Source organism: Leucothrix mucor DSM 2157 (genome assembly GCF_000419525.1).
Classification (GTDB): Bacteria; Pseudomonadota; Gammaproteobacteria; order Thiotrichales; family Thiotrichaceae; genus Leucothrix; species Leucothrix mucor.
The window spans coordinates 3366561-3422719 of the sequence record NZ_ATTE01000001.1; the positions used below are offsets into that span (position 1 = coordinate 3366561).

Annotated in this window: 59 protein-coding genes (2 of these 59 cut by a window edge); 21 read left to right on the forward strand and 38 right to left on the reverse strand. The window is 49.3% G+C overall.

From position 1 onward, the window contains the following. From LEUMU_RS0115340 to LEUMU_RS0115355, 4 genes are all read left to right on the forward strand, one after another. On the forward strand, window positions 1-559 hold the 3' portion of the coding sequence (locus tag LEUMU_RS0115340) for a LysR family transcriptional regulator (RefSeq protein ID WP_026744819.1). It extends 347 nt beyond the left edge of the window; 559 of the gene's 906 nt are visible here — the last part of the coding sequence; its start codon lies beyond the left edge, outside the window; the stop codon is at window positions 557-559. 118 nt (window positions 560-677) lie between these two features. Continuing rightward, window positions 678-1136 (forward strand): (2Fe-2S)-binding protein, encoded by a 459-nt coding sequence (locus tag LEUMU_RS0115345; RefSeq protein WP_022953177.1) that lies wholly within the window; start codon window positions 678-680, stop codon window positions 1134-1136. A 2-nt stretch (window positions 1137-1138) separates the two neighbouring features. Continuing rightward, on the forward strand, window positions 1139-3379 hold the full coding sequence (locus tag LEUMU_RS0115350) for a xanthine dehydrogenase family protein molybdopterin-binding subunit (RefSeq protein WP_022953178.1): 2241 nt from the start codon (window positions 1139-1141) through the stop codon (window positions 3377-3379). Window positions 3380-3390: 11 nt separating this feature from the next. Continuing rightward, a complete protein-coding gene (locus LEUMU_RS0115355; RefSeq protein ID WP_022953179.1) occupies window positions 3391-4101 on the forward strand; it encodes a hypothetical protein in 711 nt (236 codons plus the stop codon). 55 nt (window positions 4102-4156) lie between these two features. Here the strand turns inward: LEUMU_RS0115355 and LEUMU_RS0115360 are convergent, their stop codons facing one another. The 4 genes from LEUMU_RS0115360 to aldA all read right to left on the reverse strand — a co-directional run bounded on the left by LEUMU_RS0115360 (window position 4157) and on the right by aldA (window position 9829). Further along, window positions 4157-5782, reverse strand: coding sequence for a GMC family oxidoreductase (locus LEUMU_RS0115360; RefSeq protein WP_022953180.1), 1626 nt, complete (start codon window positions 5780-5782; stop codon window positions 4157-4159). After that, entirely contained in the window at window positions 5782-7017 is a 1236-nt protein-coding gene (locus LEUMU_RS0115365) for a mandelate racemase/muconate lactonizing enzyme family protein (protein WP_022953181.1), read from the reverse strand. Before LEUMU_RS0115365 ends, LEUMU_RS0115360 begins: the two co-directional genes overlap by 1 nt. Further along, entirely contained in the window at window positions 7017-8306 is a 1290-nt protein-coding gene (locus tag LEUMU_RS0115370) for an MFS transporter (protein ID WP_022953182.1), read from the reverse strand. The genes LEUMU_RS0115365 and LEUMU_RS0115370 overlap by 1 nt, the downstream gene beginning before the upstream one ends. Before the next feature lie 98 nt (window positions 8307-8404). Then, a complete protein-coding gene (gene aldA / locus LEUMU_RS0115375) occupies window positions 8405-9829 on the reverse strand; it encodes an aldehyde dehydrogenase (protein ID WP_022953183.1) in 1425 nt (474 codons plus the stop codon). A gap of 238 nt (window positions 9830-10067) precedes the next feature. On the opposite strand from aldA, the gene LEUMU_RS0115380 reads away from it, so the two are divergent. The 4 genes from LEUMU_RS0115380 to LEUMU_RS0115400 all read left to right on the forward strand — a co-directional run bounded on the left by LEUMU_RS0115380 (window position 10068) and on the right by LEUMU_RS0115400 (window position 13077). Beyond that, window positions 10068-10829 (forward strand): IclR family transcriptional regulator, encoded by a 762-nt coding sequence (locus LEUMU_RS0115380; RefSeq protein WP_022953184.1) that lies wholly within the window; start codon window positions 10068-10070, stop codon window positions 10827-10829. Window positions 10830-11212: 383 nt separating this feature from the next. After that, window positions 11213-11770 (forward strand): hypothetical protein, encoded by a 558-nt coding sequence (locus LEUMU_RS0115390; protein ID WP_022953186.1) that lies wholly within the window; start codon window positions 11213-11215, stop codon window positions 11768-11770. 100 nt (window positions 11771-11870) lie between these two features. Further along, window positions 11871-12404 carry a hypothetical protein gene (locus LEUMU_RS0115395; protein ID WP_022953187.1) on the forward strand — a complete coding sequence of 178 codons (534 nt, stop codon included), beginning with the start codon at window positions 11871-11873 and terminating at the stop codon, window positions 12402-12404. After that, window positions 12394-13077 carry a hypothetical protein gene (locus tag LEUMU_RS0115400; RefSeq protein WP_157474360.1) on the forward strand — a complete coding sequence of 228 codons (684 nt, stop codon included), beginning with the start codon at window positions 12394-12396 and terminating at the stop codon, window positions 13075-13077. The genes LEUMU_RS0115395 and LEUMU_RS0115400 overlap by 11 nt, the downstream gene beginning before the upstream one ends. 65 nt (window positions 13078-13142) lie before the next feature. On the opposite strand, the gene LEUMU_RS26340 is transcribed toward LEUMU_RS0115400, so the two are convergent. From LEUMU_RS26340 to LEUMU_RS0115430, 6 genes are all read right to left on the reverse strand, one after another. Next, on the reverse strand, window positions 13143-13439 hold the full coding sequence (locus LEUMU_RS26340; protein ID WP_022953188.1) for a cupin domain-containing protein: 297 nt from the start codon (window positions 13437-13439) through the stop codon (window positions 13143-13145). A gap of 68 nt (window positions 13440-13507) precedes the next feature. After that, on the reverse strand, window positions 13508-15151 hold the full coding sequence (locus LEUMU_RS0115410) for a choline dehydrogenase (RefSeq protein WP_022953189.1): 1644 nt from the start codon (window positions 15149-15151) through the stop codon (window positions 13508-13510). Next, window positions 15148-16341 carry a M24 family metallopeptidase gene (locus LEUMU_RS0115415; protein WP_022953190.1) on the reverse strand — a complete coding sequence of 398 codons (1194 nt, stop codon included), beginning with the start codon at window positions 16339-16341 and terminating at the stop codon, window positions 15148-15150. The genes LEUMU_RS0115410 and LEUMU_RS0115415 overlap by 4 nt, the downstream gene beginning before the upstream one ends. Before the next feature lie 135 nt (window positions 16342-16476). Beyond that, entirely contained in the window at window positions 16477-16860 is a 384-nt protein-coding gene (locus LEUMU_RS0115420; RefSeq protein WP_022953191.1) for a nuclear transport factor 2 family protein, read from the reverse strand. A 31-nt stretch (window positions 16861-16891) separates the two neighbouring features. Then, complete coding sequence (locus tag LEUMU_RS0115425; RefSeq protein ID WP_022953192.1) at window positions 16892-17320, reverse strand: type II toxin-antitoxin system VapC family toxin; 429 nt, start codon at window positions 17318-17320, stop codon at window positions 16892-16894. Beyond that, window positions 17317-17574, reverse strand: a complete 258-nt coding sequence (locus tag LEUMU_RS0115430) for a FitA-like ribbon-helix-helix domain-containing protein (protein WP_022953193.1) — start codon at window positions 17572-17574, stop codon at window positions 17317-17319. Before LEUMU_RS0115430 ends, LEUMU_RS0115425 begins: the two co-directional genes overlap by 4 nt. A gap of 253 nt (window positions 17575-17827) precedes the next feature. Here LEUMU_RS0115430 and LEUMU_RS0115435 point away from each other — a divergent pair, with 253 nt between their 5' ends. Continuing rightward, window positions 17828-18667: a LysR family transcriptional regulator gene (locus LEUMU_RS0115435; RefSeq protein ID WP_022953194.1), complete on the forward strand. Its 840-nt coding sequence runs from the start codon at window positions 17828-17830 to the stop codon at window positions 18665-18667. 142 nt (window positions 18668-18809) lie between these two features. On the opposite strand, the gene LEUMU_RS28150 is transcribed toward LEUMU_RS0115435, so the two are convergent. Together LEUMU_RS28150 and LEUMU_RS0115445 are read right to left on the reverse strand one after the other, a co-directional pair. Next, window positions 18810-19550 (reverse strand): retron system putative HNH endonuclease, encoded by a 741-nt coding sequence (locus tag LEUMU_RS28150; protein WP_022953195.1) that lies wholly within the window; start codon window positions 19548-19550, stop codon window positions 18810-18812. A 4-nt stretch (window positions 19551-19554) separates the two neighbouring features. Then, a complete protein-coding gene (locus tag LEUMU_RS0115445) occupies window positions 19555-20910 on the reverse strand; it encodes an AAA family ATPase (protein ID WP_022953196.1) in 1356 nt (451 codons plus the stop codon). Window positions 20911-21254: 344 nt separating this feature from the next. Between LEUMU_RS0115445 and LEUMU_RS0115455 the strand changes: the two genes are divergently transcribed. Both LEUMU_RS0115455 and LEUMU_RS0115460 read left to right on the forward strand, forming a co-directional pair. Continuing rightward, entirely contained in the window at window positions 21255-21803 is a 549-nt protein-coding gene (locus LEUMU_RS0115455) for a hypothetical protein (protein ID WP_022953198.1), read from the forward strand. Beyond that, window positions 21800-22477, forward strand: a complete 678-nt coding sequence (locus LEUMU_RS0115460) for a DUF2293 domain-containing protein (protein ID WP_022953199.1) — start codon at window positions 21800-21802, stop codon at window positions 22475-22477. The genes LEUMU_RS0115455 and LEUMU_RS0115460 overlap by 4 nt, the downstream gene beginning before the upstream one ends. On the opposite strand, the gene LEUMU_RS0115465 is transcribed toward LEUMU_RS0115460, so the two are convergent. From LEUMU_RS0115465 to LEUMU_RS0115485, 5 genes are all read right to left on the reverse strand, one after another. Beyond that, window positions 22474-22914 (reverse strand): YqaA family protein, encoded by a 441-nt coding sequence (locus LEUMU_RS0115465; protein ID WP_022953200.1) that lies wholly within the window; start codon window positions 22912-22914, stop codon window positions 22474-22476. The genes LEUMU_RS0115460 and LEUMU_RS0115465 overlap by 4 nt on opposite strands. 64 nt (window positions 22915-22978) lie before the next feature. Next, window positions 22979-24103 carry a CobW family GTP-binding protein gene (locus LEUMU_RS26350; RefSeq protein ID WP_022953201.1) on the reverse strand — a complete coding sequence of 375 codons (1125 nt, stop codon included), beginning with the start codon at window positions 24101-24103 and terminating at the stop codon, window positions 22979-22981. 5 nt (window positions 24104-24108) lie between these two features. Beyond that, window positions 24109-24678, reverse strand: a complete 570-nt coding sequence (locus LEUMU_RS0115475) for a hypothetical protein (RefSeq protein ID WP_022953202.1) — start codon at window positions 24676-24678, stop codon at window positions 24109-24111. Next, window positions 24675-25673 carry an AAA family ATPase gene (locus tag LEUMU_RS0115480; RefSeq protein WP_022953203.1) on the reverse strand — a complete coding sequence of 333 codons (999 nt, stop codon included), beginning with the start codon at window positions 25671-25673 and terminating at the stop codon, window positions 24675-24677. The genes LEUMU_RS0115475 and LEUMU_RS0115480 overlap by 4 nt, the downstream gene beginning before the upstream one ends. Before the next feature lie 106 nt (window positions 25674-25779). Continuing rightward, window positions 25780-26679, reverse strand: coding sequence for a LysR family transcriptional regulator (locus LEUMU_RS0115485; protein WP_022953204.1), 900 nt, complete (start codon window positions 26677-26679; stop codon window positions 25780-25782). 87 nt (window positions 26680-26766) lie between these two features. Here LEUMU_RS0115485 and LEUMU_RS0115490 point away from each other — a divergent pair, with 87 nt between their 5' ends. The 3 genes from LEUMU_RS0115490 to LEUMU_RS0115505 all read left to right on the forward strand — a co-directional run bounded on the left by LEUMU_RS0115490 (window position 26767) and on the right by LEUMU_RS0115505 (window position 29424). Beyond that, on the forward strand, window positions 26767-27258 hold the full coding sequence (locus LEUMU_RS0115490) for a PACE efflux transporter (protein ID WP_169446440.1): 492 nt from the start codon (window positions 26767-26769) through the stop codon (window positions 27256-27258). A 27-nt stretch (window positions 27259-27285) separates the two neighbouring features. Beyond that, on the forward strand, window positions 27286-28056 hold the full coding sequence (locus LEUMU_RS0115495; protein WP_022953206.1) for an MBL fold metallo-hydrolase: 771 nt from the start codon (window positions 27286-27288) through the stop codon (window positions 28054-28056). Window positions 28057-28398: 342 nt separating this feature from the next. Beyond that, window positions 28399-29424 (forward strand): zinc-binding alcohol dehydrogenase family protein, encoded by a 1026-nt coding sequence (locus LEUMU_RS0115505; RefSeq protein WP_022953208.1) that lies wholly within the window; start codon window positions 28399-28401, stop codon window positions 29422-29424. Window positions 29425-29748: 324 nt separating this feature from the next. On the opposite strand, the gene LEUMU_RS26355 is transcribed toward LEUMU_RS0115505, so the two are convergent. Together LEUMU_RS26355 and LEUMU_RS28810 are read right to left on the reverse strand one after the other, a co-directional pair. Next, window positions 29749-30324 carry a 2-hydroxychromene-2-carboxylate isomerase gene (locus LEUMU_RS26355; RefSeq protein ID WP_022953209.1) on the reverse strand — a complete coding sequence of 192 codons (576 nt, stop codon included), beginning with the start codon at window positions 30322-30324 and terminating at the stop codon, window positions 29749-29751. A 90-nt stretch (window positions 30325-30414) separates the two neighbouring features. After that, window positions 30415-30567, reverse strand: a complete 153-nt coding sequence (locus tag LEUMU_RS28810; protein ID WP_022953210.1) for a hypothetical protein — start codon at window positions 30565-30567, stop codon at window positions 30415-30417. Window positions 30568-30667: 100 nt separating this feature from the next. Here LEUMU_RS28810 and LEUMU_RS0115520 point away from each other — a divergent pair, with 100 nt between their 5' ends. Beyond that, complete coding sequence (locus LEUMU_RS0115520; protein WP_022953211.1) at window positions 30668-31555, forward strand: LysR substrate-binding domain-containing protein; 888 nt, start codon at window positions 30668-30670, stop codon at window positions 31553-31555. Here the strand turns inward: LEUMU_RS0115520 and LEUMU_RS26360 are convergent. From LEUMU_RS26360 to LEUMU_RS28590, 6 genes are all read right to left on the reverse strand, one after another. Beyond that, on the reverse strand, window positions 31521-31991 hold the full coding sequence (locus LEUMU_RS26360) for a MarR family winged helix-turn-helix transcriptional regulator (protein ID WP_169446443.1): 471 nt from the start codon (window positions 31989-31991) through the stop codon (window positions 31521-31523). The two genes, LEUMU_RS0115520 and LEUMU_RS26360, sit on opposite strands and share 35 nt — an antisense overlap. Window positions 31992-32240: 249 nt before the next feature. Further along, window positions 32241-32822: a TetR/AcrR family transcriptional regulator gene (locus tag LEUMU_RS0115530; RefSeq protein ID WP_022953213.1), complete on the reverse strand. Its 582-nt coding sequence runs from the start codon at window positions 32820-32822 to the stop codon at window positions 32241-32243. Between the two features lie 146 nt (window positions 32823-32968). Next, window positions 32969-34012 carry a threonine aldolase family protein gene (locus tag LEUMU_RS0115535; protein WP_022953214.1) on the reverse strand — a complete coding sequence of 348 codons (1044 nt, stop codon included), beginning with the start codon at window positions 34010-34012 and terminating at the stop codon, window positions 32969-32971. Window positions 34013-34025: 13 nt separating this feature from the next. After that, on the reverse strand, window positions 34026-34304 hold the full coding sequence (locus tag LEUMU_RS0115540; protein ID WP_022953215.1) for a peptidylprolyl isomerase: 279 nt from the start codon (window positions 34302-34304) through the stop codon (window positions 34026-34028). 143 nt (window positions 34305-34447) lie between these two features. Then, on the reverse strand, window positions 34448-35443 hold the full coding sequence (locus LEUMU_RS0115545) for a nucleoside recognition domain-containing protein (RefSeq protein ID WP_022953216.1): 996 nt from the start codon (window positions 35441-35443) through the stop codon (window positions 34448-34450). 10 nt (window positions 35444-35453) lie between these two features. Next, window positions 35454-35603: a DUF1127 domain-containing protein gene (locus tag LEUMU_RS28590; RefSeq protein ID WP_211223034.1), complete on the reverse strand. Its 150-nt coding sequence runs from the start codon at window positions 35601-35603 to the stop codon at window positions 35454-35456. 164 nt (window positions 35604-35767) lie between these two features. On the opposite strand from LEUMU_RS28590, the gene LEUMU_RS0115555 reads away from it, so the two are divergent. Then, window positions 35768-37189 (forward strand): aminotransferase-like domain-containing protein, encoded by a 1422-nt coding sequence (locus LEUMU_RS0115555; RefSeq protein ID WP_022953218.1) that lies wholly within the window; start codon window positions 35768-35770, stop codon window positions 37187-37189. Between the two features lie 93 nt (window positions 37190-37282). Here LEUMU_RS0115555 and LEUMU_RS0115560 read toward each other — a convergent pair whose 3' ends face one another. Both LEUMU_RS0115560 and LEUMU_RS28815 read right to left on the reverse strand, forming a co-directional pair. Next, window positions 37283-37708, reverse strand: a complete 426-nt coding sequence (locus tag LEUMU_RS0115560) for a hypothetical protein (RefSeq protein WP_022953219.1) — start codon at window positions 37706-37708, stop codon at window positions 37283-37285. Window positions 37709-37811: 103 nt separating this feature from the next. Further along, window positions 37812-38036, reverse strand: coding sequence for a hypothetical protein (locus LEUMU_RS28815; protein ID WP_157474362.1), 225 nt, complete (start codon window positions 38034-38036; stop codon window positions 37812-37814). A gap of 158 nt (window positions 38037-38194) precedes the next feature. Between LEUMU_RS28815 and LEUMU_RS0115570 the strand changes: the two genes are divergently transcribed. Both LEUMU_RS0115570 and LEUMU_RS0115575 read left to right on the forward strand, forming a co-directional pair. After that, on the forward strand, window positions 38195-40024 hold the full coding sequence (locus LEUMU_RS0115570) for an ABC transporter ATP-binding protein (protein WP_022953221.1): 1830 nt from the start codon (window positions 38195-38197) through the stop codon (window positions 40022-40024). 12 nt (window positions 40025-40036) lie between these two features. Next, window positions 40037-40564, forward strand: a complete 528-nt coding sequence (locus LEUMU_RS0115575; protein ID WP_022953222.1) for a hypothetical protein — start codon at window positions 40037-40039, stop codon at window positions 40562-40564. A gap of 47 nt (window positions 40565-40611) precedes the next feature. Here the strand turns inward: LEUMU_RS0115575 and LEUMU_RS0115580 are convergent, their stop codons facing one another. From LEUMU_RS0115580 to LEUMU_RS0115625, 10 genes are all read right to left on the reverse strand, one after another. Then, window positions 40612-41691, reverse strand: a complete 1080-nt coding sequence (locus tag LEUMU_RS0115580; protein WP_211223035.1) for a TRAP transporter substrate-binding protein — start codon at window positions 41689-41691, stop codon at window positions 40612-40614. A gap of 6 nt (window positions 41692-41697) precedes the next feature. After that, window positions 41698-43293: a TRAP transporter large permease gene (locus LEUMU_RS0115585; protein ID WP_022953224.1), complete on the reverse strand. Its 1596-nt coding sequence runs from the start codon at window positions 43291-43293 to the stop codon at window positions 41698-41700. Further along, on the reverse strand, window positions 43290-43790 hold the full coding sequence (locus LEUMU_RS26365) for a TRAP transporter small permease subunit (RefSeq protein WP_022953225.1): 501 nt from the start codon (window positions 43788-43790) through the stop codon (window positions 43290-43292). The genes LEUMU_RS0115585 and LEUMU_RS26365 overlap by 4 nt, the downstream gene beginning before the upstream one ends. Before the next feature lie 149 nt (window positions 43791-43939). Beyond that, window positions 43940-45958 carry an NHL repeat-containing protein gene (locus LEUMU_RS0115595; protein WP_022953226.1) on the reverse strand — a complete coding sequence of 673 codons (2019 nt, stop codon included), beginning with the start codon at window positions 45956-45958 and terminating at the stop codon, window positions 43940-43942. A gap of 116 nt (window positions 45959-46074) precedes the next feature. Then, complete coding sequence (locus LEUMU_RS0115600) at window positions 46075-46758, reverse strand: nucleotidyltransferase family protein (RefSeq protein WP_022953227.1); 684 nt, start codon at window positions 46756-46758, stop codon at window positions 46075-46077. 81 nt (window positions 46759-46839) lie between these two features. Next, window positions 46840-47457: a carbonic anhydrase gene (locus tag LEUMU_RS0115605; protein ID WP_022953228.1), complete on the reverse strand. Its 618-nt coding sequence runs from the start codon at window positions 47455-47457 to the stop codon at window positions 46840-46842. 85 nt (window positions 47458-47542) lie between these two features. Further along, on the reverse strand, window positions 47543-48793 hold the full coding sequence (locus tag LEUMU_RS0115610) for a type II toxin-antitoxin system HipA family toxin (protein ID WP_022953229.1): 1251 nt from the start codon (window positions 48791-48793) through the stop codon (window positions 47543-47545). Next, a complete protein-coding gene (locus LEUMU_RS0115615) occupies window positions 48790-49095 on the reverse strand; it encodes a hypothetical protein (protein WP_022953230.1) in 306 nt (101 codons plus the stop codon). The genes LEUMU_RS0115610 and LEUMU_RS0115615 overlap by 4 nt, the downstream gene beginning before the upstream one ends. A gap of 194 nt (window positions 49096-49289) precedes the next feature. Continuing rightward, entirely contained in the window at window positions 49290-50021 is a 732-nt protein-coding gene (locus LEUMU_RS0115620; RefSeq protein ID WP_022953231.1) for an NAD(P)-dependent oxidoreductase, read from the reverse strand. A 76-nt stretch (window positions 50022-50097) separates the two neighbouring features. Beyond that, window positions 50098-50790: a cation efflux transmembrane domain-containing protein gene (locus LEUMU_RS0115625; RefSeq protein WP_022953232.1), complete on the reverse strand. Its 693-nt coding sequence runs from the start codon at window positions 50788-50790 to the stop codon at window positions 50098-50100. A 73-nt stretch (window positions 50791-50863) separates the two neighbouring features. Here LEUMU_RS0115625 and LEUMU_RS0115630 point away from each other — a divergent pair, with 73 nt between their 5' ends. Together LEUMU_RS0115630 and LEUMU_RS0115635 are read left to right on the forward strand one after the other, a co-directional pair. Beyond that, complete coding sequence (locus tag LEUMU_RS0115630; RefSeq protein ID WP_022953233.1) at window positions 50864-51283, forward strand: MerR family transcriptional regulator; 420 nt, start codon at window positions 50864-50866, stop codon at window positions 51281-51283. 58 nt (window positions 51284-51341) lie between these two features. Beyond that, window positions 51342-52154, forward strand: coding sequence for a hypothetical protein (locus tag LEUMU_RS0115635; protein WP_022953234.1), 813 nt, complete (start codon window positions 51342-51344; stop codon window positions 52152-52154). A gap of 9 nt (window positions 52155-52163) precedes the next feature. Here the strand turns inward: LEUMU_RS0115635 and LEUMU_RS0115640 are convergent, their stop codons facing one another. Continuing rightward, window positions 52164-55238, reverse strand: coding sequence for an AAA family ATPase (locus LEUMU_RS0115640; protein ID WP_157474364.1), 3075 nt, complete (start codon window positions 55236-55238; stop codon window positions 52164-52166). 270 nt (window positions 55239-55508) lie between these two features. Between LEUMU_RS0115640 and LEUMU_RS0115645 the strand changes: the two genes are divergently transcribed. Then, window positions 55509-56159, forward strand: partial view of a SulP family inorganic anion transporter gene (locus LEUMU_RS0115645; protein ID WP_022953236.1) — the 5' portion only. Its footprint extends 183 nt past the window's final position; 651 of the gene's 834 nt are visible here — the first part of the coding sequence; it begins with the start codon at window positions 55509-55511; its stop codon lies off the right edge, out of view.

A 56159-nucleotide genomic window follows, 5' to 3' on the forward strand; every position in this document is an offset into this window, starting at 1 on the left:
CTTCCAAGCACAATACCCTGAGGTGCATTTAGACCTTATTTTAAGTGATGACAAGCTGGACTTTATTGATGACCAGATCGATTTAGGCATTCGGGTCGGCGCAACTATGGATGACTCGATGATTGCCCGACCGCTGCATGAGGAGCGACTTGCCCTATTCGCCAGCCCAAGCTATCTGGAGCAAGTCGGCATGCCGAAAACGATTGAAGCGCTGGAAAACTGCCGTTGGGTAACGCTGATTCAAACCAGCTTCGATGATGTGCTGCGCATGCGTGAAAACGATGTGCCGCTGGAGATTCGCCCAAAGGGTTTTTACCGCTGCAATGCACCACTAATGATGCAGCAAATGGTGGTAAATGGCTTGGGGATTGGAGCGCTGTTTCCGTCGATGGTGCAGCAGGAGGTAAATGCTGGGCAGCTGGTAAATGTGATGCCATCAATTGCGAGTGACACACTGGTACTGGCTTTGGTTTATCCATCGCGCCGGCAGATGCCCCAGCGCACGCGGGTGGTGATTGATTATTTGTTGTCGGCAGATATGTTTTCCGGCAAAGCATAATGCCTGCACCCCAATCTGTCCTTAGCTCCGTCACTGTCCCATTTAGTGCAATAATGCTACCTTGTCGGGCTAAGGCTTTAAATCAAAAAACCAAATAAGCAACAAATGGAATAAACACATGCAGCTAACAGTAAATGGAATCCCCTATGACGTGGATGTTGAAGATGATATGCCACTGCTATGGGTGCTCAGGGATGAAATCGGTTTAACCGGCACTAAATACGGCTGCGGCATTGCCCAGTGTGGCGCGTGTACCGTCCACATTAATGGCCTTGCGGTACGCTCCTGCCAAATGCCTGCGAGCTTAGTCAATGGCGAAGTCACCACCATCGAAGGCTTGGGCACGCCGGATGCCTTGCATGTCGTGCAGCAAGCGTGGATCGAACATCAGGTGGCGCAGTGCGGTTACTGCCAGTCTGGCCAAATTATGGCGGCAGCTGATTTACTCAAGCGCAATCCAGAGCCAACCGATGAAGTGATCGACTCGGTGATGTCGGCCAACTTGTGCCGCTGCGGTACCTACCCTCGCATTCGTGCGGCGGTTAAAAGCGCTGGCAAAGCGCTGAAGGGAAGCTGAGCATGGGTAAGTTAAGAACGATTACCCGCCGCACGTTTTTGATTAGCTCGCTGGCAATCGCTGGCGGAGTGGCGTTCGGCACCTATGCGGTCAAGCGTGACCCAAACAATCCATTAACTGATGACCTTAAGCCCGATGAGGCGACCTTTAATCCTTGGGTGAAAATTGGCCCCGAGGGCATTACCCTCATCGCGCCGCATACCGATCTCGGCCAAGGCGCGCGCCATATGCAAGCGCTGCTACTCGCCGAAGAGTTGGACGTAGATTTAGACCAATTTACTACCAGCCCCGGCGTACCGAGCGAAGCCTATTGGAACCATGCACTCGCAAATGATGCCGTGCCGTTTATGACTTCGGACCACAGCTTTGCGGCGGATACCACGCGCACCGTGGCGACCTCCCTGATTAAAGTATTGGGCTTACAAGTCACGGGTGGCTCCAGTTCAACGCCCGATAGCTATGTGAAGTTACGCGCTGCTGGCGCTTCGGCTCGCGAAACTTTAAAGCAAGCCGCCGCCAATAAAACCGGTATTCCGCTAAGCCAGTTAACCACCCGCTCAGCCGCCGTGCATTTGCCCGATGGCAGCTCAATTCCTTATACCGAGCTAGCCGCTTTAGCTGCGAAAATCCAACCGGTTAAAGTCGAGAAGTTACGCGACCCTAGCAAGTGGAAATTAATCGGCAAGCCCAGCCAACGCCTCGACATTATCCCCAAATCCACCGGCACACTGGAGTATGGCATTGACCTGAAAATGGACAATATGCGCTATGCCACGGTGAAGACTAATCCCCGCTTAGGCGGCGAGATGAAGTCGATGGATGACTCAGCAGCCAAAGCCATGCGCGGCGTTGAGAAAATCATCCCAATTACTGGCGGCGCTGCGGTGATTGCCGACAACTCTTGGCGCGCGATTAAAGCGGCGAACGCGATTAAATTTGAATGGGGCGAAGCACCTTACCCTGCGGAAATGGATGCGCACTGGAAAGAAGTCAGCGACTCATTCACGCCCGAGCGCTTAGATAAAGAATGGCGGCACGATGGCGATGTAGAAAACGGCCTGCATACCGGCAGCACGATTGAAGCCGAATACCGCGCGCCCTATGTTGCCCATCAGCCATTGGAGCCATTAAGCGCCACGATCTTAATGACGGATGAGCGCATTGATGTCTGGGTATCGCACCAGATCCCACGCATTGCCGTGACTCAGGTGGCGAAAATTACTGGCTACGCTGAAGATAAAATTCACCTGCATAACCAATATGGCGGCGGTAGCTTTGGCCACCGTTTAGAGTTTGAACATGTGAAGCAAGCGGCTGAAATTGCTAAAGCCATGCCGGGCGTTCCGATCAAGCTAACCTATAGCCGCGAGGAAGATTTTGCTCACGACTTTGCTCGCCAGATTACCATGAGCCGAGGCACTGGCAGCGTAGCCGGTGGCAAGGTTGAAACGGCCGATTTGAGCATTGCCAGCGTGTCAGCTTCAGCGTCGCAGTCAGGCCGTATGGGGATGCCATTACCGGGGCCCGATGCACAGATCCCAGCCGGTGCTTGGAATATGCCCTACGCGATTGAGAACTTACGCGTGCGTGCCTATCGCGTGCCAGAGCTGGCACCAACAAGCTCATGGCGTTCGGTTGGAGCCTCTTCCGCAGGCTTTTTTGCAGAGTCGTTTATTGATGAACTAATTCATGCAGCAGGTGCTGATCCACTGGCTGAGCGTCTGCGCTTGATTAATAACCCTGTCGCCAAAACTGTACTAGAAACCGCTGGCAGAATCTCCAACTGGGGCACCGATATGGGGCCAAACCAAGGCCGTGGTATTGCACTGGTTCAGTCGTTTGGTACTTACGTCGCAGAGGTCGTGGAAGTCACTAACACCGATCGCGGCATTCGCATTGATAAGGTGTATATCGTTGCCGATGTCGGCAAAGTGATCGACCCGATTGCCTTTGAAAACCAGGTTCAGGGCGGTGTGGTTTGGGGCTTAGGCCATGCCATGAATTGCGAAATCACCTTCGCCGATGGCATGGTGCAGCAGAGCAATTACCACCAGCATGAAGCGATGCGCATGCATCAGTGTCCGGAGATCATTGTGCATGCGTTGGAGAATGCTGAGGAAGTTCGGGGAATTGGTGAGCCACCCGTGCCACCGGCTGCGCCCGCGCTGGCCAATGCGATCTTCGCGGCAACCGGACAACGCATCCGCGAAATGCCATTTAACAAACACATTGATTTTGTATAGGAGTGGCGACGATGAAAAGTTTAAAGCCTGAAACTGGCAAGCCTGCATTATGGGCTGGAGTAATCGCCGCTGCGGTTTTGAGTGTGGCTGGCGTGACTAGCTTAGCGATTGCGGCAGGAGAGACTGCAGAGCAAGGCAACACCTCAGCTGGGGATGCTAACCACGTAGCAATCAATCCACCCGAAGATGGCAGCATCACGCCAGAAAAAGGACTGGAAGCTTGGGGACGCGTGTACCAAGTCACCTCGCACCCACGCTGCGCCAACTGCCATGTGGGTGAAGATAATGTCCCAATGTGGTCTGGCCCAAGCTATGGAAAAACACAGCCGCATGGCATGAACATCAATGCGGGTAATAGCCGCATGGGTGCTGAAGCCGTGTTGTGTATGACTTGCCATGTCACCAGCAAAGACACCAATACCGAGCCAAACCATGCACCGCGATATGGTATTCCCTGGTCATTAGCGCCAGTGAAGTTTCAGTGGTTTGGTAAAACATCCAAAGAGATTTGTGAGCAGTTAAAAGACCCGGAGCGCAATGGTGGTCGTGCGGGTTATATGGAAATCGCAGAACACTTGCAGCACGATGCCAGCAGAAATGGGCCAGTGTTTTGGGGATGGCATCCCGGTGGCAATCGCGAACCAGCACCCTTTACCATTCAAGATCATGTGAATGATATTTTGGCATGGGGCGTAGCGGGTATGCCTTGCCCTACTGAGTAATCGTAAACCGATAGCGGCTGATGGTTTAAAACCTATCAGTCGCTATTTTTAACACTCAAGCACGAACATCCTGCAAAATCATCTCAGCGCCCTTCTCCGCCACCATCATCACCGGCGCATTGATATTGCCCGAAGTAATATTCGGAAAAACAGACGCATCCACCACTCGCAAACCACTTACGCCATGCACGCGCAATCGGCTATCCACCACCGACGTTTGCTCATCCGTGCCCATCGCGCAGCTTCCGCACAGGTGGTAAATCGAGCCACCGTTATCGCGAAAATATTGCAGCATTTCTTCATCGCTACTCACGGCATCACCGGGAATCACTTCCTCCTCGGTTACCGATTGCAAAGCCGGTGCGCTCATAATATGACGCACCAAACGACTACCCTGAATCACCTCATCAATGTCTTTCTGTGTTGAGAGGTAATTCGGCATAATCAATGCCGCTTGTTCCGGCTTGGCCGAAGCTATTTTGATCGCGCCACGGCTGGTTGGCCGGCAAGTATTAAACGCCAGCAAAAAGCCAGAATACGGTTCGGGAGTCAGCTTTGCTTTTGGATCTTTTGGGATTTGATACGACATGGGGTTAAAGTAGAGCTGGATATTAGGCTCCACCTCATCCGCCGTTCCCTTAAAGAAACCACCAGCCTGATTCACACTTAACGACAATGGCCCGCCGCGCGTTAACAGGTATTGCAAGCCTGCTTTCGCTTGCCCCCAGAGCGAACGAAAATCATCATTCAGCGTTTTCATATTGGCGCGGTAGTAATAACTCACACACAAATGATCCTGCAGATTTTCACCCACCGCTGGCAAATGCTTACGCACCGGAATCTGGTGCGTTCTCAATAGTGCTTCATCACCAATACCCGAGAGCTGTAATAGCTTGGGAGAGTCCACTGCACCCGCTGCCACAATCACTTCATAACGTGCCAAATACGTTTCACTGCGTCCATCAATCTGCACCTGAATGCCGGTCGCACGGCCATTGTCATCCAGCGTGATTTTCTCCGCCATTACGCTATGCTTAAAGTGCAGATTCTCACGGCGCAATGCAGGCTTTAAGTAAGCCGTATTACTGGAAGCGCGCTGACCATTTTCGATATTCGTCTCGTAAATGCCTGCGCCTTCAAAAGCCTCGCCATTAAAATCCTGAGTAACCGGATAGCCCAACTGCTTGGCCCCTTCCAGATAATATTGGCAAATCGGGTGCGCCTTATCCAGCATCGGCGTAATACCAATCAAACCCTCACTGGAGTGATATTTAGTATTCCCTAGCGGGTGTTTTTCCAGCTTTTTAAAATACGGCAATACCGCCTCTGCCGACCAGCTTTGATCCCCTGCCGCCGTTGCCCAATCATCAAAGTCAGAGGCTTGGCCACGCACATAAATCATCGCATTAATCGAGCCGGAGCCACCCTGCACTTTTCCGCGTGGCGCATACAATTTACGCCCCGCCATGCCCTGCTCTTCCTCGCTGTAGTACATGTAATTGTACTTCGGGTTGTAGTAGGTTTTGGAGAAGCCCACCGGCAGCTTGATCCACGGTGAAGTGTCTTTACCGCCTGCTTCCAGTAGCAATACGCTGTACTGGCCCGACTGGCTGAGTCGGTGAGCGAGTATGCACCCCGCCGACCCGGCCCCAACGATAATAAAATCGTATTCCATGCTCATTAGCGCTCCGGACTGTCTTTCCAATGGATTGAGGATTGCACCGTGTAGTCATAAGGCTTTGCGGCCATGCTCAAGTGCAATGCTTTGCCGGTGTACGGTGAATTCGCCCGTACCACGTCCATATTCAGCTCAACACCCAAGCCTGGCTTATCCGATGGAATAATGTAGCCATCTTTCCACTCGATTTTCTCCTGCAACACTTCCGCATGGAAGCCATCCCAGGTACCAATGCTTTCCTGAATCAGGAAGTTTGGCGTCGCGGCGGCAAGCTGCATACTGGCCGCGGCACCCACTGGGCCGTTATACAAATGCGGTGCGATTTGCGCGTAGTACACCTCGGCAATGCTAGCAATTTTCTTAGCTTCCAAAATGCCGCCAACGCGTCCCAGATTCATCTGCAAAATAGAGGCACCGCCATGCTTTAACAAATCATGGAATTCATATTTCGTGGTCAAGCGCTCACCGCTGGCTACCGGAATGGTGGTGTGATCGGCCACGCGCGCCATGGCTTCACTTTGACCCGGTGGCACCGGCTCTTCAAACCACATCGGGTCGAACTCTTCCAAGCGACGCGCCAAGCGAATCGCGGAAGCAGGCACCATTTGGCCATGCGTACCAAACAACAAATCACAGCTATTACCCACAGCTTCGCGAATGCGGCGGCAGAAGGTGGCACTTTTATCCATGTCCTCCAGCGACAGCATGTGACCGGAGTACGCCGTGTAAGGGCCAGCCGGATCAAACTTCAGCGCAGTAAAGCCCTTTTCTTTGTTTTCCAATGCGCACTCAACGGCAAGCTCAACATTGTCGTAGTCATAATCGCCGTGCTTGTTTTTCGGGTAAAGGTAGGTGTATGAGCGCAGGCGATCATTCACTTTGCCGCCGATTAATTCATATACGGGCTTGCCCGCCGCCTTACCGATAATATCCCAGCAGGCCATTTCCAAACCGCTGACAATTCCCATCATGGTTAAGTCGGGGCGCTGGGTAAATCCGCTGGAAAAGGCTTCACGATAGAAGCGCTCAACGTGGTGCGGGTCATTGCCTTGCAGGCAGCGCTCAAACACATCGTCAATGGCATGCGTCATCACTTTCGGGTGGAAAGTTGCGGCGTAAATTTCGCCAATCCCTTCGATACCACAGGCGGTTCTTAGCTGGACAAATATCCAGTACATACCACCCACATGGGGCGGTGGTGTTGCAACAATAAACGTTTCACAAGATACAATTTTCATTAGACTGCCTGCTTTTTAGCGATCATAGATTTTAGTTTCAGAGCGGCGACTGCACCGATCAACCCCATAATGGCAATATAACCAAAATAGAGATGATATACAGTGAGGCCCTCATAACGTGCGGCAATAAAGCCATTAATTTGGGGTAGAAAGATGTCTGGCGTGTAAGCAATCAACGAGACCACACCAATGGCCAAACCAGTCACATGCAGTGGAATATCGCAGCCATCTAAAATCGCCCAATACAAACCACGGATGGCATAGGTCAACACACCAATCAGCAGTACCACCGCTAGCAGGAAGTAAATCGTCTGCAACTGCGGAATCACCATCAACAACACTAATCCCAGCGACGCGCCTAACAAGCAAATCGCCAATATATTTTCTTTACCGTAGCGGTCGCCTAAGAAGCCACCACCAATCCCGCCAATGGGTCGCATCCAAAGCTTAGCCACAGTGATAAAGCCTGCGGTGACGGCTGTAATTTCATTACCTTCCTGCATAAATGCGGAGAATGAATAGGTTGCCCAGAACAGCTGGTATCCGCAGAAGATCACCAATGCGACCATCCACAACTCAGGGATCTTGGCGAGGAACTTCAGGTTTGCCAGTAAATTGCCTTTGCTCGCCGTCTTCGTTTCCGCAGTGACCTCTTCTGGCGAGCTCCGCAAGAATAAGAACACCAATACACCAATCGCAATACAGGTATAGGAATACATGTAAATCACTTGCTGCAACGCAACCGTATTGCTTTGGCCTTTGGTTTCCAGTGCGTAGGCAAAAATACCGATCGCAATGGTCGCCAAGATGGCTTCAACCAAGCCACGGCCACCATCCAAAATCCCGAAGAACTTGCCCTGCTCACTTTTCTGAGCCAGCATTTTTACGCCTTTTAGCATGGACGCCCAAAAGGTTAAACCCGCCGCAATACCCCAAGCCATAAAGATATACACCAGCAATTCTTTTGATGGAATTGAGGCAAACCATAAACCCAATGCACCGGTACCAATCATCGACACCGTGACCAATAAGCGTGGCGATAAACGATCGGCCAACCAGCCACTTGGCACATAACATAAGAAATACATCACCCCCAGCATCGAGTAATAGTTACCTAAATCACTGCTGGTAATCTGAAACGCTTCAAGGATCGGCGTTTCAAAGTTTTGGCGCAAATAAAGCAATGGGTAAATTGCCCCAGCGGCCAATAGCAAAAGGAAAAACTGAAAATAACGTTTCAGATCAAACGTGCGTGCAGTCGGAACTGCCTGACCAATAGCGGTAGCCATGTTGTACTCCTCCAAGAGCGTGCTGCGTATATTGAACATTGACGATACGCGCGTCGGGGTTAAGGGCCTCACGATTAAGGCCCCACTTAACTTAACTGTTAGTAATTCAGAACCACCAAACGGGTCTGTGTGAATTCCAGCATGCCGTGCTTGCCGTCATCGCCGCCGAGGCCTGAGCGCTTCCAACCCGCGTGATAGCCTTGGTATGGATCAGCAGGGGTACGGTTGATATAAATCTCACCCGCTTCGATATTATTCGCGACCTTCATGGCCGTGCGATAGTTTTCGGTATAGATCACCGAAGCCAAACCAAACTGATGGTCATTCGCCAGCGCCAGCGCCTCATCCACATCGCTATATTTCAATACAGGCAGTACCGGGCCGAAGATTTCTTCCTGCACAATTTCCATATCCTGACGGCAATTGGTCAGCAATGTTGGCGGGTAGAAATGGCCTTTACCTTCGGGGATGTAACCACCCACTTCCAGCTTGGCACCGTCATCAATCGCACGCTCAACCATCTGGTGAATGTTTAAACGCGCGTTTTCATTAATCAGTGGCCCCATGTGTTTCGGGTTGTGGCTGCGGTCACCAAACTTGCACTGGATTAAATGGCCACGCAGCAAGGCAACAAAACGCTCATACACACTCTCGTGCACATACACCCGCTCGATCGCCGTGCACAGCTGTCCGCAGTTAGTGGTTTTTGAACCGGCAATTTCACGGGCGGCTTTTTCAAGATCGGCATCGGCCTCAACAATGGCAGGCGACTTACCACCCAGCTCCAATGAGGATTTGGCGATATTCACCTGTGAATATTCCAGTACTTTACGGCCAGCGCCCACGCTACCAGTCAGTGTGATCATACCGACTTTAGGATGCGTGCAAACGCGCTCAGCCGTTGCGTGATCCATAGTCAGGATATTCACCACGCCATCTGGCATTCCGGAATCCAATACCGCTTTAGCAATCTCAAAGGCAGAACATGGCGTGTTATTGCTCGGGCGCACTACCACCGTATTACCCGTGATTAGCGCCGGTGCGATTTTGCGCAGCAAGGTATAAACCGGATAGTTAAACGGAATCAAACATGCCACAACGCCAATCGGCTCGCGCTGTAATAACAGGTTTTCAGACGGCGTATCGCTCGGGATAATTTCACCCTCAATGCGTCGCGCCCATTCGGCATGGTAGCGGGTAATGTCAGCGGCATAGGTCGCTTCATTGGTCGCATCTTCCAGACTCTTGCCGGACTCTTCTGCCAGCGCCGCACCGATCAATTCTTTGCGCGCCATTAAGGCATCGGCCAACTTATGCATATACGCAGCCCGCTCAATGCTGGTCAGCTTGCGCCAGCCCTTTTGTGCATCGGCCGCGAGCTTGACCGCTTCGCTGGCCTCATCAGTGGTTGCCATGGTGATCTGCCCAACCAACGCTTCCGTTGCAGGGTTATAAACGGACAGTAGCGTGCCCTTTTCAGAGCTCACAAATTGGTTGTTAATAAAGTTTGTATAGGTACGCATTTCTGGCTCCCTCCTAGTTAAGAACTGCATCCTAAGAGATAGCAAAAACGACTGTCAATTAAATTCCATATATAGATTTATTTTTCCATATATGGAATTTAATTGACAACGTTATCCTAGATCATTATCTTCATTTTCCGGTGACTTAACGTATTATGAGCCGCCTGCGATTAGCGCCAGACAGTTAAAACGCCCAAGTAACGACACGCCACCTTCTAACCTGTAACTGAAATTGTGTATGCAAACGAGTATTAAATCCAAAGTTCCTGCCATTGATAGCACCGTGAAGATTCTCGATCTGCTGGCAACTTCCGCCTATCCGCTAACATTATCAGAGATTTGCGAACAAACTGAGCTGCCCCCAGCCACGGGCCATCGGGTGATTAACTCCCTGCTTGCGCATCAATTTATTGCGCTGGACCCAGGCCGAAAAAAGGCTTACTGCATTGGCTCGGGCATTTTTCAGGTGGCCTCAACCATCTATAAACGCCAGAGCATTATTCCGTATTTTTACCCAATCGCTGAGATTCTGAAAAACGAGATTCATAAAACAATCTTTCTGTGTGTGCCGGTGGGCAATAAAGTGGTCGTAGTCTCGACGGTAGAAAGCCCTAGCAGTAATGCCTTTAGTATTTATGCGGGGCAAACTATGTCACTGCATCAATCAGCCTCGGGCAAGGCGATTTTATCGATGAGCCCGGCGGACTTTCAGCAGCGCTACTTTAAAAGCGAGCTAAAAAACCATCCGGAAATGGAAGGCGATATGCAGCAGAACCTGGATAGCGTGGCGCGCGCCAAGCGCTTGGGTTATGCAGTCACCGATGGTGAGGTCGACCGTAGTGTGAGCTGCATTGCTGCGCCCATTTTGAATTTGCGTAATGAACCGGTGGCGGCGATCAGTGCGGCGATTAATGCCGAGCATTTGAGTAGCGAACGGGCGAGAGCTTACTCTAAAAATTTAGTGCAAGCGGCTCGCCAGTTGTCTTCGCGGATTATTTAATGATGGATATTTCAGCAGTCAGTTTTACCGCGAGCCCATCCTTTCATTTTAGTTATGTGCCGCTTCCAAAGGGAATTACCTGATGTGTAATTCACTCTTGTGCCTTTTCCTTCTTTTTGTATGCTAGCAACCAACCACACATTAGAAGACCCTAGCTCGGCCCCAGTCACAACCATAACTTTTCCTTTACTGCCGGATAAACTCGAAACAACGTTTTTGATGTTATTCTGCTTAACCATAATCCGAAGCAAGGAAGATTACCCCGAACAGTATATTCTGGAAAAACCGGATGAATTAATTAAAATCTCCCTTAAGTACTACCCAAAATAGCAGAGTGGTTCGTCCACTTCTGCATACAAGCTCAACTGTTATCAGGAGGAAAAGTGAGTAACGATTTAGAACCAAAGAAATTCAGCAAAGACAGAGGCTTAAGTATCGCTATTTCTTTAATTAACGAACTTGTGAACATTGACGAGCTATCACCAACTGACAGAAAGCTCATAACTGATTCGCTAGCGCTACTAGCGCGTATCAGGAAAGATAAACCAGATACGAGAACCAAAGAGCCTAATCCTCGTAAAGTTAGTAAAGCCAGTTTTAAAAACTGCCCAATCTGCGATTGCCAACTGAATACCAAGAACTATGACTCACACATTGCTAAAGTACACGGCAATAGAGATAAAACAATCCCGAAGAGCCTGAAGTCAGTTAAGCTCATTTCGAAGAGGGGAACTCGTTTGGTTGGTGACCATATTTGCTCTAATTGCAGAATTAAAACATCAAACCCTACAAGGTATGCACAGAGCAACATCGGGGAGGTCGTTTTATGTGGGCGCTGCAAGACGAGAGTTAGAAATCGATCCTTTGAATCTAAAAAAATCGACGCGCTTGATATAGCTACAACAGGAGGTGGATTTGAAACTAACAGAAGAAGGCACTGAGCATTGGGGCCGTTTATTGTTTTAGATGTATTCGTTTTAAAGCAGACATTCTATTGATGCTGTATTAGTATATATTCGTGATTCGCGAATAGAGAAGGCAATGCTAAAACCTCAAGATATCGTTATTTTACTAAAATTAGTGGTTCTGGACTCAGAGTCTTGGTCTTATGCAAGCTTAGCAAAACAGCTGGGTATGAGCATGTCCGAGGTTCACGCCGGTATTAAGCGAAGTGTTGTCGCGCAGTTGGCCGTAAAGCAAGGTCAATCAGTGACAGTCAATCACCGCAATCTATTGGAGTTTTTAGTTCATGGTGTACGCTATGTGTTTCCTCCGATACGAGGTGAATTAACACGAGGACTGACAACTGCCTATGCGGCTGAACCATTGGTTAGTTACTTTGCCGGTAGTGCGGAGCCACCTCCAATCTGGCCTGATAGTGAAGGCAACACACGCGGAATCGCTTTGACGCCGTTGTATAAGTCGGTACCATTTGCAGTAAAGCAAGATAACAAACTCTATGAATTACTCGCTTTGGTGGACGCTATCCGTGTCGGGCGAGCCAGAGAAAGACAGCTCGCAGTTCGTGAGCTAACTGCACGTCTGAGTGAAAATGAGGAGCGTTATGCATCCTAATATTCAAATACTGACATCAGCCGCTAATAGCCTTGGTGAGTTAACCAATGATCTAGTATTCCTGGGAGGCTGCGCGACAGGGCTTTTAATTACTGACCCCGCTGCCCCTGAAATTCGGGTCACACGTGACGTGGATGCTATCGCACAAATAACTACCCGAATGGAGTATTACCAACTAGCAGATCAGCTCCGTGCTTGTGGTTTTCACGAATCACAGGAAGACGGCGCACCGCTGTGTCGTTGGGAAAATGCAGAGGTTATTTTGGATGTGATGCCTACAAATGAGAATATTCTGGGCTTTAGTAATCCGTGGTATGAAGGTGCTATTCAAACGGCAGAGATGGTCAGCTTGCCAACAGGCGAAACAATCAAGCTCGTTTCGCCCGCTTATTTTCTGGCAACCAAATTGGCTGCATTTTATGGTCGGGGCCGGGGCGACTTTTTGATGAGCCATGATATTGAAGATATTGTTGCGGTACTAGATGGCAGACCAGAGATTGTGGCGAATATTCAGAAAGCGGATGACGTAGTCAGACACTACCTCTCAGAGCAGTTTACGGCCTTGCTAAAAAGTCGTGACTTTGTTGAGGCTATTACCGGGCATTTGCCTGCTGATTCTGCCAGTCAGAAAAGAGTCACACTGCTGATTGAGCGAATCAGGCAGTTAAAATAGGTAGAATTAACACATGGTCGGTCTTTTTGTTGGGCATCATCACCACAAAACCAAGCCGATCAGACTCAGTGATAACAATAACTATTGCGCAGCGGCGAGCTAATCGCCCACACCGCGCTAGCGCCCTGCTCAATCGTTAGAAAGTCCCCCGCTTGCAAATCCACTTGTGAGCCATCGGCAAAGCTCAAAACGGCACTGCCCTCATTCACATATAAGGATACTGTTCGATCATAATCATGACTGAACTCCGCATCCGCACACTCCCAAATATCCCAATCGACAACCTTGCGCTTGGTATCTTCAGTGGCCAGTCGGCGTTTAAAACATGCTGCATCAATCAGTCGTTCGGTAAGACGAGTCATAGCGTTCTCCGTTTAATTCATAGTACTTGGGCTGTATAAGCTTGGGCTGTTTGAACAGCCTATCTTGATCAGTTTGAGCGGTGATAATCAACAGACTCCGGCGGCAGTGGCGCATTACCCAAAATCATATCCGCCGCCTTCTCTGCAATCATAAACACACAGGCATTAATATTGGCACTGGGCACACTCGGAATCACCGAGGCATCCACAACCCGCAAACCATCAATCCCACGAAACTTTAATTCCAAATCAACCACTGCACGCTCATCGCCATCCGCCCCCATGCGCGCAGTACCACAGGGGTGATACGCCGAGGAGGCATCTTTACGGATAAACTCATCCAATTCCGCATCGGTACGAACCTGCTCACCCGGTAAATCCTCACGGCGATGAAACGGTTTAAAGGCCGCTTGCGCCAACAACTCACGCCCCAGCTTTAAGCCTTCACGCATTTCATAACGGTCGCGCTCAGTGGCTAGATAATTGGGATCAATCAGTAGCGCATCATCGGGATTCGCAGAGGCCAAACGCACGGTGCCACGGCTTTCAGGGCGCATGGTTCCGGCCCCTAAGCGATAGCCATTTTTAGCCGGATTCGGAATCCAGTTTTCACCAAAGAACACCGGAAAAAAGTGGAACTGAATATTAGGATGCGTAACCGTCTCATCACTTTTTAAAAACGCCCCAACATGACATTGATTCACCGCTGCCACACCACCTTTCCACGCAAACCACTGGATGCCAGCCCATACCATAAGGTGCGGCTTCAGGTATTTATTGAGCGATACCGGCTGATCCGTTTCCACCTGAATATGCGCTTCCAGATGATCCTGCAAATTCTCACCCAGCATCGGCGCAGAGTGAACCACGTCAATACCATGCTCACGCAAATGCGCTTCCGGCCCAATGCCCGACAGCATTAAAATCTGCGGCGTACCAAACACACCGGCGGCCATAATCACTTCTTTATCGGCCGACACAATGGCTTGGCGCTTACCCTTCACAAACTCCACACCAGTCGCGCGGCCATTTTCAACCACGACCCGCAACACTTTCGCGCCAGTCACCACATCCAGATTGTCACGCATCGCTTGCTCATGCAGATAAGCGCGTGACGAACTGCTGCGATAGCCTTTTTCCACCGTCATTTCAAAGCGGCTGACACCTTCCTGCCTAAAGCCATTTACATCTTCCGTCAGCTCATGACCCGCTTGCTGCCCTGCTTCTAGAAAGGCAGCATTGAGAGGATTAAGTTGTTGCTGAACTTTCACCCCAACCAAACCGGCATTATTGCGATAGGCATTCGCAGGGCCATCGCGTCGCTCAAACTTTTTAAAATACGGCAAGCAATCGGCATAAGACCAACCGGTGCAACCCTCCACCGCGGCCCAATCATCATAATCACGCGGATTGCCACGCAAATAGGTCATGCCATTAATCGACGAAGAGCCACCTAGCGCCTTACCACGCGGCTGATCGATTTCACGATTATTCAGGTGCTTTTGTGGGGTCGTCTTGAACCAGTAGTTATATTGACTGGTGGGCTTAAAGGCAGAGCGCAGGCCAGCTGGCATCTGCAAAATCCAGCTACGATCATTGCCACCATGCTCCAATAACAACACGGAATATTGACCGGACTCACTGAGGCGATGCGCCAACACACAGCCCGCCGTTCCCGCGCCCACAATAATGTAATCATAACGATGCTTCACAGATAGCTCTCCTCAAATGGACAATCGGACAATGGCACGGGGCCTTCGTTGGTAATCAATACTGGCTGCTCCAGCTTCACGCCTTCATCGCCACCCACTGCGCCAATATAGCTTTCCACGCAGACCGTCATGCCTTCCTCAAACTCACCGGAATACTGCCACGTCGCATGATCCTGAGGGTAATACACCAAGGGATACTCCACCCCAAAACCAATCCCATGAATGATCTCGGCATAGCGGTTTGGCACATAAATATCCGGCATTTTCCACGATTTCTCACCAAACTCATGGAAGCCAACGCCCGGCTTTAGCAAGGCCATATTGTGCTGCAGCTGCTCGTAGGCCTGACTGTATAAATGACGCTGCTCATCGGTCGGCTTTTTATCGCCCACCACAAAGGCGCGGGTCTGATCGTTAAACATGCCATCGGGGCCGATCAGGTCGGTATCAAAGACCAGCATTTCGCCGTTTTCAATAATCTTGTCGCTGGTCTCGGTAAACCATGGATTGGTGTGATGGCCGGATGACAGCAAGCGGGTTTCCGGCACTTCGCCGCCGTGCTCCATATTGTATTGCGTCAGCTTCGAGAGCAGGAAGTTTTCAGTCACGCCAGGCTCAGCATGCGAGCGCATAAAGGCCACCGCATCGGTACACACTTGCATGGAATTTTTAAGAATGGCGATCTCTTCCGGTGACTTAATCGAGCGGGCAACCTCCAGCGGTGCTTTGGCATCTTTTAAGGTAATCCCGTGACGTTGCAGCGCCAACGTTGGGAGTAAATCGGCCCGATCAATCCCCAGCGTTGCGCCCTTGCCGCAAGTGGAGCGCAGCAGATCAACAATCTCATCCGCCCATTGATTCGCGTGCTCTTCTGCCCGATTACCCGAGCCGAAAAAGTCCCAGCTTTTGGCCGGGCGCGTTTCATCAATGGTTTCAAGATCACCCGATAAGTGTTTAGCGCCGCCGTAATCAAACAACACAACCGGGCCACTCACCGGTACAAACACATAGCGCGCCAAGTTGTGCGAGGTCCAAACCTGCATATTGCGGCAGCCGGTGGTGTAGCGCACATTGAGTGGGCTGTAGAGCACCGCCGCATCCATTCCGAACTCAGCCAGTAACGCTCGGGTGCGATTTAAGCGGTAAGCTCTAACGCTTTTTTGATCGATAGTCGTGGGTAATTGCAGCATGTTTCGCCTCCGGAATTCATTGCAGATGTTGCCTGATCGTTCGGAGTTTCGGCGCTTACGGTCATTAAAGCAAACTAATCAATTTCAATTAGTGATCAATAATTATTTAATGATCGATTCTTGCTGATCGCACTATCAATACATCGGATTGCCGTTTTTGGTTTCGGCCGGAATCTCCTGAATCGAATCCCAATGCTCAACGATTTTACCGTTATCATCAAAGCGGAAGAAATCCATCGTGATGTACTCGTCACCATCTGGCCAAGCCTGATGAGTGTGCAGCGCAACCAAATCACCCTCTGCAATGGCACGCACAAACTCAATCGTCTTGCCTGGATAGTCCCGATCCATTTCGGTGAAGTAATCGATAAATGCTTGTTTGCCATCACCTACTGCTGGATTGTGCTGGATGTAGTCATCACCGACGTATAGTTCGACCGCTTTTTCCGGGTCGCCAAGGTAGGCGGTTTTGTAGAAGGCGATGGCGTTTTGTTTGTTGGTTTGTAGATTATGATTCATGTGATTTCCTTCCGGGTAACGTTGGGTCTGTTTATTGCTTTAGGTAATTCCACGGATTGAGCAATCGCAGATCAGGCAAAAAATCGAAGTCTTTAGTGTTTCTCGTCACCAGCAAACTATCCGCTGACCGAGCCACGGCTGCAATCATCATATCTTCAACACTCATTGGACGACCTACTTGGCGAGTATAGATAGCGATATTGGCATACTTGGATGCAGCATCGCAGTTGTATTCTAGGCACCGCTCCGGAAACAACTCAAACACAGCAGTCGCAGCTTGCTGAAGTTGCTGCTTTCGCTTGCCATCATCGAGTAAGCCAATTCCCCATTCGATTTCCGCTTTACTAATCGCGCAAAGGTACAAGTCCGTTTCAAGCTGTTCATCTATCCACGACAGCACAGAGACATCAGGTTGCGCTTTCATTAGTTCGGAAATGACATTGGTATCAAGCAAGATCATGAATGATCACCTGAAAAATCAGGTGCGGCACGTGGCATTGAACGCGGTGGCAAATCTAAATTAATCGGCCCACTGATTGCCATTACGGTTTCGTGAATACGGCTGCCGAGACCTTTTTTAACCGTTGAAGCGCTCAATGCTTGCTTCAAGATGCGACGGACTTCTTCTTCCATCGACCAGCCATGCTCCGCCGCTCTGATACGGAGCTGTGTTTTGACTGAGTCGTCTATATTTCGAATGGTGAGCATCGCCATGTTTAAGCACTCCGATAACTAAAGATAGATTTCATTGTACTCAATGAATGCATTGCATTCAATATAAAGCACTTCAAACAAAGCTTCCAATAAATTAGATTTACCACTACCGTTTTATCTACCAAGATTTCAACGAAATTTTCTTCATCAAAAGTCAGCCCGAAGTTTCTCGGAAACTTATAGGCAGCTTCATAATTGATGTCTAAAAGGCTATGCCTACTCAACTGCAAACAACGGCCAATCAAAACCGAATATGAAACCCGCAATCGACCTAAATCTAATCAAAACCTTCCTAACCGTGCTGGAAGAGCAAGGCCTGAAGCCAGCCGCCGAACGCTTAAATAAAACGCCCGCCGCGATCAGTGTTCAGATCAAAAAGCTAGAAAGCCTGCTAGGCAAGCGCGTATTGGAGCGCAATAACCAAGGCATCGTACTCACCTCAGCCGGTGAAACACTGCGTCGCAAAGGCTGTGTGCTAATGCAGCTCAACTACGAGCTATTGGGAGATTTCAGTGGTAGCGAGCTGAGCGGGCCATTAAATTTTGGCGCACCGACAGATTACGCACCGACGCTATTAAACAAACTGTTGCCGATCTTCCAGCAGGAGTTTCCCCATGTCGCGCCCAGTATTAGCCTTGAGCCCAGCCGCATATTGCGCCCACGTGTACAGTCCGGCTCATTGGATATGGCGATTCTAGCCTGCGAGCCAAACCACGAGGAAGGCCATGCATTGTGGACTGAGGAAGTGACTTGGTATGGCAATGCGATGGAGGCCGATGGCAAAATCCGCGCGGGCGTTTTGAGCACCAATTGCATCTTGCGGGATCGCGCTCTGGAAAAGCTGCGGGAGGCAAGCAGCGGCTTTAATCTGGTACTGGAAGCGGCGACCGTTGCCTCGCTCAGAGATGCTGTGGAAGCGGGATTTTGTCAGGCATTTCTCCCCGCTTCACTGGAAGGTCAGCTGAAGCGCTCGGAGGCATTTAGCGACTCACCACCGTTGCGATTAACATTTTCGCTGGTTGGCAATGATCGTTTTAAACAAAATGATATGAGCAGCATTGCGGATCAGTTCAGGCATTCGCTGGAAGTCTGAGCCTAGTCTCACCCCAGAGCAATTCAGTAAAGCCATCGTTCGCAAAAACTTAAACCAGTTAAAAAATCCCAAATAACGCTTCGGCTTGATACCGACTTGCTAGTCACCCCCGTGAGGCTAAGATGAAGTAGGACGGATTCATTCACGAAACCAAGCCCTGAACCGCAGAAGGAAAAGAAGCTAACTCCCCATCACCACCTACTAACAACTCTGCCGCAACCACTGAGCGTTGTTCGTCTAGCGTTTCGAGGTGGTCGATATCTGCAACCACCTCAGCCATGCGCTTACGGCGCTGATTTTTAAGATACGGGTGATTGAGATTTAACAGCTCAATCGTTCGTATGGCACGAGCAAGCGCTTCATCAGTCAACTCCGAGGCAGGAACAATCTCACCACTTTCTTCTAAATAGAGAAAATACCCCTGACAATCCGCTTCCAACGGTGAAATAAATAACTCGTCATACTCATTATCTTTTGCGTGTCCACCAAATAGCTCACGATGGCTTAGGTCATCCTCAGGCGACTCATCCACAAATACGTCTTGCTTGAGGCGCTTTAAATCCAAATCATCCAGCACCGAGATCACTAAGTTGTGATAATCAAACGTGCTCTCAGGAAATAGGCTCTTCGGTTTTATATGCTCGATATGACTGCCATGATCAGTTGAACCTGTCGCAGTCCGAGTAACCCGAAATGCCTTAATGTTACACTCCGTATACGCACACAAACCTTGCTGCTGTAGAAGCAATTGATTTCGCACCACACGTTTTCTACCAAAGCCATTCCAACACTCTGTTGCTTCTTCCTTAGTGGTTGGCCGCCCTTGGTTATTCTGCCTGTCCAAGGCATTACTGCCCAATTCCGTCTTTTCGATAAATCGCATGAGGCTACAATCCTTTACGACGAATCTTACGGTCGGCACGGTTTAGCTCTTCATGCCCCTTACCATAAAGCACTTCAAGCTCTCCCCGCAATATCACACCCTTCTCAGTCGTATGCTGCCCTAAATCAATCAGGTTCATATACTCCCTGAGCTTTAACACACGCTCCAATGGTGGGCGTGGCTCAACCTGCATTAACTCAAGCAAAGCATCCTGGCTGGCAATACCATAAGTCTCGCCAATGGGGTTTTGCGTCCAGCCCTTACCATCTTCCAAATGAATCAGGTGAACGGATTCCTTCCTTACCGTAGTCAGAACTTGCGGACTGTGACTGGTCACGATGAATTGGATATTCGGAAATGCTTCTAATAAGTTTTGTAACACCAGCTGTTGCCATTGAGGATGCAAGTGCATATCCACCTCATCGATCAGCACCAGACCGTGTGTCTTAGTGACCGCTTCACCTCCTAAGTGCGGATTAAGCCTGACACAACGATAAGCAATATCAGCCACCAAACCAATCATATTGCGTACACCATCGCTTAGCTTAGAAACCGCCACATTCCCTTGCTCAGGATGTGTCGCGACAACCTCTTTTTCGCTGGCGCTGTAACGCATGTTCGACCAACCAGATGGTGCCAGCATGATATTCACCGCCTGACTAATTGCCAGTAACCGAAGCTCACGCACACTCGGCTCTCTGATCATTGAATCATCCGAAAAGCCTGACTTTTCAATCTCGCGTAGCTTTCTTTCTAACTCAGCAATAGTCTCTTGCTGAAGCCATCTGGCAAACGCCGTATAACTTGACTCAGGATCCATGCAGTCGCGATACCCTTCAAGCCGGCTGGTACTGCTCAACGACGCTTCTTTTTGCGAGGAAACTTGCTTCTGCTTCCATAAACGTCCCGTGCCGTAGTAACCAAAGACAGGTAAATCTACCGTCACATTATCCTGCACATTATCCTGCAAACGTTTAGCAACATCTTTGAGTGTTTTAACTTGTGTGGTTCGACCTTTGAGTGTGTTTCTTGAACGTTGCCACTCACCCGGAAAATCTTCAATGTAAGAATCAAACGCGTGGCATGCTATCGTCACCGGAAACTGATGTTCCATATTAAACCCGCCATCCTCTGAGGGATCACGATGCTTGGCCAGATGGATTTCCTGATCACTAATACCACGATCAACGCCAGTGCCCATGGCTGAAAAAAACTGGCCATAGCCCACTGAAATGGCATCCAGTAACGAGGTTTTACCATAACCATTCAAACCCACTAAGACATTGATACTTTCATTAAATACACCATCGAATTGTTTAAGGCCCCGAAAATTTTGGATGGACAACTGTTTTAGTTTCATAGCGTTTGGTCAAGTTGGTTTTTAGCTAGTATGCCACAGATGCTAGTCTGAGCTTATAATGAATCCGTGCTAGTGGGTCTGTCTCCCTTAGTAATTCGCGAATAGCATCCTATGTACTATTTTGACATCAAAACACTTTAGTAGTCGGCGGAAGTTCCACTTGGTACTGAGGGGGGAGAGCTCTGATAGTTTGGATAGTAGCTCTGATAGTTTCGGGGAAAGCTCTGATAGTAAGAGTAGTGTTTACAATGAGATTCAATTAAGTATTGTTGAAGCCATTGCCAAAAAGGATGTCGAGCAAGCCTATATAACAGTTGGTTCCGAAATCACACGAGGTGAATAAGATGAAAGAGAAATTAGCACCCTTTAACCTTGACTCACTGGTTGAGGATTTGAAAGAAGCTGCACTGCAGACTGATGCCAGAGCACGGGTGAAGTCCATCCTGAAAGGTACGGTAGAAGATCCCCAATGGGTCAGCGAGACGATACCAACATTTGAGGAAGATGATGTCATTTTATTCGAGGATGACACGGTCTCGATCTGGCATTGCCGGTTTGTGGCAGGTCAATCAGTACCGCCCCACGATCATCAGATGGTTCCGACTATAGCTGTTTACCAAGGTGCTGAACGTAATGCCATGTGGGTGAGGAATGATGCCGGTGGCATTGATAAAAAAACCGAAATCGTTGTCAAGGCGGGTGATGTATTACAGGTCGGTCCGACCGCTATTCATTCCGTTGCTCGTGATGGCGACACAGACTCCTGCGCCATTCATGTGTACCTCGGCAAACTTACAACGGTGGATCGCTCGTTATTCGATGTTAAAACCGGCGAAGAAATGCGCTTTAACGACGACAACTATGATCGTTTAATTAGTGCGGACCTAACATGAGTACTGAAACGTTGGATGTCAGCCCCTCCCCTAAACTAAGACACGTTGTTAATGCCAAGGGCGAAACGATCAAAGTCCCCGATACTTGGGCGCTACTTGAACCCGGCGATGCGGCGCTGAGCCGACGGATTAAGAAAGACGGCCCAACTTGGACTATGAAAGAGAAAAAAGGCCGGCGACTTTTCTCGAAAGGCATTTGGGCCCCAGCTGATAGAATCGCCGCGCTACGCGCTGAACTGGAGCAAGAACGCCTCGATCCGTCTTATCAAAAGAAACTCGATGCGGGTCGAGCGCGGCGCGAAAAAGAACAAGTCGCCTATGCTGCTGATTTTGGAAGCTCTGTCCGTGATTATTTATCTTTCGCACCAGCTTACGCTGCGCTTGCGGTGGAGATGGCTAAACAAATTGCTGACCATGCCACGCCGGTTGGCAGTGGAACGGTTGCACGCACCAAACGGATTTCAATCGAGCAACGCGCAGAAGCGGCGACCATTGCTTGGATGCGGCACCAGACGACGGCCTATGACGATATGGTGATTCCACGCGTTAAAGGGCAGCGCCGCGAAGTCCGTAAGCAATTGGCGAAGCGCTCCAAGCAATTACTCAATGACTATCGCAATGGCGCTGAAAGGCCTCAGAACTGCCCGTTGGCTGCAGCCTTAAAGACTGACTAATTGACTTGCAAGACCATATAACTGATGACGATGTACCGCAGTAATTTCCCTGCGGTCACCAATAAAAGAAACCAGTGCAGACGAATCCGTAATACACCCGCGATTACGGTGAGTGGGTCACCAATGATTGGCACCCAAGCAAAGCATAAGGAGAGCATGCCGTATTTCTTAAAGCGCTGTTCTGCTCGCAGGAAATCAGCTTCCGACATCTTTAACCACTTTTTCACGACAACCATGCCACCCCAGTAACCGAGGGCATAGTTTGTTAGTGAGCCCAACACATTGCCGGCTGTAGCGACGATTACCAGCACAGTGGGTGACAAACCACTTAGCAGTAAGGCGCTTAAAACAAGTTCGGAGCTTAAGGGTAAAATCGTCGCCGCTAAAAATGCCGAGATGAAAAGGCCAAGCGTGCCGAGTTCTGTGAAGTATTCCATGATGCTTAGCAGCTCGGGAGGCTGCGGTTATTCGACACCGCTTTCTGGGGAGATATTAAACCGGTCATTGTTCAGCACTGGACTGACTAACGATTTGAGTAAACGCTTTTAGCAGGCTACTAATCACGGTTTCATCGAGATCCGCCGTAATAAAAACAAAGCGACTGCGATGGTCGTCATCTGGCCACTCAGCCAACTTAACCGGTGGGTAAAACAAGTGCTGAACGCCATGCAGTACCATCGGCTGATCGGGAGATTCCTGTAGATTCACAATCCCTTTCATGCGCAGCAGATTAGGGCCGCAGGAAAGATTCATCGCGGTCATGGCATCGGTAATATCTCGCCACACTAACGGCTGATCAAAGATAAGGGAAAAACTACGAATACGCCCATCGACACCGGGTGACGCCGTCGATTTGGGGTTACGAATTCCGGTATGCTGCGGCGCTGCTACGGGTGTAATCGCACGGAATTTATCGGCAGCCAGCCATTGCTTAGTCTCAGTGGGTTGCGACTGATGATAGGCACGTAGTTTGTAAACATTGGCAGGGTCTACGTCACCATGCAGCACGGGAACAATCTTTGCCGCTGGGTTTAACTGATTCAGGCGCGCTTTGAGTTGAGCCACCATGGCCTCATCGGCAAGATCAGTTTTGGTTAGCAACAAGCGATCAGCCGTCGCGACCTGTCGCACCGCTTCAAAATTTTCATCCAGTTGCTGATCGGCAAACACCGCATCCACCGTGGTCACGACGCCATCCAAGTACAACCGACGCGCAGCCCAGCTAGAGTTGAGTAATGTCTCCATGATGGAGGTTGGGTCAGCCACGCCGGTGGTTTCAATAATAATGCGCTCATAGTGAGGCACCACACCGCTGGCTCTTCCCATCCATAGGTTTTTCAGAGTAGGCAGGAGTGTTCCCTGAATCTCGCAGCAGACACAACCACCATTGAGCAATGCTATCGGCACATCAATCTTTTCAAGCAATTGGTGATCAATCCCGACACTGCCAAACTCGTTCATAATCACCGCAGTTAGTGGCGGAGTTTGCGAGCGGCCTTCCCAGAATGATGGCTGTAGTAGGTTGTTGAGTAGCGTGGTTTTGCCGCTGCCTAAAAAGCCGGTTAGGACTGTAACGGGGATTCGGGTTTCGGCGGGGTTGTCTGTTTGTGGAGTGGTATTGGGCATAGTAATTAGTAAGTCGATGGTGTTAGCAACCAGCCTAACTTCTCTTTCAGCTCATCAAAGTTTTCGTGGTCATAGTTGTAGGGCGCTCTCGGGAAACCTTTTTGATAAATGCTATTGAGCACGGCTTTAGCATCATCTGGCGCACCAAACTCGGAGCACTTCAGAAAATGTTCGATACAGGCCTTCTTCTCATCATCCAACGTGGACAGTAACAAAGATTCAACATTGCCCAGCTTCGTCTCAGGATTACAGCAGATAAAGGATTGAGCAATAGACCCCAAAACTAACTCATCAATTATAGTGTTCAGCGCTTTTTGTGTGTTTTCATATCCGCCATAAATTCGGTCATTGGCAGGATCATCGGCATCTAATACAAACAGTACCTTATCAATTTGATCCGCTTCAATTTGCTGGATAAGCTCCCGATAATCAGTGTTACCAGCCTTGAAAAAATTACTTTTTCTGCCGATTTTATAGGGTTCAACCATCCCATCAAAATCATATCCAAGGCTATTCGCTAGCTGCTTCATTAACTCAAAGTCTTCCGTGCCCTCATGCAGAATTGCTACTTTCACCAGCCACGTACCTCGCGATTGTCGTCAATGCTATCGGTTAGCATGTCAAAGTCACGAACGATTGCCTTAATCTGCTGAGACTTGTTTTTCACCAAGGTAATTAAACTCACCTCCCGCTCATCTAACTTTTTGGCGACACGGCAATAAGACTCGATGCATTCCTTCGAGTGTGTGGTTGCAAACACCTGAACATTGAGTTCCTTTGAGAGCGTTAGAATGATTTCCCAAAGCTGATCTAGAAGCGTGTAGTGGATGCCGTTGTCTAGTTCATCGATGAAGATATACGTATTTTCAGCTGCAAATAACTCCGTAATAACGGATAGGTAATGCCTCAGGCCATCGCCGAACTCATTCAAAGATCGGTATTCAAAACCACCATCCCGTGATGGCACTTTGCATTGAACGGCGTCACCAATCACTTTGACGTTTTCAATGGAATCATCGAAGCGCGTGACAAATGCATTCACGTCTGATTCACGGTCTTTTTCTTGTACACGTGCATAAGCAAAAATGATGTCTGCCTGACTATCCCGAACATTTGGGATGAAACTAGCGTCATCAATGGCCTTCATACTTTTGATGATTGAAGCGATATTTACTTCACCTTCTGTGAAAACTGTTTCTCTGTCATTGATCCGGCAAATATACAACTTTTCAAGCTTTGGTTTTTGATACTCGAAAGACACATCATTCAAATTCGTTTTACAGTTAATAAGCTCCGAATGTTGTTTAATATGAGCTACAAGATCATCATCGGTTAGCGCTTGCTCAACACTTTCTGCTCTATTCCGATTTTGATGAAGCAACCAAAAGCTAGCGAATAAATGAGGAACATCCTTTGCAAGTGAAGTGACATACATCGCCTCCATCAACGCCGTTTTACCAACATTATTCTTACCTGAAATCAGATTAACTCGCTTCAGCCCATCCACAGAGAAGTTTTCAAAGCACTTGTAACGGCCAATTCTTATATAGTTTGCAAAATGTTCTGGCATGATTGAGTGATCCTAAACGTAAGCCACTGAAATAAGTGTCGTACCGATATTTTAACAGAGCTCGACAAGGGGTGTAACTAAACTAACTGTGAGCGAGTATGTCGTATTACCGTCCCTCTATCGTAGCCATAACCAGATCTTGCAACTGCTCAAGCATCCAGTTTCCAGCGGCATCTAAGTGCTGAGTTTGCGACCAGACAACATCAACGCCTTGAAGAATATGCGCTTTTTCAAAGGAAAGTTCCAAGCACACAAGCTCACCTTTCGACAGTTTTTCAGCAATCACAACCTGACTCAGCAGTGACCACCCCAAGCCTTTTACCACAAGGTCAACCGTTACGTGAGGGCTTTCCAATAGCCAAACCCTAGCGCTCTGTTTTCTGCGCTCATAGACCGTCTCGCTTTGGCTACGGCTGTGGGTAATCAGCTGCCGATAGTGTCGTAAATGAGATTCTTTAACCGGTTGAAGTTTGGTAAGCGGATGCTCTGGGGCGCACACCGCTTGCAAAGTGGAATGCCCAATCCCTTGATAATTGATCCCAGCTGGCGCGATATCTTGAGCAATCATCAACCCGATATTCGCTCGACCTTCCCGTACCAACTCAGCAACATCCCCTGCTCCGGGGTCCAAGAGCTCCAAGGTTATATAAGGGTATTTCTGTTCAAATTCTTCGAGTATCGACTCTAGTGCGGTATTCCAAGTGCTTTGCTCAATCGCCAAGCACAGGTGTGTTTCTGACAAGCTCGTGAGCGAAGAGGCATGCGCAACAAATTCATAGTGGCTCTTGATAACGTTTTTCGCATCGTCAATGAGCGCCCTGCCCGCTGGCGTTAATGTAGGGCTCCGCTGGCTGCGGTCAAAGAGCTGCAAGTTGGTTTCAAGCTCTAAATTAATCACCGCATTACTGATTGTCGATTGCACTTTTCCAAGGTGTCTCGCGGCGGCAGAGAAAGACCCTTTTTCCGCCGCAGCAATAAACGCTTCAAGTTGGTCCAGGCTGATCATGCGAATAGTCTCTGAGATAAAGTATCGATAATGTCGATGATATCTAATTTTAATATATTCACAACATCGTTAATGCTCTGCGTTCGTTTGTTACTTTTTACTCTGGAAATCAAAATGAGCAATAAGATTGTTATTCGTAGCGGTTGGGATCGTCTTCGTTACGCCGTCATGTTTGAACTGGTACTGGTCGCAACCTTTGGCGTTGCACTGTCGTATCTTTTTGAGCGGGCTGCAACGGATACTGTCGCATTGGCTGCAGTTTTGAGTACTAAGGCACTGATCATCAACCTGATATACAACAACATTTACGACCGTGTCGATGCCCGTCACGGACGAATTCCTACGGAACGAACACTGCTTGGTCGCGCTATCCATGCTATCGGGTTTGAGACTATTCTGCTGCTCACCTCTCTGCCAATCATGATGTGGTGGTTGGGGATGTCATTGTGGGAAACCGTGCTACTGGATCTTGGAATGATGAGTTTCGTCGTAGTGTATACCTTCTTTTTTACACTCTTGTATGACAAATGTTTTCCGATACTACAGCCAAGCGCTTCAGTTCAAACGAATATTGGATGATCTTAAAAACAATAGGGAAGATTAATAATGCCGTTAAAAATTGCAGAAAACTGGTACGAACGCCGCAAGGTTGATGAGGACATCACGCTACTGTGGGAACCCCATGTGGTGCCACTCCTTCGCTGCAACATCTGGCATATTCGTGGCCGTGATCGTGACTTACTGGTCGATTCAGGGCTGGGGATATGTAGCTTACGCGAGGCAGTGACCGACTTGTTTGGGCACCAAACGATCGCACTAGCGACGCATTCGCACAACGACCACACCGGCTGCTTTCATGAATTCGAACATCGCGCGGCGCACCCCGCTGAGAAAGCCGAGTTCACTTCGGAAGCGCTAAGCTCCTTGCGTGTTGATAGTATTCCTGACGATGAATTGCGTTACCTTGATCGGGTCGGTTATGGCTTGACCAGTGAGTATTTGATCACTGCGCTGCCCAGCGAAAATTTCCCAGTCGATAGCTGGCAACAGACGGCTGCCCAGCCCACATGGCTAATCGACGAAGGCGATGTGATTGATCTTGGTAATCGTCAGTTCGAGGTATTGCACCTTCCGGGGCATTCTCCCGGCGGAGTAGGCCTATGGGAAGCCAGCACCGGCACCTTGTTTTCTGGTGATACGATCTACGATGGTCCTTTGTTAGATGAACTCCCCGAAAGTGATGTCGAGCGTTATATTAAAAGCATGGAACGGCTGATGAATTTGCCAGTGAAGGTGGTTCATGCTGGACATGATCCTAGCTTTGACCGCAAACGCTTGCGTGAATTGGCACTGCAATACATCAACTCACGGAGTTAATGTGGCGCAGAAGACTTTCCTCGATGACGACGACGCGCAGCTTGATCAACAAGATGATATTGAGCTGTGTTCCGCACAAGTGAGCCGTGCGTTACGCGGTGTGCAATCCGTTCGATAGCCATCTGACTCCTTTATTTTGGCTCACGTCGTTTATAGCCTCGACCATAATAATCAGACCATCTAAACATGCATTATATAGTTTTCATTGAAAATGTTTATCCGATTAGCCCGTTTATCTAACACTCATTGAAGCCTATGATTCACTCCATCAAGTCGCCAGGCTGACCTAAGCACTAGCGGAACACACCCCTCACGGGGAACACATTTTGTTGGAGAGTACACATGAAAGCCATTGGATATACACAGTCATTACCGGTTACAAACGTTGAATCATTAATTGATTTCGAAATGCCACAACCAACGGCAACAGGCCGCGATTTGCTGGTTAAAGTGAAAGCGATTGCCGTAAACCCAGCGGATTGGAAAGTACGTTTATACATGCCACCGGCTGAGGGCGAGACCAAAGTCATTGGTTGGGATGCGGTCGGTGAAGTGATTGCCACTGGCGATGAAGTGACTAACTTCAAAGCAGGCGATATCGTGTATTACGCTGGCGACATCACTCGCCCTGGTAGCAACGCAGAATTCCAGTTAGTGGATGAGCGCATTGTCGGTAACAAGCCAAAGAGCTTGAGCGATGCAGAAGCCGCAGCGCTTCCTTTGACTGCAATTACTGCCTATGAAATTTTGTTTGAACACCTACAAATTGCCAAGCAAAGCCCGGATACAAAGACAAAATCAGACGAAGTGATTCTGGTAACCGGTGCAGCTGGCGGCGTTGGCTCTATCTTGGTTCAACTGGCTAAAGCGATCACTGGCGCAACCGTTATCGGGACGGCTTCACGTGAAAGCTCAGCAGAATGGGTCAAGAACTTAGGCGCAGACTACATCGTTGATCACACCAAGCCACTGACTGCTCAAATTGAAGCACTCGGCATTGGCGCAGTGACTCACGTTGCTAGTTTGAACAGCACCGATAGCTACTTCGAAAGCTACACCGAAGTACTGGCACCATTCGGTAAGATTGCGATGATCGATGACCCTGAGAGCTTGGATATTACTAAGCTAAAAATGAAGAGCTTATCGCTGCATTGGGAATTCATGTTTGCACGCTCTATGTTTAACGCAGCCGATATGATCGAACAAAGCCGCTTGTTGAACCACGTTGCAGACTTGATTGATCAAGGTCACATCAAGACGACTCTGGGCCAGCACATGGGCACAATCAACGCTGAAAACCTGCGCGCTGCACATGCTTCACTGGAAGAAGGCCGCGCCATTGGCAAGATCGTATTAGAAGGCTTCTAAGCTGAACTAAAGATTTAAAGTTTCTCGTACTAAGGTACGACTTTGGGCTAATCACTTTGTGGTTGGCCCTTTTTTTGACCGTGTTTTATACAAAGTCCGTGCAAATTTGAAGTACAACTTCAAATTTGCACGGTTCTGCCTGTGGTTCAAATGGACGTGTTAATAATTTGAAAGCAAGCTTGCTACTTGAAACTGGGATGTGGAAGATTGATCTGGTTGCATCGGCTGCTGGCGAAGCGCCTTGCTAGAAAATGTCCAGACTGAATTAAAAAAGCCTACTCCGGTCGATCAGAGTAGGCTTGAATAAGTAGTTAGGCTTATCGCTTAGCGCAATGCATCAACCACAAAATCCAGTCGATCCTGCCCGAAGAACATTTGATCGCCCACATAGCAGGTCGGCACACCAATTCCGTTGCGCTCAATCAACTCATCCGTATTGGCTTCGACGATCTCGCGGCACTCATCCGCGCCCATCACTTCAGTCAACCCATACTTTGCAATTTGCGCCTCAATAAATTCAGGGTCAGCAAGGTTGGCTTCATCCGCCCACAGCGCGCTACTTAAGGCTGCTGCGGCTTCTAAGCCTAAGCCTTTTTGCTGCTCAGCGCTCAGTACGATGGCGTCTGCTTTGGATTCGTCACAAGGGAAAAAAGCGGGCTTCAGATTAATCGGCAGCGCGAGTCGTTTGCTCCAACGCGCCAACTCATCTAAGCGATATTGCTGCATCGCAGGCGTGCGCTGGCCGACCGGTAAGATACCGATTTCTGAAAACAGGCGCATAATATTGATGGGTTTGAGGTGTAAATTGAGGTCCAAGTCAGCCTGTAGTTTAAGCAGCTGAATTGAGGCGTAACGTGACCAGGGGGAGTTTAAACAAAAGTAGTAATCTACATTTTTCATGCTTCAGTCTCATTGCCGGATAGATAAGTTGCTTATCTGACCTGAAACGTTAGCGGGATGCAATCATTTACACCCCGCTAATGCGGAGACTCATGAATTTTTCTTGCCTGAGAACAGGCTCTTCATTGACTTAAGCACTTCCGTACCACGAATATCTCTGGCACGATTCTCGTAGTAGCGATAATCAATAGAACCACTACCAGTGCGGTTAATGCTAACGTCTGTACTATTTAACTTAGTCATTTTGTAACCTCTGTTTGGGTGTATGGGTGAATCATAGGCCCCTGAAAAAAATCATTCAAAGGACTTAATCTCTTTGCTCACATGAGATATCCTCATCTGTATGCAATCACGCCTACCACTCAATAATCTCAGTACCTTTGCCTCGGCTGCGGAATACTTAAGCTTTCAGGAGGCAGCGGAGTCGCTGTATGTGACACCGTCAGCCGTTAGCCACCAGATTCGTAACCTTGAAAAAGTACTGGGATACAAGCTGTTTGACCGGCTTGATAAGGGCGTTCGGCTAACGGCCAAAGGTGAGCTGCTATTTGCAGATATTAAAACGCCGATCAAGCAACTGCATGAAGCCAGCCGCAAAGCTTTACGGGGTTTGGAGGACAACACTTTATCCCTATCCGTCGCGCCGATCTTTGGCACAGGCTGGCTGTTGCCGCGCTTAAAAGACTTCTACTCAACGCATCCTGAGATTAATTTATCGGTGATTGTGACGACTGAGATGATGGATTTTCAAACCGATGCGCTGGATGCCTCAATCCGAATCGGCAATGGCAACTGGGCCGATCTCGACATACTGAGGTTGCTTGATCTGGAGATCGCACCGGTCTGCCACCCTAGCCTTATCGAGAGAAATGGCGGCTTACTGCGCCCTGAGCAATTGGTGGATTACACGCTGGTTCAAAATGCCTCGATGCCAGGCTTATGGACGGAGTGGTTTGAGTCGGCGGGTATTCAAGATTCATCCAACAATAGCGTGAAATTGCAGGTACAAAACTCGGCGCAAATGATTGAGGTGATCCAGTCAGGCGATAGCATTGGCCTGACGGATAAAAAGTTTATCCAGCAAGATATTGAATCCGGCCGCCTGAGCATTGCCAGCGACAATGTGTTGGTGGGGGGAAATGGCTATTATCTGGTCGCGCCACACTCAGCGAAGGGCTTGCCCTCGCTGCAACGCTTCAGGGATTGGCTTTGCCAGCAGATTGCGCTTTAGGCTCTGGCGACTCGGGAGAAAAAGTCTCGGTAACATGCTGCAAAAAGCGCGACACCGTATCCAACTCCTGCTCACTAAAGCCGACACTCACAGTCTCATTCACGCCTGCCAACAAGCCACAACCCTCCGCTAATACGCGACGGCCCTGCTCGCTAATTTCCATGCGCACGCCTCGCGAATCATTACTGCAGGCCGACTTGGTAATAAGGCCATTGGTTTCCATGCGTCTGGCAAGACCGGTAACCGCCGACTTATCCAGCATGAGTGAGTTGGCCATGTCTTTCATCAGGCAACCATTTTGCTCCTGCAATACATTCAGTGCGGAGAGTTGCACCACCGAAACGCCCAGCTTCGCCTGACTTTGGGCATCTAAGGCCTTCATCATGCAGTGGCGAGCGGTATTGAGTTGGTGCATCAATGGATTTTTGGGTTTCATAGTCTGAGCCATAATTTGCTTATGATTGACGGGCCAACCATCGCTTTGAAAAAATGAATCTTCGCACAAAAGCACGCGATCACGAGAGGTCATCTAATGATCTCCACTAAAAATCCTAATTTCTAATGGCCACTATTAGTGTCTGTCGCAGCAACGGGAGCTAACTATTTGATTGTACACAGCAGATGCCGCAGCCTATACCACGCTATCGGTCATTTCTGGTACGGGGATTCCATCAAAACGTTACGATCACCTCAACAGGCGCAGTGCCTGATCCGCGATTGTACGAAGTGACGCTTCATCAAACGCACCACGACCCAACACACGCATGGCAACAACCATAGCCGATAAACCTTTGGCAGTCGCTTGGGGGTTGAGGTGCTCAGGGAGTTGTTTACGTACTTGAGCCAGCTCAATACTGCGCTGAAAAAAGGCATCAAGCTCGCCCATTCCCTCGCGGATAACCTGATTCACTTCAGCGCCATGCACCTCAAGCTCAGAGGCGGTATTAATCAGGAAGCAGCCTTTTTTGCGAGGATCGCTAATGGCTTCACGAATGATATTATCGAAGAATGTGGTGATCGCACGCTTGGGGTCATCCATCACTTCTAACTGGGCTAGCATGGCGCGACGACTGTCCCGATCATACTTTTGCAGCGATCGAATAAAGAGTTGCTCTTTACCACCAAAGGCATTGTAGAGACTGCCGCGCGTGATGCCCATTTCTTCAATCAAATCAGCCATCGACGCCGAAGCATAGCCTTTTTCCCAAAACACCAGCATCGCTTTGGCAAGCGCGTCGTCTTCGTTAAAGGATTTTTCCCAAGGCATGATGGACTCGTTAGCAAGTGTGAACTGGTAATGAGATTAGCACACTCCGAAGCGATTGATGCAAAAGGCCTGCTGGCAGTGCAGGCATAGCGCCACGCCCGACATTCAGCGCGGCGCTATCAATACTTCTCGGCTACGGTTAGCGCTTATTTTGCTTCAATCGACAGCGCTTCAATAAAGGCATCTACCTGTGCTTCATCCGTTGCCCACGAGGTGACTAAACGAATCACGGATTGCTGATCATCCAGCTTTTCCCACACGTAAAATGCAAACTGTTGTTGTAAGTGTTCGATCAATATATTGGGCAGGATCGGGAAGATCTGATTACTTTCAGTATCGGCTGCCAGCGTATAGCCATTATCGCTGACCGCTTTAGCGAGCTTTTGCGCAAGACGGTTCGCGGTGGTCGCTAACTCAAAGATCAGGTCATTTTTAAATAGCTCCGAAAACTGCAGGCCAAGCAGACGCCCTTTAGCCAGCAATGCGCCACGCTGTTTGATATGAAAGTCAAAATCAATCGCCAACTGTGGATTGGGAATAACAATTGCTTCACCCAATAACGCACCGGTTTTAGTGCCACCCAGCCAGAAAATATCGGTTAGCTCGGCAATATCTTGCAGGCTTAAATCATTGCGCTCAGCGGTGAGCGCTGTGGCCAGTCGTGCACCATCCAACATCAACAGCAGATTATTCGCTTTGCAGACTTCGGACAGCGCTTGCAGCTCGGCTTTGGTATAAATCGTGCCGGTTTCAGTGGCATTGGAGATATACACCACTCGCGGGCGCGTCATGTGAGGAAAGTGCGAATTACTGGCTAATACCGACTTCAGCCCCACGACCGTGAGCTTGCCATCCACCGGTGGCGTGGTCAGAATCTTATGGCCCGTCGCCTCAATCGCACCGGTCTCGCGCAGCTCGATATGCCCACTACTCACCGCAATCACCGACTCATGCGCTCGCAGCGCACTGGCCAATATGATCAAGTTTGCGAGCGTGCCACTGGCGACAAAATACACCGCCGCATCACTGTAGTTTTCACCCAAGTGAGCACGAATCGCATCGCGCGCCTGAGCGGAGTATTCATCATTTCCATACGCGGTTTGCTGAGCCATATTGGTCTCGGCCATCGCCTTGAGAATGTTCGGGTGGCAGCCTTCGCTGTAGTCATCCAGAAAACTGTATTTACTCATGGTGGCTCCGCGCTTAAGTCCGGTAGATGGTTTGAATCAGATGGTAGCCAAACTTAGTTTTTACTGGGCCATGCACGGTAAGTACTGGCTTTTTGAAGACCACATCATCGAAGGCTTTAACCATTTTTCCGGGGGCGAATTCACCCAAGTCACCACCGCTTTTGGCGCTGCTGCAAGTGGAATGTTTTTTGGCTAGGGTAGCAAAGTCTGATCCGTTGGCAAGCTGCTGCTTGAGGGTGTCGGCTTGCTCTTTGGTTTTAACTAGAATATGTCTGGCACAGGCTAATGGCATGATTGTCTCGCGGTAAATTTACAATGAGCGATACGCTATCACATTTTGGGGTTACCAATCGTCCGTTCTTTAGCTAAGCGTTATCCGCAACAACAAGGTCTACAAAACATAACCTAATACGTAATGTTTTGTAGACCTCTAACTTAAGACTTCACAGCATCCGGCATGGCAACCGAGCGATAAAACCAACGCTGGCAGGTCATCTCATCCACAAATCTCAACCCACGGGCCAGCAATGCCACTAGCGCCACTGAAAACAATAAACGCCCCCAGAAAATACTGTGGAAATCCGCACCAATTAGCAAAATCAGCAAGGTATCTTCAATCAGCGAGTGCAACAGGCTCAGCAATACAATCGTCGTAAAAATATCACGCGCTTTAATATGGCCTTTCTTTGCTTCATTAATGAGTAAACCGCCACCAAATGACAAGCCCAAGGTAATCCCAATAATCGCAAAACTCGTCGCTTCTTTACCGATGCCCAGCAAGCGTAATAAGGGGCTAAGCATAATCGCCATCAGGCGCTCAATGCCCAGTACTCTCAACACTTTAAGTACAAATAGTAAGACCGCAATCACGACAATAATCACCGCAAAGCTTTGCAACTGGCTCAAGGCCCAACCCCACAATCCTGTCACAGGCTGTGCATCCATCTGTACTAGATTGATCGCAGGCCCTTGCAGCAAGTCACCCGTCTCATACAGCTGATGCAGCATCGAAGCGAATAGCAAACCACCACCCAAGCGAACCAATAGGATCACCCAGACATTCACACCCGCTTTTTTAGCAATCGCAACCTCAACCGGCAAGCCATGCATCATCAACATAAGGCTGCCGAGTACGGTGGCTTGCGCAATGCTCATGCCGCCTTCTAAACCAAGGTCGGCCATGACCACAAAGCCACCGTAAATATTCACCGCCATCGTGGTTGCCAGTACCAAGCCGGTGCTTTCTGAGAGGCCCAAGCTTTCCATTAATGGCCCAACCGCATGGCCAAGCCACTCAATGCCACCCAGCTCTTCAGCAATTTTGATCAGAATCACCGCAGGGATCATGATCTTAAACAGTGTTAAGCAGACGCGGTAAATATCCAGAATCAGCTCATGTAAAAACTGTTTGCTATAGGCTATGGCTTGCATGTGGTCTTCCTCACTCCCAAAAGTGCTTACGCCCTTCCCGCTGGGCATCTTGCGGTGAAATGGCTAAATCTCTTAATTGCTCAACGGGCAAATTCAGCAGTTGCTTGCGAGTCCGTTGGCGCTCTCTGGTGTGCTGAACAAAGTCGATTAAACGCTTCATAATCATTCTCCTGTTTCGGTGTAGGAAAAGCTTAGCGTCCGATAAGATTTGCAAACAGATTTAAAAAATGATTAATTGAACAGTACAGATTAAATCAATAATAACTGTCTCGTGCTTATTTGAATAGATCTGTACTGCTTTCATCTCTACTTTGGTAAAAAATCATGAAACTGTACCAGTCACTAGCCGACGAAATTCGCGAGCGCATTGAGCAAGGTTATTATCAGGTTGGTGAAAAGCTGCCCTCTATTCGGGTGCTTAGTAAGGAGCATGCGGTGAGTGTGTCGACTGCTCAACAAGCCTTGTTATTACTGGAAAAACAGCACTGGGTCGAGGTACGCGCCAAGTCAGGCTGCTATGTAAAAGCACAGGCCAAGCCTGCTGAAATGCCACAACCTTGCCGCCCTGCGCAGTACCCTCTGGAGGTTTCACAATGGCGGGAAGTCCGCGCCCTACGCACCTATAAAGACGATGGCAGTTTTCTGCACCTCAGCAGCGGTGTAGCGGATGTGCATGGGCCAACGCTCAAACCTTTATTACGCATTATGTCGGATATCAGCCGCTATCAAGGCCTGCGGGCGCTCATGCCGGATACCTTGCAAGGCGCTGAAGAATTACGCGAGCAGATTGCGCGGCAAACGGTGGATAGCGGCTCACGCTTACACCCCGATGACATCATAACGACCACGGGTTGTCAGGAAGCACTCTCCATTAGCTTGCAAGCGATTACTAACCCCGGTGATGTGATTGCAGTCGAATCGCCAGGCTTTTATGGCTTAATGCAAATTCTCAAAGCGCATGATTTAAAAGCACTGGAAATCCCCTCGCACCCTAGCGATGGCATGAGTTTAGATGCGCTGGAAATGGCGTTGGACCAATGGCCAATTAAAGCGATTATGGTGATTCCCACGGAGAATAATCCGCTCGGTAGTACCATGTTGGAAGAAAATAAACTGCGCTTGCTGAAAATGACTCAGCGCTATAACACACCCATTATCGAGGATGATATTTATGGTGATTTGCGTTACAAGCAACCTCGCCCTTGCACTCTGCATTCCTTAGATACGGAAGGTCGGGTGATCTTGTGCAGCTCATTCTCCAAGACCTTGTCGGCAGGATTGCGGGTCGGCTGGCTGGCTCCGGGACGCTATCGAGAACGTGTTGAACACATGAAATACATTGGCACCGCCTCCACCACAACCATCACCCAACTGGCCGTCGCTGAGTTTATCAATCAAGGCTATTACGACCGCCATATTCGCACCATGCGCCAGCAATACCGCTGCAATCGTGATTTAATCACGCATGCCATCAAGCAGTTTTTCCCTGAAGGCACGCGCATTAGTGCACCACAAGGCGCTTATTTATTGTGGATTGAATTACCCGGCGATGTGGACACTCTGGAGCTTAATCGGCGGCTGGAGAAACATAAAATTCAGATTGCACCGGGAGTGATATTTTCAGCATCCGGTAAGTACCGCAATTGCATGCGGATTAACTTTGCCCGCCCCATTCCGGATCAGGCAATGCAGCTGATTGGCTATGAAGCGAAGGAATTGCTTCGGGGACAGTTAGTCCCGTTGTAGGTTATTTTCAAAACACTAGCCAATAAAAAAGCCAGCCGGAATCCTTTCCATGCTGGCTTTTTCTAATGCGTTTCTATGGGGTTATTACATCATTTAGTAGTCGCTGAGTACCTTTAAGTAGCCTTCTTTGACTTTAGCCAGATCGACCAGCAAACGGCGTTTGGTCCAGCCATGCACTTTGTCATGGGCTTCGATAAATACTTTGCGCACATGCTCCGGCACGGTAATACCACTTAGGCTACGGGTAAAGGGTTGCTCATCGACATGCGGGTGTAGCAATTCGCGATTACCCAGCACATTGCCTTCGCCATCGACCACACGCCATGCATCGGCGTAATGATCCCAGCCAGTGTCTTCGTGCTCAAGGGTAACACTGACCGACCACAGGCTTTCGCCTTGTCCGGAAAATTCTGCTGCCACGATTTTCACATCACCGGCATTCGCCGCACCAACAACCGATAGGATTAGTAAACCACCCATATGGGCCTGCCACTTCGATTTAAGTTTAGTAAGCGTCATCTCAACTCCTTTTGACTGAGCTCATATAAAAAAGATCTCCAACCGCAATTATACGACAGGAGATCTTAATAATAGTCCCAAAGAAGATGACCGTCTTGTAAGATCAGATCAGCAACATTAACCAACCAATCAACGCGATCAGAAACACAATCAGCCACGCTTGCAAACCACTGACCTCACGCATTCCCGCTGTTTGAATCTTGGCAACTTCCATCGTCGGTATCCGTATTTCACCATTCCAACACTTCATTTGAACAAACGGACCCACGTGCTCAACCTCTGATGCTTTGTACGTCTGACCTCCCTTCGTGGAAACCTTAAACGCCATAATGATCCCCCCCCCCAATTATTCGCCAAGCATTTGAAAATAGCATAATACTTGCACACAAAACACTCTAATTTGATTACAAATAATTCAAATCGCTCATTCAATTCTCAATTTTATTTAAATAGCCAAGCCAGAATGAAAGTGCTAAAAACAATCCCATGCTGAATAAATTCTTTTCCAAATTTATCGACCCGATGGGTATCGATGACACCAGCCGTCCACCCTCCGATGTGTTCGGCTTTTTCAAGTATTACCTGAAGCCAATTCGCGGTGTGCTAATTACCACACTGCTGCTGTCGGGGATTGCTACCGTCTCAGAGTTGATGCTCTATGTGTATCTTGGCGACATTGTCGACTGGATGGGCAGCGGCAATCCGGCGACTTTCTTTCAGGAGCATAAAACAGCACTGATCTGGATGCTGGTGGTCGCGGTGATTATCCGACCGATCGCCTTACTACTCTCGCGCGGCATGATCAGCTTTGCACTGGTCGTGGGCTTGGGCAATCGCATTCGCTGGCACAATCACCGTTATGTATTGCGCCAAAGTCTCTCCTACTTCCAGAATGATTTCGCCGGCCGTGTCGCGCAAAAAGTCATGCAAACCGGTAACTCCGCCCGCGAAGCCGTGATCAATGTGATTGATGGCGTGTGGCTGCTGGTGGTTTATTTAATCGGTATCACTTGGCTGTTTGTGGATATGGATTGGCGACTGCTGATGCCCATGGTGCTCTGGATTGCGGGCTATGCGCTGGTGATTTTGTTCTTAGTGCCTTCAGTGCGTGGTCGCTCAGCAAGTCTATCCGAAGCCAATTCGCGCTTGCTGGGGCAAATTGTGGATGGCTACACTAATATCCAATCGGTCAAACTCTTCGCCAGCGATGATCAGGAAGATGCTTATGCCGGTGGCTTTTTAAAGCGCCACACTACAGCGTTTCGCAGCCTGATGGAATCCATCTTTAATATGACCGTGGCGCTGACGGTGCTCAACACCGCATTGGTTGTCGGTACTGCTGTGATTTCGATTGTGCTCTGGCAGCGCGGCGAAGTGAGTGTCGGGACGATCGCCATCGCCAATGCGCTGATTATGCGCGTCAATCAAATGTCCGGCTGGATACTGCGCACCATTACCTCGCTGTTTGAGCAAATGGGAACGGTACAAAACGGTATTGCCACTATTTCCAAACCTAACTCCGTCATGGATGTGGCCGGTGCCAAGCCGCTAATACTAACTCAAGGCAAAATCACATTCGAGAGCATGAGCTTCTACTACAGCGATGACAATCGAGTGATTGAAAACTTTGATCTGGCGCTAAAGCCCGGTGAAAAAGTCGGAGTGGTTGGGCGCTCCGGTGCCGGTAAATCGACATTGGTTAACCTGTTGCTACGCTTTTACGATGTGGATGCTGGTCGTATTCTGATCGATGATCAGGACATTTCCCAATGCACTCAGCAAAGCCTGCGCGCCAATATTGCCATGGTCACACAAGATACCTCACTGCTACATCGCTCAGTACGTGACAATATTCGCTACGGCAAACCTGATGCGACCGAGGATGAAATCAAGCAAGCGGCACGATTGGCTGAGGTCGATCAGTTCCTACCGCATCTGGTGGATTTGCAAGGTAATCGCGGTTATGACGCCTTGGTCGGTGAGCGTGGTGTGAAGCTCTCTGGCGGTCAACGTCAGCGGATTGCCATTGCGCGAGTCATTCTGAAAAACGCTCCGATTCTGGTGCTAGATGAAGCCACCTCGGCACTGGATTCTGAAGTAGAGCAAGCCATTCAAAGCCAGCTAGAACGGCTAATGACGGATAAAACGGTAATTGCTATTGCCCATCGCTTATCTACCATTGCCGCGATGGATCGTCTGGTGGTAATGGATGAAGGCCGTATTATCGAGCAAGGTACGCACCATGAATTGCTGGAACAGGAAGGTTTGTACTGGCAATTATGGCAGCGCCAATCCGGTGGTTTTTTACCAGACTAAGGAGTGTAAAAAATGAATCGTCGCAAAGGATTGTTAGTCTTCGTTATTGCACTTTCTGTGATCGGGATCGGTGCGCTTACCATAGCAATGCTGCAAAGCATGAAACCAACCGATGCAGCAAAATCAGACCATATCCTTCGGGTCGATATTACTGAAATACCGCTTGATAGTTATCGTGAATATCAATGGTACAACCACCTGATTATGGTCTTTCGTCTCGGAGACAGGTCGGCGGAGTATTTGATTGACAGCAATTCGATTGCTAATGGCCCTGACTATGTTAAAGGCGAGTTGCCTGCTGCCTTTGTGTATGTACCGGTCAGTACCTATAAAGGCTGTAAGTTGCTGTCTTCCAAAGAGGGTGATTCACTTTGGCCAACCTACCAAGGCTGGTATGACCCTTGCCATATGGGCTTCTGGGACTTCTCAGGTCGTAACATACCCGGCGTTATGACGTCTGGAGATGCAAAGCTTGATGATTTAACGAAACTGCCAAACGTTAAATGGATAAACCCGACAACTATCGAACTTCGTCCTTAATAAAAAGGCGACCATTGCGGTCGCCTTTTTCAATCAAGTCACCCAGATTAAGAGCGCTGGCGGAACACTTCCGCACCAAATACATTGGCGTATTCAGTCGCTGGCTCTAAAAATGCCTGATAGCTTTCATACACCTTCTTAAACAGTTCGTTGTCTTTCGCCAGATCATCGATCACTTCTTTTGATGCCTGCTTCAGTGCCGCAACCACGTCATCCGGGAACACTTTAAAATCAACGCCCTGCTCTTTTAACTGAGTGAAAGCTTGCACATTGAAGTAATCAAACTGTGCCAATGTCTCAACCGACGTCGCTAATGCCGCTTCTTCAACGATGTGCTGCAGATCTTCCGGCAAGCTGTTCCACGCTTCCAGATTCACTGAAATACACAGCGCCGCACCGGGCTCATGGAACGCCGGAACGTAGCAAATATTCGCCACTTTGTTTAATCCAAAGGCCTGATCCAGCAGCGGGCCAACCCACTCTGCCGCATCAATTGCGCCGGATTTAAAGGATGGGAAAATCTCTGGTGGTGGTAGCAAAATAGCATTCACACCCAGCTTACGCATGGCTTCGCCGCCAAGGCCTGCGATCCGCATATTCAAGCCGGATAAGTCTTTAACGGAGGTGATTTCCTTCTTAAACCAACCTGCAGACTGAGTGCCGGAGTTGCCGCTGTAGAACGATTTAATGCCGCGCTCAGCATTCACTTCATCCCACAATTTCTGACCGCCACCATGACGTAACCACGCCACTTGCTCGGTGGCATTCATGCCAAACGGAACGGTGCTGAAAAAGTGCAGCGCAGGGTTCTTACCTGCTGCGTAATATGGCGTGGTGTGGCCGATCTCAACGGTGCCTTTTTGAACCGCATCTTCCACGGCAAAGGGAGGCACTAACTCGCCGCTGCTGTAGATTTTGAAGCTTAAACGACCACCGGACATTTCTTCAACGCGGCGCGCAAAGCTAGTGACATTGGTGCCAACGCCGGGTGCTTTTGCTGGAAAACTCGTTGGTAACTTCCAAACGATCTTTTCAGCATCCGCCGCCGAAGCCGTACCGGTTGCCGTTGCAGCACCCGCAGCGGTTAGCGCTGCAGCACATTGTAAAAACTTTCTACGTTCCATCATCCTCTCCTAGTCAAAAACGACGTCTGGCAACCAAGTGGCCAGCATCGGGAAACATAATACCAGCAGCATAGCAATAAGCTGGATAATCACAAACGGAATCACTGATAAATAAATATCCACGGTGCGAATGTGCGCAGGCGCGACCGAGCGGTAATAAAATAGCGCAAAGCCAAACGGCGGCGTTAAGAAACTGGTCTGCAAATTCATTGCAACCAACACTGCAAACCACACCGGATGAAAGTCGGTCGCCAGCAGAACCGGCCCAACAATCGGGATCACGATAAAGATGATCTCAACAAATTCCAGCACAAAGCCTAGCAAGAAAATCACCAGCATAACGGCAATTAACGCACCCCAATGTTCGCCAGGAATCTTGCTCAGCACATCGGCAACCACCTCATCGCCACCAAAGCCACGGAATACCAATGACAACATGGAAGCCGCTACGATCACGCCAAACACCATCGCTGAGACACTGACCGTTTCCTGCACTGCGCCACCAATCACTTGCTGCTTTCGCAAGAAAACCAGCGCTACGACCAAGGCCAATACCAGAACCGCAGTGGCGACCATCGCAGCAATACTGCCCGCATCAATGATCAAGGTGCCACTACTAAAGTCGATATTCGACCAGCCAAGTGATTTCAAAATGGTCAGCAAAAAGGCTGCGGCAGCACCAAGCACCATCAACACCCGTAAGTATTTTGGGGACTGCTCGTGGCTACTTCCTGCGATGAGTAACGTCCCTGCCACACCCACGGCAGCGGCTTCAGTCGGCGTTGCTACCCCAAATAAAATCGAACCGAGCACGGCAATAATGAGCAGTAATGGCGGGACAAAAGTACTTAAAATATCCGCCCAGCCAACCGCTGCTTTGATTGTATCTTCGGGTGCTTGCAGGCTTTCAACCGGTACAGGTGAGGCTTTAGGAAACAGTTTGCTATGGATAAATACATAGCCTGCATACAGTAAAACCAGCATGAACCCCGGAATTAAAGCACCGGCAAATAGATCGCCTACTGAGACTGGATCAGGTGCAAAATTACCCGCATTACGTTGCGCTTCCAGATAAGCATTGGAGATCTGATCGCCTAGCAAAATCAATACAATGGAGGGCGGAATAATCTGCCCCAGCGTACCCGAGGCGCATATCAGACCGCTAGATAAACGCACAGAAATACCCGCACGCAACATCGCGGGCAAGCTAATCATTCCCAGCATGACAATGGTGGCACCGATAATGCCAGTGGAAGCGGCAATCAAAGCGCTCACAATCAATACCGAGTACGCCAGCCCTGAGCGCGTGCCGCCAAAGAAACCCGCCATGGTCATTAACATACGCTCGGCAATGCGTGAACGTTCCAGCAACGTGCCCATTAACACAAACAGCGGCACGGCAATTAGTAGCGAGTTATCCATCACCCCAAACACACGCTGCGGGAATGCGCCAAAATAGCTTAAATCAAAGTGCCCCATGAGCGAGGCGATATACGCTACCAGCACGGGCACACCGGCAATCGCCAGCATGACCGGCACACCACTCATAATCCCAGCCAGCAAAGAGCCGACCAGTATCAATAACCAAATCGCTTCGATACTCATTGCGCCGTCTCCGTGGTTAGAAACTCGCCTTTACGCGCCAGTATCGTCACGCCCTGAATCAGCATCAGCACACAGGAAACGGGTAAACAGGTTTTAACTAGAAACAAGCCCGGCAGGCCGCCGGTTTCTTTGGAGCCCTCCTGAATTTGCCAAGCGTATTGGATATCGGGCCAGACGTGATACAGCGTGAGGCTGAACACCGGAATTAGAAATAGCAACACGCCAGCCATATCAACACGCCGACGAGCCGCAGGGCTTTGGCTTTCACGGAGTACATCAACTCGCACATGCGCATCGCGCCCTAAGGCATAGGGAATGCCAAGCACGACGAGGGCCGCAAAACAGTAGGCAGCGAAATCTTGTAATTGCAAAAATCCAATGCCGTAGATGTAACGCAGCAAGACCACCGCGACTTCAGTAAATGCCAGTCCGGTTAATAGGAAAATGCACAAGGCACCGGTCAGGCGGTGCAGAGTCAGACCAAAAGAGAGTAACAAGCGGGTGTTCCTTTAACAGAAAATGACTCGCCGTATGCTACCACTCTGAATTCGGATTTGAAAAGCTTACTCAGGCAATGAAACGCCCAAAACAAAAAGCCGGTGGCTCCTGAAGAACCATCGGCTTGATTCGCACTTAAATGTGACTGTTACTGCGCAGAGATCGCAATCGATTCTGGTGCGGTGAAGGTCATCATTTTATCCGGTGCACGGTTCATTACGCCTTCCAGCGCGTAAATGTTATCGATGCGCTGGATTTGGTTATTACTTTTCTCAGCGACATACAGATTGGTTCCGTCAAACGCCAAATCAACCGGATTACCCAGTGCGGTATTGTCGCCGGCTAATTCCAAACGTAAATCGGTTAAGCCATCGGCGGTGCTGGCATTATCAATTACGTAAATACGACCGTCATCGGCGACGCTTGCGCTACCCACATCGGAGACGATCAGGCGGTTATTCACACTGTCGTGTACGATGCCGTGAATGTTGCTGGCCTCAATGCCTGACTGATCATTAGGGTCGATAATGCGCGCGGGTGCTGCATCAGGGTTTGCCATGTAATCATCGTAAACCTGAATCGTGCCATTGGTGGCAGCAACATATAGACGATCCGCTTCCGGGTCGTAATCCAAATCCCAAGGGCTGGTGCCCGCTGGCATAGTGGTTTCAAACACTGGCACGGCATTGCCATCACCACACAGGCTGAAAGCTTTGATTGCATTGGTCGCGCTTAAATCAGCGACCAAGACCAAACCGTAACTGCCAACCACTTCAACACCTTTTGGTGCAGATAGATTGGTGTTGGCACCGGTAATTTGACGATCACGCTGATCGGTATAACTACCCGCCGCATCACGCATGGCCAAACGGCTGACAAAGCTCAAGCCACCAACAGACGCTGCTCCGGCATCGTCGAAACTGATAATCGCATCACCGTTTTGATCAAGCGAGATGCTCTCAACATATTGTGTGCCTTGCACTGGGGTAAAGATTGTACCCATGCTGGTAAGGGCCGGATCAGTCATATACACGCTGGTTCCGGTATTCGCAGCATTTCTGGTGATGTGCAAACTACCCACCGTGGCATTGCTCAAGTCACTCACGTCATTGCCGATCATTTGGCCCACGGTTTCCGTCACAATCGACTCCGGGCCTGCTACTAAGTAATCGGCATCGGGTGCGATATTGCCGCTAGCGCCGGTCGCAATATCGTTAAACACCATAATGCGGCCGCTTTCATTGGCCTTCTCAGCGACGTATAAATCGCCGTCGTTTAACTGCAAATCAACCGGATTTCCCAGATGCGTTGCTGCGCCACGAATGGTACGGTCTGGCGTGACTGCACCGCTTAGCATGGACGCTGTTTCGAACACATAAATGCTACCGTCATCTGCTGAAGTTGGGTCAGCCACATCGGACACAATCAAGCGATCTGCCGCCGCATCGTAAACGATACCGTGCATATTGGTCGCAGCCAGTGCGTTATCCGGATTGAAGGTTGCCGTTGGGGTGTAATCACCATCGGCACTGCGCGATAAGAAGTCATTATAGTAAGCAACATCGCCATTGGTTAGCGCAACAAATAACTGATCGCTGTCTTCGTCATACACCACATCCCAGGCGCTGCTGTCGCCGACCATGGCACGTGGTATGCTAAACATTGCCGTATCGGCATTGGCTGCGGTGGTCCCGAATACGCTGACCGCATCCGTCTCATCACCGCTTTGCGCGATAATCATATAGCCTGCTTTTTGAGCGATGGCGATACCTTTAGGGCTGGTGAGTGCGCTGGTAATTAAGCGATCGCGATTGGCTGAAATCGCCACTGGGCTGGTGCGCATGGCTGGGCTGCACATGGCTTGAACCGCGCCTTCGCCACTAGCCAAGTTACCCGCTTGATATAAGTTTCCAACGGCGTCTTTTTCAATGCCTTCGGCCAAATTGGCATTCACTACATGCTCAACTGCACCGGGGCCGCTATTGCTGCTGAACTGATATTGGCTAATGCTGCCAACGTTTCCACCCTGATCATCCGCAACCAGTAACTTAACTTGCTTGTCAAAAATGTCGTTATCATTGTCGTTGTCGTTATTACAACCGGCTAGTCCAGCTAAGGAAGCGCTGACAGCGGCGGTGAGTAACCAATTCTTTTTAACAAGTTTCATAAGATATCTCCTGATTGAGTAGGCTTAAACGTGCATTTGAAAATGTCTACGCAGCTCATCAGAAAATCGGATTGCATAAATTTGAATCTATTTAGTTTTATTCTCGTACATCTTGGTTATTTGCCTGAGAAGTCGTATGCCTCGAAATCGGCTCGGGTGTCGAAGTCTTGCAGAATGCCAGCGTCGTCTACGGCAATGCGCTGAACGAATTCGGGATATTGGTGCAGGAGCTTTTTAGCTCCACGATCACCGCTTAAGGCTAATAGCTCATCGCGGAATCTCGCAGGGAAATAGACAGGGTGGCCGTCTTGCCCTTGATAGCTTGGGACGATGATGGACTGCTGGGTTGCTGATACCGTTTGATCGTGTTTAGTGGCTTTCGTGTGCTTAAGGGCTTTCGTTTGCTTGATAGCTTCGGTGGCGATGGCTTGATAAGTGCTTGGTTTGATTAATGGCATATCAGCCAAGGCAATAATCCAACCGCTGACATTTGGGCTGGCTTTAATGCCCGCACGTAAACTAGCACTCATTCCCGAGCTGGCATCTTTGCAAATGACTATTTGAAGCCCTGCTCTTAATAACTCGGCTTGCAGCATGTCATCTTGTGGGCGCACTACACAAATCAGCTCATCAATTACCTGCGCCAGATTACTCGCCGCTGCCACACCCATTGCCACGCCGTTAGGCAATCTAGCCAAACATTTATCGCCGCCAAAGCGTTCACCTTTGCCAGCGGATAGGATGATGCCAGTAATTTGCGGAGCGTTAGAGTTGGCATCAAAGTCAGGCATGGTACTCATGCCTGACTCATGGAAATGTTCGCGCCTGTATCATTCCATTCACCAATGAACATTAGGCTCATTGATATGAGCAACAGCGAATTAAATCCCCTCAAAAAACTCAACCATGCCCGTTTCCAGCGAATACTCCGCACCGACCACCATCAGCTCATTATTCAAAATTAGATTCTCCAGCACTTTGGAACCACGGCGCAATTGATTAGTCGACGCCATAATATTAGCTTTAATCGCAGCCTCTAATAAAAGATCCGGATCGTTTCGCAAGTTAGTGTTGTACAGCGGCTCGACCGCAGGCCGGATGCGACTCACAATTGACATTAGATTCATCGAACCATCTGATGATGGATGGCGTAAATCATCCAAGGTCGCCGTGACCGCACCGCATTTGGAATGCCCCATCACGACCACCAATTTGGTGCCAAAACGCTCGGCGGCAAACTCAATACTACCAATCTGCGACGGAGCTACGATATTACCCGCTACCCGAATCACAAATAAATCACCCAAGCCTTGATCAAATACAATCTCAGCCGGCACTCGCGAGTCCGAACAACCCAGAATAATTGCAAATGGCGTCTGCTCGTTGATAAGACTAGGCCGTTGCATTTGCTTGGTATAGGTATCGTCACTTCGCACGCCCGTGGCAAAACGTTGATTACCATCTTTCAGGCGCACAAGTGCCTCATCTGCAGTGATCATAAACAGCAATTCCTATGGTCGTTCATATTGGTTAGTGCGCGGTAAAGCACGCGCCGTAACGTGGAGTGGTGAGTATAATATATTCCTAAACATTAAACGCTTCTTGCTTAATTAATTGCTCGCCCCGGCTGATGCCTAAGTCATTTGCAACGTGTTGCCACTGCTTGACGGCAAGTAGTACTTGGTCATAAATTTTTGTGGCTTCTTCTTTATTAAGTCGGAAAAAATCAATGACTTCAAATGCCAAATCATAATCCAACGCATTAGACGTATCATTAATATTGAGGTGCAAACCCTGCTTTCCAACAATGGGGTTTAGATCATAGGCAGGCGATAGCTTCCATCCCTTTTTGGTTAGGAGAAAACCATGATTGCGGAGATGATCATCTGTATTCGACACTGCAATATTGAAAACGATTCTACGCCACAGCTGGGCAAGATCAGCTCTCGTATTCGTTCCGTGGTTGCTTAGAAATTCTGCGATTTCAAGATAACTCGCGCCTTCGGAATGCTCACCATCATAGTACTGCAGCTGCGTCATCGCTGAAGAAAAATGGACTCGCTCTCCTCCAATCCGATCAAACCGCTTGGTCAAAAAAGTATGATGCTGCGAGGAATACTTGTGTATTTCACTCGGAAACATCTCGATACCAGAATCGAGGGCTAGCTTATGACACAGCATTTCCCAAGCGCCAACGTCAAAGCTATCATTCTGGTTTGGAAACTTAGCGATCCAAAGATGGTTATGCTCATCACTTACACACGCTTTTGGCCTCGCCCCGCCTAATGAAGAACCGGGTGAAATCAATATTTTGAGCCAACGGTAGTACTCATCACTATCAATGTTGTCATCGTTTTCTATTTGAATAGCTGCATATTCTAATTCGCGTAGTGACGTCATCGGTGGTGCTGCGAACTCAGCGTTATTATCCAGAAAGTCGTTAGAGTCCGATGTTTTAAATCGAATACCACCCATTCGGTAAGAATCATGGACGCCTAATAAGTAATCCAACTCGGTTAGTCGGCTACTCGCACGTAAGCCTTTGCGGTATTCAATTGCGGCTCGACGCTGCATCAGAATACGCCCCCAACGATCCGGCGAGGAATCCAAAAAGGCACGGAAGTTCTTATCTGACGCATCATTATAAAGCTCGCCACTGTGCAACATTAACAATGGATCGATTTGTAAGCGGTAATTTGATTTTAAAAATACTTTGTCATAGGAGAAACTAAACACACCTCCGCGACTGGTTTCTGCATAACTTAGTTGACCAATGAGCAGCGGGGTCTCAAGAGGCATCCATGAGGCATAAACGTCCACTAGCTGGCGCTTCATTTTGAGCCTTCCAGCAGCTTAATGTTTTGCAGCTTTACCCCGACTTCGTCATGTGCGGCTAGTTCTGCAAAGTTTTCTTCCATGCCTAGCACAGCCATCACTTTCAGATAAGTACCAATCGCTACGCCGGGATCACCAGCAAATACTTTATTCACTGTTTTGTTATCAAAGCCGGTTCGGTCACAGATCATCTGCTTGGTATAAGCACGGCGCTTCAGTGCCAGAAGTAAGTCTTCCCCGAAAGAAGTCAAAATCTTGCGCTGCTTGGGGAACAACACTTTGTGTAAATCTCTCTTTGCCATTACGCCACCTTTATAGGACTATATTCCCACTTTAAATCCAATAGTGGGAATATAGTCCTATAAAAACATAAGATCAATATAAGTAGAGTCGAACGATGGATTAAAAACAACCCATAAATATAAAATCTTGCTGGGTGTCGCAGTATTGGTCGCGCACTCTAGCCTTTAGTAAAGTCACTCCAGGATCGGGGCTTTCAAGTATTATCAGACTTGTTATAGATCACCGGCATTTTGCCTTTCCACAGCTGCCAAACATCACGATCCAGCACGAGGTCCATCATAAAGTGCCCGACATTCATTCGGCTGGTGGTACCTGCATTAAAAATCGCGCTACGAGCGGGTGAGGGAAACACCTCGTACTCCGTCACAATAATTTCATCGCTCAAACTATCAGGGCGCACAATCACCCATTCAATATCAGAATCATGTTGGCCAACTTCAGTACGGAAAAACTCGGCGGCACGCTCATTATCCAGATGCGGCGGCACTAGCAATCGAATGGCAGCCATCACACAACGTTGGGCAAATGAGATTGGTTCCGACAGGTCACGATTGCGGTTTCCAGCCGTATTCATCAGGATAAATTTAACCGGCGCTTGCGGCTGATTCGCTTTAATCGCCCGACACAGATTACGCACAGCATCGGTGACCAAAAAGCGCGGTTTGCCGTAGACCCCTGTAAAGCTTAAGTTGTGACCCAAGCAAGAGATCACCGCATGGCAGCCTTTAGTATGTTCCCGTAATTCGGCTTCGGTAAACTCCGTCAGGTGGTCATAAATAATGGATAGGTTTCTGTAATGCCCAATCGCTGATGGCAAGTTACTTTTACTTCGCACGATAATTTTAACGCACTCGCCATTGTTCAGCAGCTGCTCCACCAATAAGCGCCCCGTCGCTCCACTCGCGCCGACAACTAGTGTTGTCATACTTCCTCCACCAGGAATTGTTCCAACCGCGGAGCTTAGCATATTTGCTGAACAAGTCCTTACGACTAGTTCGCGACTAACGTTGGTCCGCAGGCGTGTGTGAATGACCGTCTTCGTGATTATGATCATGCTCGTCACTGATTTCACACTGCCCATTTTCCGCTTCGCGACGCTCCGCTAATGCTTGTGTCAAAATCTGATAAGCCGATGACAAGAACAGTCCCGCCATAATCCCCGCCACAATCAGGTCAGGCCATGCGGTGGTGGTTCCCCATACGCCAAGGGCCGCAAACATAACCGCGACATTACCGATCGCGTCATTACGAGAACACAACCACACTGAGCGCACATTGGCATCGCCGTCTTTGTACTTCACCAAAATAAACACGCTGGCCAGATTAGCAACTAACGCCAAAAAGCCGATAACACCCATCACTTCAGCGGTGGGCACTTCAGCATAAAACAGCCGGTAAACCGTCGAGCCAAATACCCACAAGCCCACCAGTAACAGGCTAAATCCTTTAAAGAGTGCCGCATTGGTGCGTGCCTGAATCGACGCGCCAATTACCGCTAGCGAGATACCATAGGTTAGTGCATCGCCCAGAAAGTCCAGCGCATCGGCTTGTAATGCCTGCGACTGCGCCATGCGACCGGCACCCATTTCTACAAAAAACATAATCGCGTTAATCGCAATGACAATCCAAAGCCGGCGCTTATAGTCGTCGGATACTCCATCGAACTTGGCATCGTGGCCACAACATCCAGACATAATCTAACCTCGTTTTACTAGTGTGTGATTTCAGTATAATCTCTCTAGCTACTAGAGCTTCAAGGAGTATTTTATGTTTTCTATCGGTGCACTCTCTAAAAAAACGGGCGTTAAAGTGCCCACCATTCGCTACTACGAACAGATTGGTTTGATCGATCCGGCGGTGCGTACGGAAGGCAACCAACGCCGTTACAGCGAGCACGAATTAGAGCGGCTGGGATTTATCCGCCATGCTCGTGACCTTGGGTTTTCCATTGAAGCGATTGGCGCGCTGATTGAATTAAACCACCATCCCGACAAAGTTTGCGCTGAAGCCAATGCTATTGCACGCAAGCAACTGATCGACACCCAAGCCAAGATCGCCAGCCTGCAACGGCTGGAAACTGAACTGCAGCGCATTACCGAGCACTGCCATGGCGACGGCCAGATTAGTGACTGCTATGTTTTAAGATCGCTGGGAGATCATGGACAGTGCGTTTCAGAGCATGAATAGCACCGTGTTATTTAATAACTAAACAGCAAAATAGCGTTTCCGTTGCTATAGTTAACGCATGACTATTACTCACCTGATCATTCGGATATTTTTAGTACTGACCGGCGCAGCGCTACTGGTCTTGTGTGCTGGGTTTTATATGCAGCACGAAGCCGCTTTAGGGTTATGGCCTTGGCCAGATGGCCGCCTCTCCTACATCTTTATCGCGTCAATATTGGCGGCAATTGCGGCACCCGTAATGTGGATGGGGCTTAGCGGTGAGCTGGCAGCCATGCGAGGCGGCGCATTAGACTTTTCCATGACGTACTTGGCGCTCACTGCTGCGCTAATACTGGCAGGCCCTGCAGCAAATGAGCTGATTCCGGTGCCCTTATATCTCGATATTACATTGGGATCGCTGGCGTTTAATCTGTTGCTATTTTGGGGGACGAGTCGTTTAACGTTTACCGATACGCGAGCCGTTCCGGGATTAGTGCGGGTATCGTTTATTATCTTTACGCTACTCTTAATCGCTGTGGGTACAGCATTGATCATGCGCGTTCCAGCGGTGTTTCCATGGCCGCTACAGCCACAAAGCTCCGTCGTTTTTGGTTGCATCTTTTTAGGCGCGGCAATGTATTTTCTGTATGGCTCAATCAAGCCGGTTTGGGGCAATTTTCGTGGCCAGTTGATTGGCTTTCTGGCCTATGATGTGATTCTGATTATTCCGTTTATTCAGCACTTAGCGACGGTAAAAGCAGAGCACCAATTGAGCTTATATGTGTATACCAGCGTGGTGGTTTATAGCGCCTTGCTGAGTCTGCATTTTCTGCTGATTCACCCGACGACGCGCATTGGCTCATCGGGTCGTAGTGCAGAGGAATTTATCTAAGCAGTTTATCTAAGCCGCTGTTAACACCCGCTTCACCGCACTGGAATGTTCAAAGCTCGCCTGTAACTCCGGTGCCGAAGCCAGCCCATCCAGTATCTGACGAATAACAACAGCACTCTGCTGCCAGTCTTGGTTTAAGGCATAAATACGCCAACTAACCACTGGTAGCTCAGTGTGTTGCAGGCTGCTTATGGCTTGCTTCAATAGCGCATAGCTTGGCAATATCTGATTGGCTTCCTCAGGTAGAACTTGCTCTGAGGCTGACTGATCAGCCAATAACTCGCCACCCTGCTCCGCTCCAATCGCACTGCGCGCCAGATAGTAATCTGCCAAACTAATATACGTCTGCTCACCAGAGTACTCCGCCTGTAACTTCAAAGTCCTCGCTTCCGCAGCGGCCTTATCCCATTCCTCACGCTGCAAATAGAACTCAGCCAAACCCTGCTGCAATGGCAAACGCAATACCCAATCAATCGCCGTCGGCTCATCGGCCAATCGCTCATTGATTTCGGTCACGTATTTTTCAGCCTCATTCTGAGCACCCGACTGCGATGACATCACTTCAATCTGCAGCAAAATAATCACACTGAAAAAGTACAAACTGCTCGATGGCATTAACCGCGCCTGCTCATAAATCGGCTGGCAGAGCGCCTTAGCCCCCGCATAGTCCGCCGATTGCAGTAGCAACCACGCTTTTTGCAAGGTGAAATGCATCACCCACGGCATGTGCGCATTCTTACCCGCCAGCGCCAAAGAGGCATCGATCACCGACAACATCTCACCCCACTTGCCTTCGTAAAACAAAGCCCAGGCATGGAAAAACTGACAGCTTAAATAACTCACTGCATCACCATTATCCAGCGCCACTTTCATCGCTTGAGTCGCCAGCGCACTCGCGTCCTGATAGCACGAACGGATAATCAGATAATACAAATGACGTGGATAATGCACGCACTGCAAAGCCACATCATTACTCTCTTGTGCCAGCCGGAATGCCGCTTCGTAGTCCGCCGCGTATTCCGGCCGATAGCCATCAACCACACTGGAGAAATGAGCCAATTTACCTTTGGTATGAATCTGAGCAGTCGCATCACCGCTACTTACACTCAGCTCAACCGCCCGCTTTCCCGCTTCCAAACAGGCTTTGCGGTCCACCCAAAACAAAGCATCGGCCAAGCCCAAGGTCGCATCGATTTCAACCGCAGGATTCGCCAGCGCCTGACTGGTTTGAATAAGCTCGCGGTACTCGGTAATCGTCTCGCCCAACTGCCCACTCGCCAGTAAATAGGCACAGCGCTGCTTTCGGGCACTTAACTGCGCCTCGGGGTCTCCCAATTGCTCACTTAAGGCAATCACTTTGCTGATATGCGTAATGGCTTCGCGATAGGCAAAACACTGCGCGGCATGGCGACTGGCTTCCTGTGAAAATGACAACGCTTTGGGAAAATCACCACCTGCTTCAAAGTGATACGCCAACTGCGACGCCAACTCACTGACCTTGCCCTGATAGCCCGATAGCAAACGCTCGGCAAAGCGCAAATGATAATGCCGGCAACGCGCCGCTGATAAAGTCTCATAAAAATACTGGCGATACAGCTGATGCCAAAAGCGGTAAGACTCTGAAATCGAACCATCCGGCCAGCTTTGCGAGCCCACCGGAGACAACCATTGCTCATGCAGCAAATGATCTTCGCAGGCCTCCTCAATCTCCAATACACCGCGCTGCAATACGGCAGCTAAACTCTCCGTTGCAAACTCCGCTGCCGACACGCTTGCCGCTTCCAACACTTGCCGGTCATCTTTATCGAGGTTTGCAGTTTTCAGGCTGAGTAAATGCTTTAAGCCGCCGGAGATTCCCTGCTCAATTTGCGCTGGGGTAATGCTTGAATAATCCGCCTCAGTATCCGACTGCACAGGGATCAAACCACTCAACTGCAAATGCTCCAGCGCCGCATTTAATAGCAAAGGATTGCCTTCGGTATAGCGACAAAACAGCTCAGTAATGGCATCGGTTTGCAGCGCGTCGGGCAAGCTACGCGCCAACCACTCAGCAATGCCCTCATTATCCAAATTCGTCAGGCTCAGAGTTTGGCACTGATGCTGCAGCATTAACTGGCTATAAATCCCTTTGAGCGGCGAGCTATCTTGTTGTAATACCGAGCTGCGGAAACTGCCAAGCAACATATAACACCCTGCACTCTGGCGCTGTGCCAAGGCCATAATCAATTGCAGACTCGCGGCATCGCACCAATGCAAATCCTCAATGCACAATAACAACGGCGTTTGCTGGCTGATTGCCTCAATAAAGTCCACAAACTCGCGCAGCATGCGTTGTGTGGTCACGCCGAATAGTTCTTGCTTGAGGGTCGCTTGCTCGGTTTCGGTGAGTAGTGACGGAATTTGGATATACCAGCTGGGCGCAAACTGCCGTAAGCACTGTTTCACCGCGTCGGACTGTGGCGCTTTCAGCAAACTGCTCAAGGCATTCAACACCGGCAAATACGGCTCGCCGCTGCCATGCTGATCAAAGCAGGCGGCATTGGCTAGCAGGCAAGGCGTGGGATTATCCGCATCCAAAAACTGCTGACCTAGCCAGCCTTGTACCAGCGCCGTTTTACCGACACCTGCCTCGGCGGAGACAAATAACAGTTGTTTACTGCCCGACTGAGCGCTGGCCCAAGCCTCGCTCAATTGCTGTAACGCGGCATCGCGGCCAATCAGTGAGGTGGTTTTCGTTGAGATAACAGGAGCAGCAACTGAGGCATTCACCGCCGGGGCTTGGCTGGCCAATGTCAGCTCACCGATAAAGCGATAACCGCGCCGGTGAACGGTTTCGATATAGGTGGGTTGCTTGGGATGATCATCCAGCACTTTGCGTAGCTCGCCGACCGCCACTTTCAGCACCGCATCGGTCACAAACACCTTGGGCCAGACTGCATTTAGCAACGCTTCTTTAGTCACCAACTGCTGATAATGCTCATACAGATAGGTCAGCACCGCAAACGCTTTTGGCGAGATCTGCGCACGCTCACCGTCAATCACCAGTAATTGATTGGATGGGTCGAACATTACCGTTTTCGTCACTGCAATTTCCCCTTTTACCACAAATACCGACCTCTCAAGACTACCACATCTATTGGCCTAAACGCTTTTACTAATACGCCTGACAAGGCTTTAAACAAGCCATGCTTTGCCGCGTAAAAACAGGGCTTTACCGTAATCCTTACCAAAGCTTTACCGCATCGTTATGACTGAAAATCGGCGGCTACCTACACTGGACTCAACTTCACACATAAGTGGCACTGAAACACCCAGCCTACTTCACGTGAATTCACCCTGAGAGGAGTAGAGCCCATGAAAACCATCGCAGCCAATGACAGACAGCCTGCCACTAGCCAAGCGCACTTGGATACTAAATCTGCAGGTGGTTCGCGCGTGATGGACTCACTCTGCAACAGCGTCACCCTTAGCCTGATAGAAGCGCCTTGGTGGATTGCAATGCTAACGCTGGTCTTCTCCGGCCCACTGGCCAACTACCTCGGCCAAGCCTCCATTTACCTGATTGCCGGCGCCGTCGTGTCGATGACAATTGTTAGCTTTTTTAGCTCATGGAAAGGCGTGATCTGGATTCCTCAGGACGTACCGACCGCCATCATTGTGTTAATCACCGGCAAAATGCTCAGCGACATGCCAGACACCATCAGCATGGACAGCCAATTCGCCACCGTAATCATCGCCATCGGCAGCGTGCAATGGTCGCTGATCTTCGCGCAGATGCCTCACATGCTGATATTAGTCGCGGCATCGGTGGTCTCTATGCTGCTCAATAACAGCGGATTTGAACTGTATGTAGGTGGCAAGTTTGACCATGATAAAGATTTGCGCACGACCGGTATTGCTAATTTATTGGCAGGATTGGTCGGCGGCTGGCCTGGCTATATGTCTCCGGCCTGGTCATCGCTGAACACGAAACAAGGCCGCCAGCTGCCATTCACGGGGATTCTT

What these genes read in the sequence shown, in the direction of transcription:
- LEUMU_RS0115435 (WP_022953194.1), top strand. Translation starts at nt 17,828, where the DNA reads ATGAAACCCGCAATCGACCTAAATCTAATCAAAACCTTCCTAACCGTG.
- LEUMU_RS0115445 (WP_022953196.1), bottom strand. Translation starts at nt 20,910, where the DNA reads ATGAAACTAAAACAGTTGTCCATCCAAAATTTTCGGGGCCTTAAACAA.
- LEUMU_RS0115580 (WP_211223035.1), bottom strand. Translation starts at nt 41,691, where the DNA reads ATGATGGAACGTAGAAAGTTTTTACAATGTGCTGCAGCGCTAACCGCT.
- LEUMU_RS28810 (WP_022953210.1), bottom strand. Translation starts at nt 30,567, where the DNA reads ATGACTAAGTTAAATAGTACAGACGTTAGCATTAACCGCACTGGTAGT.
- LEUMU_RS0115595 (WP_022953226.1), bottom strand. Translation starts at nt 45,958, where the DNA reads ATGAAACTTGTTAAAAAGAATTGGTTACTCACCGCCGCTGTCAGCGCT.
- LEUMU_RS0115480 (WP_022953203.1), bottom strand. Translation starts at nt 25,673, where the DNA reads ATGCCAGAACATTTTGCAAACTATATAAGAATTGGCCGTTACAAGTGC.
- LEUMU_RS0115460 (WP_022953199.1), top strand. Translation starts at nt 21,800, where the DNA reads ATGAGTACTGAAACGTTGGATGTCAGCCCCTCCCCTAAACTAAGACAC.
- LEUMU_RS0115605 (WP_022953228.1), bottom strand. Translation starts at nt 47,457, where the DNA reads ATGATCACTGCAGATGAGGCACTTGTGCGCCTGAAAGATGGTAATCAA.
- LEUMU_RS0115365 (WP_022953181.1), bottom strand. Translation starts at nt 7,017, where the DNA reads ATGAAAATTGTATCTTGTGAAACGTTTATTGTTGCAACACCACCGCCC.
- LEUMU_RS0115360 (WP_022953180.1), bottom strand. Translation starts at nt 5,782, where the DNA reads ATGAGCATGGAATACGATTTTATTATCGTTGGGGCCGGGTCGGCGGGG.
- LEUMU_RS0115345 (WP_022953177.1), top strand. Translation starts at nt 678, where the DNA reads ATGCAGCTAACAGTAAATGGAATCCCCTATGACGTGGATGTTGAAGAT.
- LEUMU_RS0115350 (WP_022953178.1), top strand. Translation starts at nt 1,139, where the DNA reads ATGGGTAAGTTAAGAACGATTACCCGCCGCACGTTTTTGATTAGCTCG.
- LEUMU_RS0115535 (WP_022953214.1), bottom strand. Translation starts at nt 34,012, where the DNA reads ATGAGTAAATACAGTTTTCTGGATGACTACAGCGAAGGCTGCCACCCG.
- LEUMU_RS0115625 (WP_022953232.1), bottom strand. Translation starts at nt 50,790, where the DNA reads ATGTCTGGATGTTGTGGCCACGATGCCAAGTTCGATGGAGTATCCGAC.
- LEUMU_RS0115430 (WP_022953193.1), bottom strand. Translation starts at nt 17,574, where the DNA reads ATGGCGATGCTCACCATTCGAAATATAGACGACTCAGTCAAAACACAG.
- LEUMU_RS0115420 (WP_022953191.1), bottom strand. Translation starts at nt 16,860, where the DNA reads ATGAATCATAATCTACAAACCAACAAACAAAACGCCATCGCCTTCTAC.
- LEUMU_RS0115400 (WP_157474360.1), top strand. Translation starts at nt 12,394, where the DNA reads ATGCATCCTAATATTCAAATACTGACATCAGCCGCTAATAGCCTTGGT.
- LEUMU_RS0115465 (WP_022953200.1), bottom strand. Translation starts at nt 22,914, where the DNA reads ATGGAATACTTCACAGAACTCGGCACGCTTGGCCTTTTCATCTCGGCA.
- LEUMU_RS0115355 (WP_022953179.1), top strand. Translation starts at nt 3,391, where the DNA reads ATGAAAAGTTTAAAGCCTGAAACTGGCAAGCCTGCATTATGGGCTGGA.
- LEUMU_RS0115380 (WP_022953184.1), top strand. Translation starts at nt 10,068, where the DNA reads ATGCAAACGAGTATTAAATCCAAAGTTCCTGCCATTGATAGCACCGTG.
- LEUMU_RS26350 (WP_022953201.1), bottom strand. Translation starts at nt 24,103, where the DNA reads ATGCCCAATACCACTCCACAAACAGACAACCCCGCCGAAACCCGAATC.
- LEUMU_RS0115530 (WP_022953213.1), bottom strand. Translation starts at nt 32,822, where the DNA reads ATGCCTTGGGAAAAATCCTTTAACGAAGACGACGCGCTTGCCAAAGCG.
- LEUMU_RS0115620 (WP_022953231.1), bottom strand. Translation starts at nt 50,021, where the DNA reads ATGACAACACTAGTTGTCGGCGCGAGTGGAGCGACGGGGCGCTTATTG.
- LEUMU_RS0115415 (WP_022953190.1), bottom strand. Translation starts at nt 16,341, where the DNA reads ATGCTGCAATTACCCACGACTATCGATCAAAAAAGCGTTAGAGCTTAC.
- LEUMU_RS0115600 (WP_022953227.1), bottom strand. Translation starts at nt 46,758, where the DNA reads ATGAGTACCATGCCTGACTTTGATGCCAACTCTAACGCTCCGCAAATT.
- LEUMU_RS0115610 (WP_022953229.1), bottom strand. Translation starts at nt 48,793, where the DNA reads ATGAAGCGCCAGCTAGTGGACGTTTATGCCTCATGGATGCCTCTTGAG.
- LEUMU_RS26360 (WP_169446443.1), bottom strand. Translation starts at nt 31,991, where the DNA reads ATGAAACCCAAAAATCCATTGATGCACCAACTCAATACCGCTCGCCAC.
- LEUMU_RS26355 (WP_022953209.1), bottom strand. Translation starts at nt 30,324, where the DNA reads ATGAAAAATGTAGATTACTACTTTTGTTTAAACTCCCCCTGGTCACGT.
- LEUMU_RS0115560 (WP_022953219.1), bottom strand. Translation starts at nt 37,708, where the DNA reads ATGACGCTTACTAAACTTAAATCGAAGTGGCAGGCCCATATGGGTGGT.
- LEUMU_RS0115615 (WP_022953230.1), bottom strand. Translation starts at nt 49,095, where the DNA reads ATGGCAAAGAGAGATTTACACAAAGTGTTGTTCCCCAAGCAGCGCAAG.
- LEUMU_RS0115585 (WP_022953224.1), bottom strand. Translation starts at nt 43,293, where the DNA reads ATGAGTATCGAAGCGATTTGGTTATTGATACTGGTCGGCTCTTTGCTG.
- LEUMU_RS0115425 (WP_022953192.1), bottom strand. Translation starts at nt 17,320, where the DNA reads ATGATCTTGCTTGATACCAATGTCATTTCCGAACTAATGAAAGCGCAA.
- LEUMU_RS26340 (WP_022953188.1), bottom strand. Translation starts at nt 13,439, where the DNA reads ATGACTCGTCTTACCGAACGACTGATTGATGCAGCATGTTTTAAACGC.
- LEUMU_RS0115520 (WP_022953211.1), top strand. Translation starts at nt 30,668, where the DNA reads ATGCAATCACGCCTACCACTCAATAATCTCAGTACCTTTGCCTCGGCT.
- LEUMU_RS0115370 (WP_022953182.1), bottom strand. Translation starts at nt 8,306, where the DNA reads ATGGCTACCGCTATTGGTCAGGCAGTTCCGACTGCACGCACGTTTGAT.
- LEUMU_RS0115630 (WP_022953233.1), top strand. Translation starts at nt 50,864, where the DNA reads ATGTTTTCTATCGGTGCACTCTCTAAAAAAACGGGCGTTAAAGTGCCC.
- LEUMU_RS28590 (WP_211223034.1), bottom strand. Translation starts at nt 35,603, where the DNA reads ATGAAGCGTTTAATCGACTTTGTTCAGCACACCAGAGAGCGCCAACGG.
- LEUMU_RS0115540 (WP_022953215.1), bottom strand. Translation starts at nt 34,304, where the DNA reads ATGCCATTAGCCTGTGCCAGACATATTCTAGTTAAAACCAAAGAGCAA.
- LEUMU_RS0115495 (WP_022953206.1), top strand. Translation starts at nt 27,286, where the DNA reads ATGCCGTTAAAAATTGCAGAAAACTGGTACGAACGCCGCAAGGTTGAT.
- LEUMU_RS0115555 (WP_022953218.1), top strand. Translation starts at nt 35,768, where the DNA reads ATGAAACTGTACCAGTCACTAGCCGACGAAATTCGCGAGCGCATTGAG.
- LEUMU_RS0115545 (WP_022953216.1), bottom strand. Translation starts at nt 35,443, where the DNA reads ATGCAAGCCATAGCCTATAGCAAACAGTTTTTACATGAGCTGATTCTG.
- aldA (WP_022953183.1), bottom strand. Translation starts at nt 9,829, where the DNA reads ATGCGTACCTATACAAACTTTATTAACAACCAATTTGTGAGCTCTGAA.
- LEUMU_RS28815 (WP_157474362.1), bottom strand. Translation starts at nt 38,036, where the DNA reads ATGGCGTTTAAGGTTTCCACGAAGGGAGGTCAGACGTACAAAGCATCA.
- LEUMU_RS0115485 (WP_022953204.1), bottom strand. Translation starts at nt 26,679, where the DNA reads ATGATCAGCCTGGACCAACTTGAAGCGTTTATTGCTGCGGCGGAAAAA.
- LEUMU_RS0115455 (WP_022953198.1), top strand. Translation starts at nt 21,255, where the DNA reads ATGAAAGAGAAATTAGCACCCTTTAACCTTGACTCACTGGTTGAGGAT.
- LEUMU_RS0115635 (WP_022953234.1), top strand. Translation starts at nt 51,342, where the DNA reads ATGACTATTACTCACCTGATCATTCGGATATTTTTAGTACTGACCGGC.
- LEUMU_RS0115570 (WP_022953221.1), top strand. Translation starts at nt 38,195, where the DNA reads ATGCTGAATAAATTCTTTTCCAAATTTATCGACCCGATGGGTATCGAT.
- LEUMU_RS0115395 (WP_022953187.1), top strand. Translation starts at nt 11,871, where the DNA reads ATGCTAAAACCTCAAGATATCGTTATTTTACTAAAATTAGTGGTTCTG.
- LEUMU_RS0115505 (WP_022953208.1), top strand. Translation starts at nt 28,399, where the DNA reads ATGAAAGCCATTGGATATACACAGTCATTACCGGTTACAAACGTTGAA.
- LEUMU_RS0115575 (WP_022953222.1), top strand. Translation starts at nt 40,037, where the DNA reads ATGAATCGTCGCAAAGGATTGTTAGTCTTCGTTATTGCACTTTCTGTG.
- LEUMU_RS28150 (WP_022953195.1), bottom strand. Translation starts at nt 19,550, where the DNA reads ATGCGATTTATCGAAAAGACGGAATTGGGCAGTAATGCCTTGGACAGG.